The organism is Pseudoalteromonas sp. SG43-5, assembly GCF_014164345.1.
Classification (GTDB): Bacteria; Pseudomonadota; Gammaproteobacteria; order Enterobacterales; family Alteromonadaceae; genus Pseudoalteromonas; species Pseudoalteromonas distincta.
Genome location: NZ_JACJFA010000025.1, coordinates 1 through 48705, shown reverse-complemented (window position 1 = coordinate 48705; position 48705 = coordinate 1). Strand labels below are relative to the sequence as shown.

The window sequence follows — 48705 nt, the reverse complement described above, 5'->3', positions numbered from 1 at the left end:
TACTTTCTGTTACCGCTCGACTTGCATGTGTTAGGCCTGCCGCCAGCGTTCAATCTGAGCCATGATCAAACTCTTCAATTAAAAAGTTTTATGTCTTTCGACAGCTCAATGAATTCTGAATTTTTGTTTTTGTTGCCAAAAACGAATTGACTGTGCGTTATTATTTTCACTTTTAAAAAAGTGAAATCAAAACAGCTCAAGGCTGAATCTTTTAATAACATATGGTCACTCAGTTTCAATTGAGACTCTAATTTGTTTGCCTCGCTACCGAAGTAGGTTGGCTGTTAGAGCTCAATCTGTACGAGTGCCCACACAGATGATTGCTTTATATTGTTAAAGAACGTTTTGAGTCGCTTCAGCGTCTCAAGGGATGCGAATAATACACCCTTTATTTTTCGAGTCAACACTTTGTTTTAAACTTTCTTTCGACAATTTAAAACCGAAGTTTTATTTAACTCTCTGAGTAGTTCGTGCCTCGCTATGCTTCGGCGTTTCCCGTCTCAGTGGGGTCGCATTATAGGGAGCGGCGGATTTTACGCAAGCGTTATTTGCATAAAATAGTAATTAAAATTAAGCCCCAAGCAAGTGCACACGATAGACACAAGTTACCCACAAAACCCTGTTGATAACTCTGTTTTTGAACTTTAAAACTAAACACTTTTATCCTGATGTGATAAGTTGCGGTCACTTTTTTTAACTCATGTATTTAGGCAGTATCCATGACAGACATAATAAATAGTATAAGTGCCCTTCTATGGGGGCAAGTTCTCGTCTACTTATTAATAGCAGCGGGCCTCTTCTTTACTTTTCGACTAGGCTTTATTCAATTTGTGCAATTCCCACATATGTTCAAAGTTATGTTTGGTTCTCGTAAATGTGCCGATAACGAAATTTCATCCTTTCAGGCTTTTTGTACTTCATTAGCAGCTCGTGTCGGTACTGGCAATATGGCAGGTGTTGCTGTCGCCTTATACCTAGGTGGCCCAGGTGCTATTTTCTGGATGTGGCTTATTGCATTAATAGGTATGGCTACAAGTTTTGCCGAGAGTACTCTAGCTCAGGCTTATAAAACAAAAGATGCAGATGGTAATTTTAGAGGTGGCCCTGCTTATTATATGCAAAACGGTCTAGGCAAACGTTGGATGGGAACTTTATTCTCGTTATGTTTAATTTTAGCCTTTGGTTTAGTATTTAACGCAGTACAGTCAAACTCTATTGCTGCAGCATTTGAAGTAGCGTTTGATGTACCTAAGTATATAGTAGGCATTTGCTTGGTTATTGGTTCTGGCATCATTATTTTTGGTGGCCTAAAAACAATTTCTCGCTTTGCTGAAATGGTTGTGCCATTTATGGCATTAGCTTACCTGCTGGTTGCACTTTATGTATGCGCCATTAACTTTACTGCACTACCAGATGTGCTAGTGCTTATTATAAAAAGTGCTTTTGGTATTGAACAAGCTGGTGCTGGTGCTATTGGTTATGGTGTTACACAAGCGATGATCCAAGGTATAAAGCGTGGTTTATTCTCAAACGAAGCTGGTATGGGTAGTGCAGCTAATGCCGCGGCTACTGCGACACCTTACCCTCCTCACCCAGCATCACAAGGTTATGTGCAAATGTTAGGCGTATTTATTGATACTATTGTTATTTGTACAGCGACTGCTTCTCTTATTTTACTATCGCAGCAATTAGTACCTGAATCTGGTGTAATGGGGATTGAACTTACACAAGCAGCATTACAAGAACATGTCGGCGACTGGGGTACTTACTTTATTGCTATTGCTATATTGTTTTTTGCTTTTACTTCTATTGTGGCTAATTACTCTTACGCTGAAACAAATTTAATGTTTTTAGAGCACAACTCTAATAAAGGTATGTTTATCTTTAGACTTGTTGTTTTAGGTATGGTGATGTTTGGTGCTGTTGGTGAGCTTGGTTTAATTTGGACGCTGGCAGATATATCAATGGGTTTAATGGCCATTGTAAACGTTATAGCGCTATTTATGCTTTCAGGTGTTGTTGTATGGCTTTCAAAAGACTATAACGAACAACGCAAAAAGGGCTTAATACCCACCTTTGACAAAAGTAAGCATCCTAAACTTGCTAAAGAGGTTGACCCAGAGGCCTGGGAATAGAAAATAATCAGCGAGCTACGGCTCGCTTTTTTAGTTCTAAAAATAACAAATACTACGCTTAATCATCTCATTTCTTATAAATAAAAGTTATATTAATTTTAAAACTATTTTATATTTAATTACGTAGGATGTATGAATTAAGTTATCTATAAAAAGGAGATCCGATGGATGACATGACAAAAAAATACAGTATAGACACTACTGATTACCAAGTTGGGCAAGATAATGTACAAAAGTGGGGATTTGATATCCATAATCCAGTATTTGGTATAAGCGCCTTCTTAGTTGTTTTATTTGTAATACTTACCCTAGTTTTTGACCCTACCGTTACCCGTGATGCACTAACCTCGACTAAAGACGCAATAATTAATCAATTTGATAGTTACTTTATGTTACTAGCCAATGCCTTTGTGATATTTTGCGTTATTTTAGCATTTTCTCCTTTAGGTAAAATTCGGTTGGGTGGCGTAAAAGCTCGTCCTGAACATGGTTACATGTCATGGCTTTCAATGCTCTTTGCAGCAGGAATGGGGATTGGCTTACTGTTTTGGGGAGTTGCTGAGCCAACTGCATATTATACTGGTTGGTATCATATGCCTATGGGCGTTGAGCCAAACTCACCGCAAGCACACTCTTTAGCTTTGGGTGCAACCATGTACCACTGGGGTTTACATGGATGGGCGATTTACGCTGTTGTTGGATTAAGCTTGGCTTTTTTTGCATTTAATAAAGGCCTTCCTTTATCTATACGTTCGGTTTTTTATCCATTATTTGGTGATCGCGCCTGGGGATGGCTCGGTCATATCATAGATATACTCGCTGTACTGTCTACTTTATTTGGTTTAGCTACATCGCTAGGCCTTGGCGCTCAACAAGCTACCAGCGGGATAAATTATCTGTTAGGCACTGATTACGGGACTGCTTTTCAAATATCTGTTATTGGTTTAGTAACGTGCATTGCAATTTTCTCAGTTATTAGAGGTATTGAGGGGGGTGTTAAAGTACTGAGCAATGTTAATTTAATTTGTGCATTTATTTTATTATTAGCCGTTATTGCCCTTACTTTCTCTGATGCAATTACTGCTATTTGGTTTACCCTTGGGGCGTACGTAGAGCACTTTGTACCTTTGAGCAATCCATTCAATAGACCCGATGAAGATTGGATGCACTCTTGGACTGTGTTTTATTGGGCATGGTGGATATCATGGTCGCCGTTTGTTGGGATGTTTATTGCCCGAGTTTCAAAGGGGCGCACTGTACGCGAGTTTTTACTCGTCGTCATTGGCCTACCCACGCTTCTTAGTTTGGTTTGGATGGGCGTATTCGGAAATATGGCAATTACACAAGTTATAGATAAAGTTGGCCCACTTGGACAAAATGGTTTAACTGATATCTCAGTGACTTTATTTCAAGTATACGAGCAGTTACCTCTTTCTAGTTTTATTTCTATTATTTCTATAGCACTCGTTTTGGTGTTTTTTATAACGTCGTCTGATTCAGGATCGCTTGTAATAGATGGTATAACTGCGGGCGGTAAAATAGATGCACCAGTGCCACAACGTATATTTTGGGCTTCAGTCGAAGGCGTGATTGCAGCAGTATTGCTCTGGGTTGGTGGCTCGCAAGCATTGCAAGCGCTTCAGTCGGGCGTAGTTACTACAGCTTTGCCGTTTTCAATAGTACTTATTTTAATGTGTGTTGCGCTTATTCAAGGCTTGTTGAGCGAGTATCCAATTTACAAAGCTCAGAGTAAACTGCAATAACAATTTATCCTTTATAAGCGATCCTCAAGGGTCGCTTATAAAATCTTCGCAATTCATATAACTAAGTGCTTAACGCATTCCCTATACTCCCACCTTAAATTTATTTTAGACACCGCACTTCTATTACATTCATTAATGCCACCCCTCGTTAAAACTTAGGTACAGGAGTAATTGCCAAGAAAATTAAATAACCAGCGTTCTGATTTTTTGCTTTGTTATAAACAGGTGCTCTTATACCAATTCGCTTAATTAAGTGATCTATTTTGAGGATGGTGAAACTCTAAGATATTAAAAAGAAATAGATTTTAAAGGTAAGTAGGTATTAAAACTAAGATTAGAGTATTTAAGTAAGAATAATTTTTGAATGTTTTAAAATTAGAAGCAATTTAGAATTTAAGTGAATTTTATCTGAGGATTTTAGTAAAGATGGTGCCCGAGGCCGGACTTGAACCGGCACGACTTGTTAGTCGAGGGATTTTAAATCCCTTGTGTCTACCAATTCCACCACTCGGGCATCGAGTTTGCTAATTAAAGCGTGTGGAGTAAATTATATGGAGGCGGAACCCGGAGTCGAACCGGGGTAAACGGATTTGCAATCCGGTGCATGGCCACTCTGCCATTCCGCCTAAATGTTTCCAAATAATTTGGAGCGGTACACGAGGCTCGAACTCGTGACCTCGACCTTGGCAAGGTCGCGCTCTACCAACTGAGCTAGTACCGCAAAATACTATTTTATCAACTTTAAATTATCTTGGTTAAACAATTTAAAGTGGTGCCCGAGGCCGGACTTGAACCGGCACGACTTGTTAGTCGAGGGATTTTAAATCCCTTGTGTCTACCAATTCCACCACTCGGGCATCGAGTTTGCTATTTAAAGCAAGTGGATAAAACTAATATGGAGCGGTACACGAGGCTCGAACTCGTGACCTCGACCTTGGCAAGGTCGCGCTCTACCAACTGAGCTAGTACCGCATCATATTAATTCTAAATTAACCATTTTATAAATTACACTTGGTAATGCAATTAAACCACAAAGTGGTGCCCGAGGCCGGACTTGAACCGGCACGACTTGTTAGTCGAGGGATTTTAAATCCCTTGTGTCTACCAATTCCACCACTCGGGCATCGAGTTTGCTAACTAAAGCGTGTGGAGTGTTGAAATGGAGGCGGAACCCGGAGTCGAACCGAGGTAGACGGATTTGCAATCCGGTGCATGGCCACTCTGCCATTCCGCCCCAGTACGGGGTATTAACCTTAAGATAAACTTGGAGCGGTACACGAGGCTCGAACTCGTGACCTCGACCTTGGCAAGGTCGCGCTCTACCAACTGAGCTAGTACCGCATTTTATTTATCAGTTATTTGAATTAGCACATGATGATTTATGTGAACATTCAGGCAACTGATTAATTACCGTTTCGTTTATCTCGGGGGCTATGCCCTCTCAACACGGACGCATTCTACAGAGATTATTAAACGCGTCAATACAAAAAATGCTAGTTTTGAACTGTTTGCTTGTTTTTTATCTAAAACGGTGCGTTATTATACATTTAGAGTTAATTTTTAGTCAATTCACCCCATGCTGCACGTAAATATTGCATCATAGAACTCAAGGTTAAAAAGGTCGCAATGTACAGTAGTCCAAAACTTAAATAGTTCATCCATGTATCATATTGCCAAATCAAACCGATAATGGCTAACATTTGTGCAGCCGTCTTGATTTTACCCATGTTTGATACAGCGACATTACCACGCTTACCCTGCTCTGCCATCCATTCACGAAGTGCAGATATGATAATTTCACGGCTTATTATAATAAGAGCAGGTATGGTCATGTACATTGACTGGTACTGATCAGATAACGCTACAAGTGCGGCACATACCATTACTTTATCAGCAACAGGATCTAAAAAAGCACCAAAAGGGGTTGATTGCTCAAGCTTTCTTGCTAAATAACCGTCTAGTATATCGGTTATTGATGCAAGCCAAAAAATAAAGGCGGCAGCAAAAAAAGCCCAGCTATAAGGCAAATAAAATATCACCAAAAAAACGGGGATAAGAAAAAGTCTAAATGTTGTGAGTGTGTTTGGAATATTCCACATAACTACTTGGATATGTCTTTTTTGCTATATTCGCATGTAGGGCTAGCCCTTGTCATGCAAATGGTTAAATATCTTCTCAGCCATGTCAGGGCTGATCCCAGGAACTTTCTTTAACTGTTCTATATTAGCAGCTTTTACTCCCTGCATGCCCCCTAAATATTTTAATAATGTTTGCCGACGCTTAGAGCCGACTCCATTTATTTCTTCTAGTAGTGATTGCGTACGTTGTTTTTGGCGTTTATTACGATGCCCTGCAATTGCAAAACGATGAGATTCATCACGTATATGCTGTATTAAATGTAGCGCAGGTGCATCTGAATCCATAGGAATGGTTTTTCGACCACCGTCAATTAATAGTGTTTCAAGGCCAGGCTTACGGCTAGTACCTTTAGCGACACCTACTAATAAAGGCATTTTTGTATGTGGCCAGTTAGAAAAGTACTGCTCCGCGCGCCCAAGTTGCCCCTTACCACCATCAATAAAGATAACGTCTGGAATTTTGTCTTCATCTACTAATTTGTTGTAACGCTTATTAAGTGCAAACTCCATTGCAGCATAATCATCACCACCGGTTATACCCGTTACATTATAGCGCCTATACTCTTTCGTATTTGGGCCTTGTGAGTCAAATACAACACAACTTGCAACAGTGTTCTCACCCATGGTGTGGCTTATATCAAAACACTCCATTCGGGTAATATCATCAAGTCGCAATGTTGCTTTTAATTGTGCATAACGTTTATTAATAGAGTCTTGGGTACTTTGCTTAACTGCAATACTGTTTAATGCATTTTTATTGGCCAGTTGTAAGTATTGAGCACGCTCACCACGGGTAACTACTTTAAGTGTTACTTTGCGCTCACTTATTTGTGTGAGTGCTTCACCGAGTGCCCCGCTCTCTTCTATTTCAAACGGTAATATGATTTCTTTTGCAATACGCCCTGTTGCTCCTGGCGCTAAATAGTACTGTCCTAAAAATGAAGTCAATATTTCTTGCTCACTTGAATCTTTAGGTACTTTTGGAAAATACGTTTTACTACCTAATACTTTGTGATCGCGGATCATTAATAAATGAATACCATTTAAACCATTTAAATGAGCAAAACCAACTACGTCCATTTCAGCAAAATTACCTGATATAGACTGTTGCTCCTGCATTTTACGAAGTAGCATTATTTGGTCGCGAACTTTTGCCGCCAGTTCAAAGTTTAATTGTAGGCTGGCTGCTTCCATTTTCTTTATTAAATCAGCAATAACTTCGTGAGATTTACCCGTTAAAAACTTACGGACATAGTCAACTTGCTCGCTGTAATCATCATCCGTAACTTTATTCACACACGGAGCTGAGCAACGCTTAAGCTGATATTGCAGACACGGGCGACTTCTTGCGCGGTAATAAGCATCTTCACATTGACGAACAGGAAATATTTTTTGCATTAAGCGCAAGCTTTCAGATACCGCTCCCGCGCTCGGAAAAGGTCCAAAGTACTCACCTTTAATTTTACGGCTGCCACGATGAAACGCTAAACGAGGGTGTTTATGGCTAGTTAATAAAATATAGGGATACGACTTATCGTCGCGTAATAATATGTTGTAGCGAGGCTGGTATTTTTTTATTAGATTATTTTCAAGCAACAGCGCTTCTGTTTCAGTATTAGTGAGTGTGACTTCGATGTCACAAATATTACTCACTAAAACGCGTGTTTTGCTGTCGGTAATGTTACTTCTAAAGTAACTGCTCACACGCTTTTTTAAATGCTTAGCTTTACCAACATAAATAACTTGGTTGTCACTATCAAGCATGCGGTATACACCCGGCTCACTTGATAGCGTTTTGAGAAAATGTACGTGATCAAATTCAGACATAAATTATAGTTAGTACGAAACGTCTATATCAATCATTTTATGACGAATTGCTAAATGGGTAAGCTCAACATCACCACCTACATTTAGCTTTTCAAACATACGATAGCGATAGCTATTTACTGTTTTTGAACTTAGGTTTAAACGCTCAGCTATATTTTGTGCTTTTTCACCTTTAGTGATCATAAGCATAATTTGCAGTTCGCGTTCAGATAAGCTCTGAAAAGGATTTTCGTCTGTGCGACCTGTCACTTGCGCAAGTGCTATTTGCTGTGCAATTTCAGGAGCAATATAACGCTGACCGGCATGAACACAACGAATGGCACGCACCATTTCGTCAGAGCCAGCACCTTTAGTTAAAAAGCCATGTGCACCAATTTGCATTACTTTACTCGGAAACGGGTCTTCACAGTTAACGGTAAGCACAATAATTTTTACATCAGGGCAGTAACGACAAATCTTTTTAGTCGCTTCTAATCCGCCCATGCCTGGCATATTCATATCCATTAATACTATGTTTGGCGCATGCTGACGACAAAACTGTACAGCCTCTTCGCCAGTTTTAGCTTCACCAATTACTTTAAACCCTCGTACATCATCAAGAATACGCTTTATTCCTGTTCGTACAAGTTCATGGTCATCAACTAAAAGTACATTAATCAATGGAACATCCTCACTTACCTAACAACATGCAATTTAATTAAATTAATTTGCCACAGTAACATACATAAAGCGAAACAATAACTAATATTATTGCCTCGCCCTAATAGTTTAAAATGACGATTTTTCGCTAAATCTGTCAACCCATAACGCAATGATACCATCACCCGTTACATTACACGCAGTACCAAAGCTATCTTGTGCCAAATAAAGTGCAATCATTAATGCAACCGCGCCTTCATTAAACCCAAGCATGCTTGTTAATAGGCCAAGCGCCGACATAACTGCGCCACCTGGAGCACCTGGTGCTGCAATCATCACTACACCTAACATCATAATAAACGGTAGCATACCCATTAATGAAGGGACTTCCATGCTTGGTGATAAAAACATAACAGCCATTGCACAGGTTACTATGGTGATAGTTGAGCCAGATAAGTGAATAGTCGCGCAAAGTGGCACTGTAAAGTTAGCTACATCTTCTTTAACGTTATTTGCCTTACTTGATTGAAGCGATACTGGAATCGTTGCTGCGCTTGACATAGTACCTAACGCTGTAAAGTAAGCTGGTAGCATATTTTTAACTAATTCGATTGGATTACGTTTTAATAGTATACCTGTCGCTATATATAAAACGCTTAACCATAACCAGTGCATAACAAGCGCTGCAATTAGTACTACGCCAAATGTTTGCAGTGTATCTACCACAGTACCCGCTACCGTCATTTCGGCAAATACACCTGCAATGTAAAATGGTAAAGCAGGGATAATTACTTTTGATAATAATCCGTCAATCACATCACGGCCCTGATCAGACACCTTTTTAAGCGTATCAAGCTCTAATTGGCTCATGCCTATACCAAATACAAAAGCAGTTACTAATGCGGTCATTACACCCATCAGAGGTGGAATTTCTAAATCAATAAAGCTGCCAATTTCTGTAGCAACTTCTGCCTCGAATGTAATACCACCGCTTAAAAAAGGGATAACAGCACTTACTAATAAAAATGCAAGCGTACCTGCAATAATTGTAGAGCTATAAGCAAACCCGACTGTTTTACCAAGTAAGTGACCAGACCCTTTTGGTAAGCCTGCAATACCTGATGCAATAAAAAATAATATAATAAGTGGAATGGTAAAGGAGATAATTTGACCAATCAGCTCTTTTACTGTGAATAAAAGTTCAACACCAGTTATAGGTACATATAGTCCAACTAGGATACCGGCCACAATACCGGCAATTAATTTTAAGATTAATTTCATTGTGATTGCTTAATTGAATTTAGATACGTGTTTTTATCATGTTTTAGACGCATTGTGTGATAAAACTATTCAAGTTACATTCATATGCACAAATATTGAACAAACACAGCTTAATTCAATACTCTTTTGAACATTTTTTGACTAAACGAAGTTTTACTCTTTAAATTTTAAATTAAGCCCGCACCTATAATAACTAAAGCACCGCTAATAATTGATTTTTATTTCGACTGGTTATAAGCCCAATAGATATATGTTATAGCCAAACTTTACTTTAGTTTTTTTAAACTCACAGTAAAGTGTGTTTATATAGTTAGTAGCAAAGGCTATTAACACGTTGATCAGATTGCATCCAAAGGAACATTATGTCTACTATTTTTGAAGATAACTCACTAAGCATCGGTAATACACCGCTGGTAAAACTTAACCGTGTTACAGGTGGGAATGTATACGCTAAAGTTGAATCTCGTAATCCAAGCTTTAGTATCAAATGCCGCATTGGTGCATCGATGATTTGGGAAGCTGAAAAGTCAGGTCAGCTTGTTGAAGGTAAAGAACTTATTGAACCAACATCTGGGAACACCGGTATTGCACTTGCATTTGTTGCAGCAGCACGTGGTTACAAGTTAACGCTTACTATGCCAAACACCATGAGCCTAGAACGTCGCAAGCTATTAAAAGCATTAGGTGCAAATCTAGTACTTACCGACGGTGCAAAAGGTATGAATGGCGCAATTGAAAAAGCAAAAGAAATTCAAGCAACAGCACCTGATAAGTATATTTTATTACAACAATTCGAAAACCCTGCAAACCCAAAAATTCACTTTGAAACAACAGGCCCTGAAATTTATGATGCGCTTGATGGCAAAGTAGACTTTTTTGTAGCCGGTGTAGGTACTGGTGGTACTATTACAGGTGTTAGCCGTTACCTTAAAACAGAAAAAGGTCTAAACGTTAAGTCTATTGCTGTTGAGCCAACTAACTCTCCAGTTATTAGCCAAACGCTTGCCGGTGAAGAAATTAAACCAGGTCCTCATAAAATCCAAGGTATTGGTGCTGGCTTCATTCCTGGCAACTTAGATATGGACTTAATTGATGGCGCAGAGCTTGTATCTAACGAAGACGCAATTGCAATGGCGCATCAGTTAATGAAAAAAGAAGGTATTTTAGTAGGTATTTCGTCAGGTGCAGCGGTTGTTGCAGCTAAGCGAATTGCTGAAAAGCCTGAAAACGCAGATAAAAATATTGTTGTTATCCTACCTAGTGCAACTGAGCGCTACTTATCAAGCCCAATGTTTGATGAAGAGTTTAGTGAACAAGAACTAGTACAATAAGTAATTTTAAGATTTTTAGAAGGATGCTTTAGGCATCCTTTTTTATTATTTATTATCCAATTTTCTATTTATTGCCTGCCATACCTTTACATCTGCATAGATAAACCACACACTTTAAAAAAACTAATTAATAATAATTAATATGAAAAAAATCACGAGTTTATTAAGTTTGGTCATCTGTTTATTTTTATCAGCCTGTGGTGACGATACCAAAACACTTGGCGACACTCCTGGCGATACAGCAACCGCTTATTTTGATGCGCTTTATAACCAGCAAGACCTTCAAAAAGCCAGCACCATGGCAACCCCCAACCTTACACGTATAATGAAATCCTACGGCACCGCTAAACAGTTTTCCCGTAACTTAGTAAATATGCAATACGATGAAGTCACCATTGAAGTTGATATGACCAATATGAGCGTCCGTGAACAATACGGCGATAACGCTAAAATAAACCTTATTTTTACCGGCTATTTAAATGGTGATAAAATTGACGAAATGCGCAGTGTAAAAATGCTTCGTAAAAAGGGAAAATGGTACATAGATAAAATTGTTGCCGACCCTTACGCTCGTTAAAAATAAATGAATTAAACATAAAAAGGCCTTACATTCGTAAGGCCTTTTTCGTTTTAGCAGGGCGTGTTGATCTTTGTGGATTGAAATTTGTTCAATCTAGGGGCGATTTAATCGCGGCGCGAGGTTTGTAACCTAGTGGGCTAAGTAAAAACCGAGCAACAAAGAGTTAATCGTCCCTAGAAAGAACCCAAAGGGCAGCGCATGTTTGGCATTTATGCTGCGTTATCGCCTATTTATGGGGAATAACCACACTACATAGGCTCTGCCTTGCCTAAAAACCAAACAGTCTGCTGCAAATTCAACCACGAAAGGTCAACACGCCCTAGTATTTAAAGTACTGCGCTACAGCTCACCAGGTTGAAAGTTATCAACTGCAATGGCTTTCTTACGTAGCTTATTAGCATGATGCATTGCATCAGCATCCGTTTGCTCTAACAACTTATTTTCAAGCGCATAATTTATAGCACCTTCAATATCAAGCGTTGCAGGCACACTGCCCTTACGCTGCCATTGTTTTAAGTCTTTAAACTGCGCTTGCATATCATGCATAGCTAAAAATGCGCTTTCCATGACCCCTGTACCTGCATTTTCATCTACATAACATAAATGCGTTAAGCGGTTTCTAAATACACCAGGTTGAGTCATACGCTCGCAAATACTTTGTGCTATTTCATCACTTGGTCTGTGGTAATGGTTTCCAAGCGGGAACACGATACGTTTAAGGATAAAATTCACAACCGGATTTGAAAAGTTTTTAAAGAAGCCATTAAACGCTTGGCCAATTTCAAATAATGAGTTCTCAATTGCATATTTTACAAATGGTAAATCAGCTTGTTGGCGCCCTTCATCTTCATAACGTTTTAAAACAGTTGATGCTAAGTACAAATGACTTAATACATCACCCAAACGCGCTGATATCATTTCTTTACGTTTGAGCTCACCGCCAAGCATTAACATTGCAACGTCTGTACAAATAGCTAAGCCTCGGCTCATTCTACTCAGTTGTTTATAATAAATAGCCGTTTCACCACCTACAGGCGCTTTAGCAAAGTAGCTACGTGTTAAGCCATGCACAAATGCCATACCTGCATTACTTGCTGCAAATATTATATGGTTCATTAATAAACCATCAAATTGTTCAAGTGCTGCGTCGTCATCTTCCATTGCAGCGGCTTCCATTTCTTTTAAAACAAATGGGTGGCAGCGTGTTGCACCTTGGCCAAATATCATTAAGTTACGCGTTAAAATATTCGCGCCTTCAACCGTAATTGATACTGGAATCCCCATATAGCCATGCGCCAAATAGTTATTAGGCCCTACTTGAATTCCTTTACCGGAATGAATATCCATTGCATCATTCATTATCGTACGACCCATTTCAGTCATATGGTATTTAGCAATCGCTGTTACAACCGACGGGCTTAATTTTAAATCAATCGCACCTGCGGTCATTAATCTGCACGACTCAAGTGTGTAAGTTAAACCACCAATACGTGCAAGTGCCTCTTGCACGCCTTCAAACTGCCCTATAGATACACCAAACTGCTGGCGTACCATGGCGTATGCCGATGTCATTTTTGAAGCTAAATGTCCAGTTGCTGCACTTAATGCCGGTAGTGATATACCACGCCCTGCACTTAAACATTCAACAAGCATTCTCCAGCCACGCCCTGCACACTCTTGACCGCCAATGATCCAGTCCAGTGGTATAAATACATCTTTACCGTAAGTGGTACCATTCATGAAGGCCATATTAAGTGGATAATGACGCTCACCCGTTTCGACACCCGGATGATCGGTTGGTATAAGCGCACACGTTATGCCTAGCTCTTTTTTATCACCTAATAAAGCGTCTGGATCATACATTTTAAATGCTAAGCCGAGAACAGTAGCAACGGGTGCAAGCGTAATGTAACGCTTTGACCAATTTAAACGCAGGCCCATTACTTGCTCGCCATTGTGCTCACCCATACACACCACACCGGAATCAGGAATGCTGCCAGCATCAGAGCCCGCCTCTGGTCCCGTTAGTGCAAAACAAGGAACATCTTTACCATTAGCTAAACTTGGCAGCCAACGATCTTGCTGCTCTTTAGTACCATAGTGAAGAAGTAACTCTCCCGGACCTAAGCTATTAGGCACCATAACAGTGACTGCGGCTGTTAAGCTTTTAGTCGAAATTTTTGACACTATCGTCGAATTAGCAATTGCCGAGAACTCACGACCGCCAAATTTTTCAGGAATGATCAGCGCAAAAAAACCTTCTGTTTTTAGGTAATCCCACACTTCTTTTGGTAAGTCTTTGTCTTTTTGTACAATTTGATAATCATCAAGCATCGCCAATAAGGTTTCTACTTGGTTAGCCATAAATGCGTTTTCTTTATCGCTAAGCTCTGGTTTTGGAAAGTGGTGCAGTTTTTGCCAGTCTGGGTTACCACTAAATAACTCACCATCCCACCAAACATCACCTGCTTCCATTGCCTCTCGCTCTGTTTGCGATAATGGCGGAAGCACCTTTTTGAACATTTTAAACGTAGGACGACTAATCAAGTTTAGGCGAATATCTTTAACCGCAAAAATAACCACCACGACCAGCAATATTATAAATATTAACATGCGCACATTCCTTACACATTGAATGAAAATAGTAACTTAATTATGACCCATCTTAATTTAAATACAATCATTGCACGACGAGTCGTGAGCCTTAACGCATTCATTTTATTGTTTTAAACATCACTGCTATTATCAACGTTTTAATAACAATAAATTAAAGGAATAGCATGACCCCCTTTCGATTTAAACTAAGTATGAGCGCCTTAATGGTAGCAAGTACTCTTGCTTTAACGGCCTGCGATGCGCAAGTATCTATCGACACTACCGATTCACCACACACTAAAAAAGCTGTAACAGCTAAAGATGCAAATACATTTATAACAAACACAGAAAAAGAACTAAGTGCACTTTATTTAGAATCGAGCCGTGCAGAGTGGATTTACGCAAACTTTATTACTCACGATACATCTGCTCTATCGGCTGAAGTTAACCGTAAAATGACCGAAACAGTCGTGCGTTTAGCAAATGAAGCTGCAAAATACGACGAACTAGAGCTTGATTACGATGCTCGCCGTAAGCTTGATAAACTAAAACTAGCACTTACACTTCCAGCCCCACAAGACGCTGATAAAACAGCACAACTTTCACAAATTGTTGCAGAGCTTGGCGGGCTATATGGTAAGGGTAAATACTGTAAAGAAGATGGCAGCTGTTTAAGCCTTGGCGACATGACCTCAAAAATGGCCACCAGCCGAGATTACAACGAACTACTTGATTTATGGCAAGGCTGGCGTGAAATATCAAAACCCATGCGCCCACTTTACGAGCAACAAGTAGCACTTACCAACGAAGGTTCGAAGGAGCTTGGTTATGCCGATACGGGCGCTATGTGGCGCAGTAAATACGATATGCCTGCTGATGACTTTACCACTGAGCTTGACCGTATTTGGGGCCAAGTTAAACCACTTTATAACTCGCTACACTGCCATGTTCGCGCAAAGTTAGGTGAAAAGTACGGCACCGACAAAGTACCTCAAGATCAGCCAATACCAGCACACTTACTCGGTAATATGTGGGCGCAAGCATGGGGTAATATTTACGATGTAGTTGCACCAGAAAACGCCGATCCGGGTTACGACGTAACCGAGTTATTAGCTCAAAATAATTACGACGAACTTAAAATGGTCAAAGGGGCTGAAAACTTTTTTACCTCAATGGGTTTTGATGCGCTACCAGAGACATTTTACGAGCGTTCATTGTTTGTAAAACCAAAAGACAGAGATGTGCAGTGTCATGCATCAGCATGGAATATCGATAGCAAAGACGATTTACGCATTAAAATGTGTATTCAGCGCACAGGCGAAGAGTTTTCAGTTATTCACCATGAATTAGGTCATAACTTTTATCAACGCGCATATAACAAGCAGCCTTTATTTTATCAAGAAAGTGCAAACGATGGTTTTCATGAAGCCATTGGAGACACCATTGCCTTATCGGTTACACCGGGTTACTTAAAAGAAATCGGCTTACTTGAACAAGTACCTGATGAATCTAAAGATATCGGTTTGTTGATGAACAATGGCACTTGATAAAGTAGCCTTTGTACCGTTTAGCTTAATGGTTGATCAGTGGCGTTGGCAGGTATTTTCAGGTGAAGTAGCCCCAGAGAACTACAATAAAGCTTGGTGGGAACTACGTGAAAAATACCAAGGAGTGCAAGCTCCTATCGCACGTAGCGAAAACGACTTTGATCCGGGTGCTAAGTACCACGTTCCGGGTAACACGCCTTATACACGTTACTTTTTAGCGCATATTTTACAATTTGAGTTTCATCGCAGCTTATGTGAAATTGCCGGTAACGATAAAGCCATTCATCGCTGCTCTATTTATAATTCAAAAGAAGCAGGGGATAGGCTAAACGCTATGCTTGAAATGGGTTCATCTCGCCCTTGGCAAGAAGCGCTTGAAACTGTAACAGGTAAGCCGCAAATGGATGCAACAGCAATGCTCGATTACTTTGCACCATTACAAACATATTTAGATAAACAAAACGAAGGCCGCAACTGCGGCTGGTAAATAGCGCTGAACAAAAAGCCCGCTAAATTTAGCGGGCTTTTGATATTACTTTTGTATTAACTAAGTAGGGGACTTAATTAAAACTGGAAACGCATGTTAGCAAAGTACGCATCGTTATCAGAATCATCAGCGTTGTTTTCGTAACCCACCTTTACACCAATATTTTTATTGATGAAGTGCTGAGCACCAAAGCTGTAAGTGTCTTGCTTGTTGTAGTTAGCAAATACAGATGTTGCTTTTGAAAAGTAGTAGTTAGTTTCTGCTACCCATTGGTTTTCTGCGTCATCAATGCTTTCGTATTTACCTTCAAAAGTTAGGTAGTTACCTTGCTGTAAATCAATAAAGTATTTAGCAGCAACTGCACGGTAATCAAAATCGTCGTCTGATGTAAGTGTAACACCTACGTAATCTGTGCTGTTTAGCATGTAGTTGTAAGCTAAATCAAATAATGCGTAATCGTCGCCGTCTTTGTTTTCAACTAGTGTTACTTTTGCAAGTAAATCAGGGTTGAAAAAGTAACCACCCGTCAGTTTATAAAGCTCACTGTTAGAACCTGAATCTGGGTCTAGGTTTTCGTAAGATGCGCCAACAACAAATTCATTAATGAAGTATTCACCACCAACTGATGTTAAATCGCCAAAGTCGTCATCAGCATAGCCACCATATACGTTAGTTTGTTTATTGATGTATTCAAACTGATCGTACGGACCTAAAGTTTTTTTAGGAGATAAGTAGTAAATAGAATCTACAGCAACGGTGTCGTTGTTATCGCTATTTTTGTAGCTTAGGTTACTAATTGAATTATAGCTGTCTGCAGCAGCCGCAGTGCTAGATAATAAAATGCTCGAAATAATAACTGCTAATTTTTTCATTGTAAGACTTCCCTATGTACATTGCTTTTTATGCTCTAGCTGTATTGCTAAAGTCGAGGCACATGCTAACGTTAGGAAACTGAATGAAAACTTAACTAACCAGTTGTATTTATTAAGTTAATTGTAAGGAAGTGTTGTAAACTGTAAAATTAAAGTAGTTGCAACATCTAGTCAACAACTACTTAAAACATGTACTGTATTAAAGCGCGTGTTGGCTAATAATTCGGTAAACATCGTTAATATTATCGCCAGACTTAAACTCTTTACTAATTGGTGTTGGATCTGAGCCAACCCATATTTTTAGCTCGGCATCTAAGTCAAAATGGCCTGCACTTTCTTTACTAAACTTGGTAATTTTAGAGTAAGCAATACTCACCATTTCCATTTTAGAACCTGTCATACCTTGCTTATCAATTAAGATTAAGCGCTTATTAGTAAAAATAAACATATCACGTACTACTTTATATGCTTTTTCTACTTGCTCGCCGTCAATTAATGTATTGGCAAGGATTTTTTCTAAATCAGAATCGTCAACTTCGCTTGCATTACCCATAAGTCCGCTAAGTAAACCCATTATACTTTCTCCTGTTTAAATATTTGATTCTCTAATGTATGACCATTAACTAACTGTCGGTACTGCCAGTGTTGTTGATGACAAAAATTCAGTAGTGCAATATCAAGTGGATCGCTCGTTGGCTGATACTCAACTACATATTCTTTATGTTGGCTCATATACACCCGGCTCACCCCTGCAATTGCTTGAAGCTGTTGCTCAACATTCTGATAAGCCTCGCTTAGCATTAATGTATAAAAGTGTTTATCGGTATTATTAGTTTTTGTTTGATGCTCGCTTAGTACGCCTTTATCTAAATGAAGTACCTGTGAGCATAGTCGCTCAAGCTCAGTTAAATCGTGAGAGCTTAAAATAAATGTAGCCTGTTCACTTAATTCTGATACCAGCTCACGTACTTCTCTGGCATGAATCGGATCAAGCCCTGCGGTTGCTTCATCAAGCATTACAATTTGTGGTGCGCCAATAAGTGCTTGCGCTATCGTAACGCGCTTGCGCATACCGTGCGATAAATCCCCCGCACGCTGCTTTGCAATTTCTTTTAAGCCAACTAAATCAAGTACACGTAGCGCCTCAGTTTGGCTTTGCTTTGCCCCCATACCTTGTAGCTTTGCATAAAAGGCGAGTTGCTTATCTATATTAAAACGGGGGTCAAGTTGCGCGTCTTGCGGTAATGCACTTACTTTATTAAATAAAGCAGCGCTACCAGGTTTGTGCCCTAATATTTCAAGGCTGCCTTTACTTGGCGCTATATAGCCGCACAACAAACTAAATAAGGTAGTTTTACCCGCACCATTTGGCCCAACAAGTGCCACTGGCGCGCCTTTGTTAATTTCAAAGTCCACATTATTAAGCGCAAGTTTTGCACCATACGATTTACTCAAACCGCTAGCTGTAATTAATGGTCTCATAGTGAGCTCCTTGCAAAAATACGTTGAGCAACGCTTAGTAATACCGCAGTTTGCACAAGGGGAATAGCCACAGCGCTCAATAATGGTAAATTTTGCCCCGCTAATAGCTCTATTTGCACACCCGGAAATAAATAATCAAGCAAGCCTAATGCGGGTATTTGCCATTGTAATATACCAACTACAATACCGCCTGCTGCAAAATATAAAATTGCCAATACAATAGATAAACGCGATGAGCGAGCAAAGGTATTAATTAACGTCATTAGTGCTACAAATGGGCACAAAGTAATCACTAATATTAAAAATATAGAAAGCGCACGGGCAAAACCACCAGCCAGTAAACTTGGATCTCTAAAACCCAATACCGCGAGTGTAGCCACAAGCGTTATACCCACCAAACATGCTAATACTCCTAGCTGCCCTAAAAAACGGCCAAACAGTATTTCAAAGCGAGTGGAGCGCAGTGATAAAAACCTTAGTGTGCCGCGCTCTCTATCGCCTACCGTTTGGTCGCTACAAATAAATAAACCAAAAACGGGAAAGCTATAAAGGGCTATTAACCAGTACATAGCAAATTCGGCCTCAGGCCAATCCAATAATTTACTTAAACCAATAGAACCTGATATATCACGGGCTATTTGCTCAAAATCAGGCGCACTTACAATGCCTACTGCCTGCCCTATTGGGTAGCGCAGTATTATTAGCCACACCAATGCAAAGGCAGCTAATGCAATAAGTCCACGTTTAGTTAAAAACATACGTACAAGCTCAAATCCCGCTATTTGCGTTAATCGCCCTACGTTTATCGGTAATGGTGTTGCCATTGACTATCCTTAATGACTTTTTATTTTCTGTGTATTTATCCACACTAAGTGTAAACACCTTGAATTACCAGCAAAAAAAAGCTCACCTGTGGTGAGCTTTGTAACAATACATTTAAATGTAACAGTATAAATTGCGATATAAATTATAAATACTGCTTATAAACCTCAAGTGCTTGGCTTAAATCGCTAATTAAATCTTCAACATCTTCAAGGCCTATGTGCAAACGAATAACCGGCCCTAAATCCCAACCTGTATTTGAGCGCAACCCTTTCATGGTTAAATTAGCCGTTACCAAACTTTCAAAACCGCCCCACGAAAAGCCCATTTTGATATGCTCAAGGCTATCTAAAAATGCATCAATCGCTTTTTGATTGCCGGTTTTCATCACAAATGAAAACAACCCATTACTGCCATCAAAGTCACGTTTAAAGAACTCATGCCCTGGGCAGCTTTCAAATGCAGGGTGTCGAATATGATCAACAAGCTCATGTTGCTCGAGCCATTTAGCTACTTCTATTGCTGCTTTTTCATGTTGATTTAAACGCACACCCATTGTACGCAGGCCTCTAAGTGCTAAATACGCATCATCGGCACTGGTACATTGCCCTAGTAAGTATGAGTTTTCGCGCAAGGTTGGCCAATACTTTTTATTAGCAACAGCCACCCCCATCATCACGTCTGAATGGCCAACAATATACTTTGTTGCAGCTTGAATACTAATATCAACACCGTGCTCTAACGGGCGATAATGCAGACCGTTACCGTAGGTATTATCAAGCATGGTCATTACGTTGTGCTCATTGGCTACTTTTACCATAGCGGGCACATCTTGCACTTCCATCGTAATAGAGCCTGGAGATTCTAAAAACAACACTTTAGTATTTGGCTGAATATAATCTTTAATACCTGCGCCAATGGTTGGCGGGTAATAGGTTGTTGTAATGCCCAGCCCCACTAAAATTTTATCGCAAAAATCGCGAGTTGGTTCGTACACGTTATCAACCATTAAAATATGATCACCGGTTTTTAAAAACGATAAAAATACTTGGCTGATCGCCGCAGCGCCACAAGGGTACAATGCACACCCTTCGCCGCCTTCAAGTTCTGTAATCGCTTCTTGCAGCGCAAAGTGTGTTGTTGTTCCTCGGCGCCCATAAAATAACGTTTTATCGCCACGGGTTTTAGCTGCTTCTTTTAAATCGGCTACAGTATCAAATACAATGGTAGATGCACGCTGTACAACGGGATTTACTACGCCATGTGTATAGGCTTTTTTTCGCCCTGATGATACCAGCTGAGTGTTTTTATTACTTTTACTCGACATTGTTAATCCTTAAGGGTTTGTGCGCCAATGCTCAATTAAATAACGAGAGATAGAATCGGTTCTAGGCAGCTTTAAATGCTCGCCTTCTTCGTGCCAATTACCAAATTGTGCTAGGTCTTCACGACTAAACCATTTTGCATCGTCTAGCTCTTCTTTATCTACGTTAATTTGCTCAGATGTCGCCTGTGCAAAAAAGCCAAGCATAATTGACGATGGGAACGGCCATGGCTGAGATGCAACATAACGTACGTTATCAACTTCTATGCCTGCCTCTTCTTTAACTTCACGCGCAACAGCTTGTTCTAGTGTCTCCCCTGGGTCTACAAATCCAGCAAGCGATGAATACATACCAGTGGGCCACGCAGCTTGGCGACCTAATAAACAGCGTTCTACTCCGTCAGCAAAGACTTTAGTAACGACCATAATTACCGCAGGATCGGTACGCGGGAATGTAGGATGCTTACAGTTTTCGTTTTCACATACACGAGAATGCCCGGCTTCCACTGAACGGTTTTTACTACCGCAGCGCCCACAAAAACGGTGCGTGGCATGCCAATAACATAGCCCTCTCGCAAGGGCTGCTATTGAGGCATATTTAATGGTTACTTGAGGCCCATATTGGCGAATATCAAAAAACTGAGCGCCCTCTATTAAAGGCGAAAGTACGCTTTCATACAGATCAGAAACATCCAATGCAAACACACCATGTTTAGCATTGTTTAAACCAACAAAAATAGCACTCGTTAAATCTAAATGTGCCACTTGTTGATACGTTAAATAGCTTACTTTAGGGGTATCTTTAATAAATAGGGTTTGATTATTTTTAACTAAAACCCATTTACTTTGCGCCGACATTTGCGCTTTAAGCCACGATGGGTCTTTACGAAAATTTGAGCCTCTATCTAGTGGCATGTTGCTGTAATGAAGCATGTAAGTCCTTGGTAACTCGTTATGCTTTAAAATTACCATAATCATTTAGCAAACCCAATTGATTACAGTAATAAAAAAAGCCTATATAAGGCTTAATTCATCTATTACGGCTTTGTATTAAAATCTCTCATGTTGCAGGCACTTAGCTTGCACTTTTTCAACTATTTTTTACTGTTAAAGTAGCAAAGTATTATCAATTAAATGAAATTGCTCTGCGCTTTGTTTTAATACCTCAGCAGTTAACCTGTCAGCACCGTATACATCGCACGGTACATTATATTGACTTTTTAAATGCCCAAGTAACAAAGCAAAGTCACCATCGCCAGAGAGCAAAATAACTTTATCAAGATTTTTACCCTGCTCTAACATGTCTATTGTTATGCCTACATCCCAATCGCCTTTAGCACTTCCATCACGGCGTTGAATAAATGGCTTTAGCTTTACGTCAAAACCAATCGCACGCAAAATATTTTGAAACTGATTTTGCTTTTCATCTCCTCGATAAATAGCATACGCAAAAGCACACTCAATATTGTATTGCGCCTCCATCATTCGCCAAAACGCATTGTAGTCAAAATTTTTCCCGTAACTCTCACGGCACGTGTAATAAATATTTTGCACATCAACAAAAATACCGACCCGTGGTTTCGTGCTTTGCTGCTCGTTTTGTAAAGTCATTTAGTGTCCTAGTGAGGATTAATAGCAATAAAAGTAACGTTATAAAATAAGTGTACCTTGCAATTTATATTTAAGTAACCTAAATTAGTTACATACCCTTATGTAACCAATATTGGTTACATATTAAAAAGTAACCATTTTGAGATTTTTATGATTGGTGTGATCAGCGGCGATATTATTAAATCGCAAACAATCCCTAAGCAGCAATACGATGCCATGCTTTATCAACTAGAGCAAAGTTTGCGAAACATTTCGGGGGAGCAAACACTTTGGAATATATACCGAGGCGATGCCTTTCAGTTACAAGTTAATAATCCTGAGCTCCTTTTTAAAAATGCCATACTTGTATATTTACACCTTAAATCGTCAGGTTATGAACTACGACAAAGCTTGGCGCTTGGGCAAATAGATAACCCACGCAGCGATATAAAAACAGCAACCGGTTCTGCTTTTACTCTTTCGGGGCAAGGCCTTGATAAAATAGGCAATCAACGCTTTGTTTTTAATATTAACGAGCAGCAGCTTGATGAAAGCTTAAATCTTAATTTAGCCTTTGCTGACGTATTGCTCACTAAAATCACACAAAAACAAGCAAATGCCCTGTACGTCTATTTAACATCACCAGACAACAGCCACGCGGCACTGGCTAAAGAGCTTAAAACAAGTCGCGAAAACGTAACCAAACTACTAAATTTAGCGCACTACCAACTTATAGAGCGCTTTATTAAGCACACACAACACGTTATAAAAAATATAATTAAAGGAGGTGAATAATGGCGTTTTCACTTTTACTGGTAGCGCTTATTATTGGCCACTTACTCGCTGATTTTTACTGGCAACCTATGAGTTGGGTAAACGACAGAAATACCCGTCACTTTAAAGCCAGTAAGCTTTATTTTCATGTACTAGTGCATGGTGTAACAAGTGCACTCATTATTACCGTGTGGGAATACATATTCGGGTGGCAGCAACTAAGCAGTGTTTTAATTGCCACGGCGAGCATTATATTGAGCCATTACTTTATTGATATAGCTAAATCGTATTCTAATAAAGGCGTGGTACCTTTTTTACTAGATCAAATAGCGCACATACTCGTTATTATTGCGCTCAGTATTTGGTTAACTGATAACAGTAGCTTTATGGCTGCAATTAATAATATGCTCACTGATCCCAAAATACTGTGGGTGGTATGCGGTTATTTAATTATTTTAAGTCCCAGCGCCGTATTTATAAGAATGATGTTAGAGCGTTTAACAAGCAACTTTTCAAGTACTGGTAGCTTACCACTTGCAGGGCAAAGCATAGGTATGTTGGAACGCGTACTTATGCTGAGCTTTATATTGCTTGACCAATTTGCAGGGCTTGGCTTTTTACTTGCGGCAAAGTCGGTATTTAGGTTTGGTGATTTAAGTGCAAGCAAAGATAAAAAACTTACCGAGTACGTTATGCTCGGCACACTACTTAGCGTAAGTGTTACTTTATTTATAGGCTTGGGTATTAACTATTTAATCAGGCAGGCAATACAGTAAGTACAAATTACAGGTAATAAAAACGCGCTGCCTCTATTTAATTAAAGAAGGGAGCGCGTTTTTTGTATCAGCATTTAACTAAATTCTAAATTAATTAAACGCTAGTGCAATCACTAATAATGATTAATCGTTATTGGTGCGACGACGGCGTTGGCCATTACCGCCAACAGATTCACGCTTTGCCCATGGATTTTGCGCGCTGTCATCTGTTTTAGCAGCTGGCTTTTTAGAACCACCACGGCGTGGGCCGGTACCATTACCACCATTGTTCGGCTTTTTGCTGTTAGGCTTGCTGCTATCAGATTTAGGCTTATTAAAAGGCTGCTTTTTCTTAGGCTTTTTAGCCGGCAGTGGGCGAGCATCTAATGCGCGTTCAGCTACTGGGTTAATAGGCTCAAAACCGTCTTCTTCAGCACGTGGAATAAGCTCACCAATAAAGCGTTCAATACCGTATAAATCAACAGCATCATCAACCGTTACAAACGAAATCGCATGACCCGACGCACCAGCACGGCCTGTACGGCCAATACGATGAACATAATCTTCATATACGTTTGGTAAGTCGTAGTTAACAACATGCGGTAATTCAACAATGTCTAAGCCACGTGCAACAATGTCTGTTGCTACTAATACGCGTACTTCACCACTTTTAAAACCATCAAGTGCTTTAACACGTGCGCCTTGTGATTTATTACCATGGATAGCCGCGCCTACAATGTCATCGCGCTCTAGTTGTTTAACTAAGCGGTTAGCACCGTGCTTTGTACGGCTAAACACTAATACTTGTTGCCAATCGTTAGTGCGAATCAAGTGGCTTAGCAATGCTGTTTTACGTGTTTTATCTACCGCGTAAACGCACTGAGTAACACTTTTCGCTGTGGTATTTTTTGCAGCAACTGAAATTTCAACTGGGTCATTAATTAACCCTTTTGCTAATGCACGAATTTCATCTGAAAATGTAGCCGAAAACATCAAGTTTTGACGTTTAGCAGGCATTTTAGCAATTAAGCGTTTAATATCGTGAATAAAGCCCATGTCTAACATGCGGTCAGCTTCATCGAGTACAAGCACTTCAACGCTATCAAATTTAACTGCATTTTGATTATGTAAGTCGATTAAACGACCCGGCGTTGCGACTAAAATATCAACACCTTTACGAAGACGCTGCATTTGTGGGTTAATTTTAACGCCACCGTAAACTACAAATGAGCTCACATCAGAATGCTTAGCGTACTCTTCAACGTTTTCGCTTACTTGCAAAGCAAGTTCACGTGTAGGCGTTAAAATAAGTGCACGTACGTGGTTACTCTTAGCTTTAGGGCCCGACGACAAGCGCTCAATAAGTGGTAATGTAAAACCCGCTGTTTTACCTGTACCTGTTTGCGCTGCTGCCATAACATCACGGCGTTCAATAATTGCAGGAATTGCTTGAGCCTGAATCGGCGTTGGCGTTTCATAGCCCTTTTCTAAAACCGCATTAACCAAAGACTGTGATAAACCTAAACCTTCAAAACTCATATAAACTCTCTTTTAAATAAGGCTACATTAGCCAGTTGCGCGCATTATACCTGTAGTAGCTAAGAATGCATGCCATTATTTACGTTGCATGCAATTGAGCATAGTTTATTAAAATTAAACCTGTGATTAAGTTGCTCAAAAATGCAAAAAACGGCCATAAGCCGTTTTTTGTTTATACTTAATTACTCTAAGTATTAGAGTTACTTAACACCTAACTCACGCAAACGTTCTTGCAAGTAGCTATCTGCCGTGTAGCGCTCTGAAAGCACAACATCTGGATGCGGGTGTAAAAATAACGGTAATGAAATACGCGATTTAGTAGATGCTTTACCCGTTGGGTTAATTACACGGTGAATTGTCGATGGGAAATACCCGCCCGACGCTTCTTGTAGCATGTCGCCGATATTAATAATTAAGCTGCCAAAATCACATGGCACGTCTAACCAACCGCCATCTGTTTTTTGAACTTGTAAACCTGGCTCATTAGAAGCGGGTAATACAGTCAATAAATTAATATCGCCATGGGCTGCTGCGCGAATAGCACCAGGCTCTTCATCACCCGTCATTGGTGGATAATGTAGGATACGTAACAATGTTTGCTCAGAATCGGCAATCATGTCTTTTAAATCAATTGAAAACTTAACACGCACATCAGCTGGTGCTTCAGCCTGAACCCAGCTTAATAATGTGCCAGCAAATTCACTTGCTAAACGGTAGTATTCACGTACATCAGCTTCAAGCTGGGCAGGAACGCGACCTTTAGGGTACACATGAAAGTACTCTTTAATGTCTTTTATTGTAAAGCCTTTCGCTACTTCTGATACTGAAGGCGGAAAGTAACCGTCTTGAGTTTCTTTAGAGAATAAAAAGTCGTGCTTTTGCTCTGAGTTAAAAAAGTCTTGCCAATTTTTGTAAATAGACTCAACTAAAGACTGTGGGATTGGGTGGTTTTTTAAAACGCCAAATCCAGTATTTCTTAACGATTCAACAAATTGTGCAGCCGCATCGGGAGCTTTATAATCAACAGTAGGTAATTGCATTGTACGTTCCAGTGAATAGGTTGTGTGAAGTGAGTTGCTTTTAATAGTGCTAAATTACTTATATAAAGTAGCAAAGACTTCATTATAGCGCTATGTGAGGATAGACAAATGACCTCAAAAACATAAGGACATATGTCCGCAAAACATAGTCACCGTCACTTTGCTTGATCAAGATCAACTTATAAAAAAACGTTGAATTTGCAAGGTTTAGTAACTATCTCTGGTCTACTAGGGCGTGCTGACCTTTGGTGGGTGAATTTGCAGCAGACTGTTTGGTATTTAAGCAAGGCAGAGCCTATGATGTGTGGTTGTTCCCCATAAATAGGCGATAACGCAGCATAAATGCCAAACATGCGCTACCCTTTGGGTTCTTTCTAGGGACGATTAACTCTTTGTTGCTCGGTTTTTACTTAGTCCACTAGGTTACAAACCTCGCGCCGCGATTAAATCGCCCCTAGATTGAACAAATTTCAATCCACAACGGTCAACACGCCCTAATATAATATATTTTATTTGTGTAAATAAGGCTCCCCATGCGACAAAAAGTATCTTTTAAAAGCGGCGATTTAGAACTTGCCGGCCAACTTGAACTTCCCTCTGGTGACGTTAAGTTTTACGCGCTATTTGCACACTGCTTTACATGCGGTAAAGACATTGCAGCAGCTACACGGATTAGTCGTGCACTCACACAGCAAGGTATCGCCGTACTGCGTTTCGACTTTACCGGTTTAGGTAATAGTGATGGCGACTTTGCTAACAGTAACTTTTCATCAAACATTCAAGATTTAGTATCTGCGGCAAATCATTTACGTGAGCATTTTGCTCCGCCGCAACTACTCATTGGCCACAGTTTAGGCGGGGCAGCCGTTCTTGCTGCTGCTGAGCATATTCCTGAAGTATCGGCTATTACAACCATTGGAGCACCGTCAGATGCGCAGCACGTAGCGCATAACTTTGAAGCACACCTTGATGAAATTAACGCAGAAGGTGAAGCTAAAGTTAACTTAGCTGGTCGTGAATTTACCATTAAAAAGCAATTTATTGACGATATAGCCAAGTACGATAAAAGCCACATAAGTAAACTTAAGCGCGCATTATTAGTAATGCACTCCCCTATTGATGCGACTGTAAATATTAGTGAAGCTGAAAAAATTTATGCATCAGCTAAGCATCCTAAAAGCTTTATTAGCCTAGATAACGCCGATCACCTTTTAACAAATAAAAACGATGCCGACTACGCTGCACAAATAATTGCAACGTGGGCAAACCGTTATGTTAAGTACGACAAAACTAAATACACGGCAAGTTTAACGGGTGGTAATGTACTTGTTGAAGAAAAAGACCATGTATTTACTCAGCACGTAAGTACAAAAGATCATACTTGGCTTGCAGATGAGCCAATAAAAGTAGGCGGTAAAAACTTAGGCCCCGATCCGTATCATCACTTATTAGCGGGGCTTGGTGCCTGTACGGCCATGACACTGCGTATGTACGCTACACGTAAAAACTTACCACTGGAGCATGTTAAAGTAGAACTTGATCACACTCGCGATTACAACAAAGATTGCGACGATTGTGAGCAAACCGGTAACCTTGAAGCCATTACCCGTAAAATCACCTTACGTGGCGACTTAACAGAGCCTGAGCGTCAGCGTTTACTCGAAATAGCCGACAAATGCCCAGTGCATAAAACACTACACAATAACCCAGTTATTGTAAGTGAACTGGTAGAATAACTGCCGTGAAATTAATATAGCGCAGGTAACACTGCGCTGTGATTTAACTTTTATAAACCTAATTTTTACTATCTAAAAATCCCTCTACTTCTTTACTCATTCTATCCACCAGCCATTTTGGCCCGCCATCGTACATATCGTTATGACGCGATTTTTCTATCATTATTTGCGTAACGGGAAACTTATCCAGCTCTGAATCGTTTAACAGCACATTCGCATCAGCTGGGTAATCACTACCGCGTACAGTAAGTACGTGAATGTTTTTATTGCGCGGGATCAACATGCGGCGATGATCGAGCGTAATAATAGTACTAACTTCGTTTGGATAAATAGAGCCATATAATGCGGAAATATCCCCGCCGTTTGAGTGCCCAAATAAGGTGAGTTTTGTAAAGTCGTACGCTGGGTATTTACTCGATAGCTCATTAACTAAAAACTTAAGCGTTACTACGCCACGATGCCAGTTTTCCATGCGAGTTGTTAAGTAAGGCTGCTTACGGTTTAAGTAAGGGTCACTTTTTAGCTCATGTGCAACGGCTATTGTTAAATATCCACGCTGATTAAACGCATTACTGGCAAACGTATACCCGTTATGGCTAATCCCGTAACCTGCGTTAATAAACGCTACAGGGCATTTTACTTGCGCTGTACACTTAGCATTGTTACTTGGCAATGTAATATTGATAGGAATAGTGCGATTGCGGCTTTCATCAGTCATAACGCCATCGTTTGCATAGCTTGTCGCGCTTATTGCTGATGTGCTTATATCTGATGCACTTAGAGCTAGTGCGCTTAACATAAAAAGCTTTTTAAGTGTTTTTTGCATATTTAAACTTATATAAATTATTGTTTTTAATTAAAAATAACTTTTACTTTATAGGTTTGCATTCTCTATTGACAAACTATGCGATAATAGCCGCCATTGTTTAAATATATTTAGTAAAAGATCCAATAAATGAAATCATACAATAGCATTCAAGAACGTATAGAAATTTTAGAAGACAAACTAACGGCAATACATGACGAAATCGAAACACTAAAAACCCCTGCTAAAAACAACAATGAACGTATTATTTTTAAGTTTATTGAAACAGGCAGCACAGGTAAAACGAAGGATTTTGTTCGTGAGTTAGGTATTAAATCACCACGTGACGGTTTGTTTTCATCAGGTGACGTTACAAAACTAATTAAAGATGGCGCTGAAGATATTTCACCTGCGTTATTAGAAATCGCAAGAAAGCTTGCCAGTGCACGTAATAAAAATGGCCCTAGCCGTTAATTACGCAGTTACGCAGTATCTAGAAGCCCAGCCAAGCTGTCGCTTCTAGATATGTAATCATATTAAACTAAATTAATCACAAAGCTCTATATTAAGGCTGGTAAGTAAATTAAGTGCTTCGAAGCGATCAAACTTAGCATTCGCTAAAATATTATTATTCAAATCTATATTAAACGCTGTCGAACCTACAAAATCACATTTTGTTAAGTTAGTTTGAAAAAACTCACTATCGCGAAAATCTGTTCCTGTAAATTCACTACCGCTTAAATCAGCATGTCTAAAATCAACATTTTTGGCAAAGCAGTGTGTTAGTTTGAGAGCTTTGAGGGTTAATTCAAAAAAAGAACTATTACTGAGCTCGCAATAATTAAAACTCACCGGTGCGTTAATACTAAGCGCTGGCCAATCTACGTCAGTCCATTGCAGACTATTTAATTTACAGTGGCTAAAACTTACATCTTCAAGCGAGCTGTAGTTCCATTTAAGTGACGATAAATTACAGTTTTTAAAGTTGCACTGTATAAATCGGCAATTTTTAAACTGCCCGCCTGAAAAGTCGCAATCGGTAAATGTGCACTCTTCAAACTCAGAATTTTCAGTTAGTTGCTCTTCGCGCTGTAAAGCATTAAATTGCTCGTCGAAGTAGTGATTATTATTTGAAATTGACACTATTAACCTAGTTTTTAATGGGCATAGACGCTATTTTTAGGTAAATCTTTTTTAAGCGCAAGCACTGCAATAAAAATCAAAGCAAATAGTGGAAATAGCGCTAAACAGCCACCCACAAAAGCTAAAACCCCCGGCATAGTACTTTTACGCTTACCTATTTTGTAGCTAATTACAGCAAAAATAGGAATACTCAGCACAATAAAAAAAACTAAGAACTCACCAAATAAGGTTGCATTGATCGACATAATAATTCCTTTTTCGTCTGTTCGGTTAAAATACACTCTGCTACAAATTTAACCACAAAAAAACCCTTAAGCATATAACTTAAGGGTTTTTAAATTTAGCTCAATAAGCTAAACAAAAATTACTCTTCGCTAGGTATCGATTTTTCAACAACACTAATTGCAAGCTCAGCTAACGAATCAAGGTTAGGCTTACTAGGTGCGTTAGTTAATAAACACGACGCTTGTGTTGTTTTAGGGAAAGCAATAACGTCACGAATGTTATCGGTACCACATAAAAGCATTGCTAAACGGTCAAGACCAAATGCTAAACCTGCATGTGGTGGTGTGCCGTATTTAAGTGCATCAAGTAAAAAGCCAAACTTGTCTTGTTGCTCTTGCTCGTTAATACCTAAAATTCTAAATGCAGTTTCTTGCATATCTGCATTATGAATACGTACCGAACCGCCACCCACTTCGTAGCCGTTTAATACCATATCGTAGGCATCTGAAATAGCAGTGGCTGGGTTTGCTTCAAGCTCACTTGCAGTAATATCTTTTGGTGCAGTGAATGGATGATGCACAGCATGTAATGTGCCTTCGTCATCTTCTTCAAACATTGGGAAGTCTACAACCCAAAGTGGTGCCCAACTATTAAGGTTAGTGATTTCTAAGTCAACACCAATCTTAACGCGCAGTGCGCCCATTGCTTCATTTACTGTATTGCGCTTATCGGCACCGAATAAAATAATATCGCCAGACTGTGCATTAGTACGCTCAAGTAATTTTGTGATTACGTCTTCGCTTAAAAACTTAGCCACTGGTGATTGAACACCTTCAGCGCCTGCAGTGTGGTCATTTACTTTCATCCACGCCATGCCTTTAGCGCCGTAAATACCAATAAACTTAGTGTAATCGTCAAGCTGTTTACGAGAAAGCTTAGCGCCACCCGGTACAGTTAATACAGCAACACGACCTTTTTCGTCGTTAGCTGGACCTGAGAAAACATTAAACTCTACGTCTTTAACTAAATCTGCAACATCAACTAACTTCATTGGGTTACGTAAATCAGGCTTATCAGAACCGTAAAGGCTCATTGCCTCGCTGTAAGGCATGATTGGAAAATCGCCTAAATCAACGTTTAACAATGTTTGCCACATCTCGCGGATCATTTTTTCAGTCATACCACGTACTTGATCAGAGCTCATGAACGAGGTTTCTATATCTATTTGGGTAAATTCTGGTTGACGATCGGCACGTAAATCTTCATCACGGAAACATTTAACAATTTGGTAGTAACGGTCGAAACCCGACATCATCAACAATTGCTTAAATAACTGTGGAGACTGTGGTAAAGCGTAAAAACTACCTTTATGAACGCGGCTTGGCACTAAGTAATCGCGTGCGCCTTCTGGCGTTGCTTTAGTAAGTACAGGTGTTTCGATGTCTAAAAAGCCGTTTTCATCTAAAAAGCGACGAACAAAGCTGCTTGCTTTAGCACGTAATTTAATACGGTCACTCATTTCTAGACGACGTAGGTCTAAGTAACGGTATTTTAAACGACGCTCTTCTGAGTTTACTTGGTTAAAATCAAGTGGAAGCGGTTCAGAGCGGTTAATAATTGTAAGCTCAGTACCTAAAACTTCAATTTCACCTGTTGCCATATCTTTATTTACTTGGCTATCAGGGCGTGCACGTACAGTACCTTTTAGCTGAACACAAAATTCTTGGCGAAGTGTGTTAGCTGAACTCATTAACTCTTCAATGTCAGAGTCGAATACAACTTGTACTAAACCTTCTCTATCGCGTAAATCGACAAAGATAAGTCCACCAAGGTCACGTCGTTTGTTGATCCAGCCACATAGTTCAACTTCTTGATCTACGTGAGTTTTATTTAGCTGTCCGCAATATATAGAGCGCATAGTTTTCCTGTCAGATAAAAGGCTTAAACGGTTATATTTATTTGTTTTAAGGCGTGTGATTTAAAAAACAGGTCACCACAATACAAATAAAGCCGCTAGCAATCTAAAAATAATCAAATTAAGCCCTGCATTATACTCAACTAACATTAAGATGCTAGGGCGTGTGCCGCTTTTGCCCCTGAATTTACAGCAGCTCGTTTTGTTATTTGCTACACTATCGCCACTTTATAATAAGGCGCTAGTTTGTATGTTATATATTGGATGCCCGCAGTGGTCGAGTAATGCATGGAAAGGCAATTTATTTTCAAGCCAATGTAAAAACGCCGATATGCTTAGCCAATACGCCCAGCATTTTAACTCAGTTGAAGGCAATACCAGCTTTTACGCTGATCCTTCGCCAAGCACCGTATTGCGATGGGCAAACAGCGTACCCGACGATTTTAAATTTACTTTTAAGTTTAATCGTCGCTTTAGCCACGAGCTGCACCTAACTAATGTTCAAACCGAGCTTACTGATTGGCTTAACTTGTTCTCCCCTATTTTAGAAAAAACCGGGCAAATCATGCTGCAATTACCTAAAGCATTTGGCCCTGGTGACTTACCCAAACTCGCCCAATTTATTAGCCTGTTACCAAAAGAGGTTAATTACGGTGTAGAGGTACGTCATACTGCGTTTTTTCAAAAGGGTGAAGCCGAAATAGCGCTTAACCAATTATTAATGGCAAACAACATAAATCGTATATCGATGGATACTCGCGCCCTATTTGCGGTAAAACCAACAACCGAAGCGCTAATAGATGCACAGCAAAAAAAGCCCCACTTACCGGTACATGCAATAGCTACTGGCTCAGAGCCTATGGCGCGCTTTGTAATAGCCGATTTACAAAACGACTATAAACCCTTTTATAAACCGTGGCTAAGTAAAGTAAAACAATGGCTTGATGAAGGAAAAACCCCTTATGTGTTTTTTCATACGGCAGATAACCGAGAAGCGCCATTATTAGCAAGGCAGTTTTGCAAAGACCTTGGTTATGATCACAAAGCATTAAACCCATTTACTGGCGAAAAAGAAGCCCACCAGCAAGCACTTTTTTAAAAGTAAAACGACAGAGAAACAATAATGAGTGAATACGCACGTTACTTTACCGGCTACCCAGCTAACATCGTTGAGCAAGTATTAAGCCTTATAAATAACAAAAAGGTATGTGACTACTTACTTAAAAAGTATCCGCAAGCACATACCATTACTAGCGATAAACTACTTTATAACTACGCAACCGAGCTTAAAAAACAGTATTTAAAAAATGCACCACCGTTTGGGCGCGCAGCATTTAAAAAGCAAGGCGACATGGTCACCAACGCACTTGGTACACATACGTATCGAATGCAAGGTAAAACCCGTAAGCACGATTTAGCGATAAACAGCGACTTGCTCCGCGCTCCCGAGCCGTTATTAAAAGCGTTAGTGGTACATGAGCTCGCCCACTTTAAAGAAAAAGACCACAACAAAGGCTTTTATCAGCTTTGCTGCCATATGGAGCCGAGTTACCACCAGCTAGAGTTAGATTTAAGAATTTTTTGTGTGGTAGTCGCAATGGGAGAAAATCCTTATTTAAAATAAGGATTTTAGCGTTATTTAACTGAGTGAAAATAAAGCTCATGCTTAAGTTTATGTTTCCTTCCATACCCAGTCTTTTATCTCCGTAAGCAGCTCACAACTTAACGCCAGCCCTTAATAAAAAAAGTTTAAAACTACATAATTGCCCTACATTTGAGAACTAGACTCTTAAAAGTTAATTTAATCTTTGGAGTTTTTAAATGATGAAAAATACCCATGCCATTTTACTCAGTGCCCTGTGCTGCTTAACCTTAAGTGCCTGCAACGAGCAAAACAGCCAATCACTTGAACAATCAAACCTCAATGATTTTACTCTAACCAGCTCAAAAGTAAGTGATGGCGGTAATTTGCCTATTACTTATACATGCGATGGGCAGAGCATTAGCCCCCCACTTAACTGGAGTGGAGCACCTAAGGCAACCAAATATTATGCGTTAATTATGGATCATAAAGCGCCAGAGGGAATGCATTGGTATTGGACCATGTACAATATTGCCGCCGATAAAACACAAATTAAAGCGGGCGAAACCCTCGGTGAAGTAGGCTCTAATAGCGTAAACGATTTAAACCAATACGCGCCGCCTTGCTCTAAAGGCCCAGGTGAAAAAAGCTATACTTATACTGTATACGCGTTATCTGCACCGGTTACCTTTAATAGCGATACAAAAGTAGATCGCTCAGCATTACTCGCTGCTGTAAAAGATATTACGCTCGATACTGCAAGTATGACGGTTAAATACTCGCGAAGCGCCAGTAGCGCCGAACACAAACCTAATACAAGACCAAAACCAAATGAGCAACCAAAGCCTGATAAATCATATTTAACCGCTAACGTAAAATCACCTCGTTGCGATGCTATTACACAATCAGTAAGTAATGCAGGGTTTGATCAAAGCGTATCTGTTACGTGCGATGAACAATATGCTTATATTGCCTCATCTACTTATCCTGATCATGAAGTAATGACTGGTATTACAGGTACTAACGAGCAAATACCTGTTCCAGCTAAAGACTACGTAGCACCTATAAAGCTAAATCCTAAAAAAGCAAAAACAATAACAACAATTGATGCAGCCGTAGGTGTTGCCGTTAACGGCGTACCAATATACGACTATTCTTCGCAAGGTGAGTTGGACGTAAATAGCTACGATGAAAAACACGACACTTTAGCACTCGGACAGTTAGATATTTGTGGCGGACACGCAGGACGAGGTGATGACTACCATTATCATGTATCGCCAACGTGTATGATTGACACAATGAAAAACCAAACAAGCGATGCCATTATTGGTTGGGCTTACGATGGTTACCCGCTGTATGGCAGTAAAAACCCAGACGGCAGTGCAATTGCCAAAGGTGACCTTGATGTATGTAACGGACAAACCGACGACACATTTGGCTATCGCTACCAAACATCAGCTACGCCGCCGTATATTATTCAGTGCTTAGTTGGTGAAGTAGATACCGCAAAATTACCAAGAGTGTCACCACTTAGTGGCGATACTCAAGGTATAAGAGCCGACTTGCGCCCGCCACAAGGAGGCGTTGAAAACCTAACGCACATAATCTCTGAAAACGGCAGCCGTACAATGAGCTACTCATACAAAGGCGAGAACTACTTTACTACCTACAGCCCTGCATCACAGGGAAAAGACTGCTATAGCTTTAAACAAAAAACCATCAGTAATGGTGGCAAAGTTCAAACAGGTACATTTTGTAGAGGTCCGCAACCAAATCACCTTACTCCAACAGTCACTAAGCAAAATACAAATCCTGCCATTACAGGCAAGCATAACTTAAAGCTAGAAGCATGGGCTGATAACTGGTTTACAGCCTACATAGGCGAGCAGTTACTTGTTGAAGATTCTGTGCCTATAACTACAGAGCGTTCATTTAATGCCGAAAGTATTACGTTTTCTGCAAACTACCCTATTGAGCTTAATTTAATAATTAAAGACTTTAAGCAAAACGACACTGGGCTTGAATACATCGGCGCTAAAAATCAGCAAATGGGTGATGGCGGTTTTATTATGCAACTTACCGACACCGATACAAATAAAGTAATTGCGGTAAGCAATAAAAGCTTTAAATGCGAAATACTTCACAAAGCGCCGCTTAACAAATTATGCGAAAGCGAAACAAACCCTGTAGCGGGCGAAGGCGCTTGTACGTTTATGTCAAAAGAAGCACCAACTGACTGGCTGCAAAGTAACTTTGACGATACGAATTGGGCTAATGCAGTAGAGCACAACTTTGCCGATGTAGGACCAAAAGACGGTTACGACGATATTAACTGGGATGAAAACGCAAAATTCATATGGGGCGAAGACTTAGAAACCGACAACACCCTTATTTGTAAAGTAACTATTGAGCAACCTCAATAAACAAAAAGGTCTCCGCTTCAATAAAAGGTAGTAATTATGTATTTTTTTAAAAAATTAAAATGGCTAATGCTAGCGTGTATTTTAACAAGTATGTGCGCTCAAGTGAGCGCACATGTATTAAAAAACACAACAGCCCAAGTAATTTTAAGAGACGGGCAAGTTGAGGTTAAAGTATTAACTAATGCTGAGCATTTAATCTCAGCGCTGCAAAGCGAGCAAGCATGGCTTATGGGCGATATTGATAAGCTTATGCCTACAAACTTAAGTGCAGAGCAACAAGAAGAGTTTGTAAAAAATGCACTTAAACAAAAAACGAGCTTACGTGTAAATCAGCAAGTTATCGTGTTTGAACGCGTCGTTTTTACCACCAGCAACAACGAAGCGCACGACCTAGAAATTGTTTTTCAAGCGAAGCACTCATTTGCAACAGTAGATGAGCTTGCCATATCGTTCTCTAAAAGTTTAGGTGCAGTACACGCAAGCTTTGTAAAACCACAATATAAGTTACTGGGTGCTGGCGATACCGCAAAAATAAAGTTCTAGCCCAAATATCAACATACCTAAAAGCTTACTTAAAAAGGATTTTAGTAAGCAACTCCCTAAATACGCTAATTGTAGGCACATAATCAATATGCAATACTGCTTGGTACGTTAACGTCATGATCTTTACTATTTGCCAATCAGTGAAATTAATACATAAATTCTTTTTAGCTTTTTTTATCACTAATATCGCCCTTGTTGGGCTTATGTTTGTGTTTATATACATGACCTTTTCGTCAGGGTTTAACGACTTTGTTGAACAAGAAGAAACAAAGCATGTCGCAATGGTTAAGCAGCAACTTATTGAGCTTTATAGCGAATTAGGCAGTTGGCAACCCATTACACAAAGCACGCAATTATGGCGCTCTATTGTAGAGCCGCAAAAAAAGCCAGGCGAGCCTAAAACGAATAAACACACAAGCACCCCACCCAAACCAAATAGCAGTAAAGCAACGCCCTCTTTATTGTGGGTACACTTACCTGCGGGTTCCCTTAAAACAGGGCAGCGTATAAGTTTATATGATCAAAATAAAAAAGTTGTTGTTGGTAGAGCTAATTTAAACGACAACCCACATATAGAACCTATTTTATTAAACAATAACGTTATAGGCTGGATAGGTTTAGTCCCTTCAAAACTTGTACAAAGTAGCCCAGCTAAAGCGTTTTTAGCAGCGCAATTTCATAACTATTTTATGATCACGTTACTCGTTATTGCGCTCGCATTTATTATGGCTATTGTGTTATCTCGCCATTTAATAAAACCAATAAAGCAAATAGTGACTGGCACAGATGAGTTAACAAAAGGAAATTTTGCCAGCAGAATAATTCCCTCTAGTAAAGATGAGCTAGGTACCCTATCCAACAACTTTAATGCCTTAGCCCACACGCTTGAGCAAAACCAACAAATGCGATTTCAATGGGTGTCAGACACATCCCACGAATTAAGAACCCCACTTACCGTACTACGCTCGCATTTACTAGCCGTTCAAGATGGCGTATTTACAGCTGACACAAAGCGCATTGATTTACTCATAAACCAAGTAGATAACTTAAGCCACATTGTTGACGACCTAGCCCAACTAGCACAAACAGATAGCGTTAATTTAACCTATAACAATGCGCGCATTGATTTAATCACTATTTTTGAGCAATCAATTGAAAACTACACCGCTCGCTTTAAAGAGCATGAATTAAATGTAGATAGCAAAAGCTTAACCAAAGCCGGCAAATGTATAATAAATGGTGATAAAGAACGCCTTATACAATTATTTTCAAACCTGTTAGAAAATACCTGCAGATACACGCATAAAGGTGGGCAAGTAATAATACTTGCCCACAAAAGACCCAATAACATTGAGCTTATTTTACAAGATTCAGCCCCAAGTGTTTTACCAAACGACTTACAAAAATTGTTTGAGCGTTTTTATCGCGTTGAAAAATCTCGAAGCCGAGAGCACGGCGGCTCGGGCTTAGGACTTGCACTTTGCAAACAAATAGTAGAGGCACATGGCAGTCAAATATCGTTGCACAACTCACCACTCGGTGGGCTAGAGGTAAAAATAACGCTGACACTTTTAGGTTAAAATAATGGCATCACAAAAAATACTTATCGTTGAAGACGAAGAAAACATTGCCGAGGTACTTATTGCCTACGCTAAGCAACAAAATTACGAAACTGAGCACTTTAATAGTGGCAAAGGTGTAGTTAGTTTTGTAAAACAAAACGCAGTAGATTTAATACTTCTTGATTTAATGCTGCCAGATGTTGATGGCATAGAGCTATGTAAGCAAATAAGAGCCTTTTCAAGTCTGCCTATTATTATGCTTACCGCAAAAAGTGAGGAAATAGACCGCTTGCAGGGTTTAGAGATCGGCGCCGATGACTACATATGCAAACCCTTCAGCCCCAAAGAAGTTGTAGCACGCATAAAAGCCGTACTAAGAAGGACCAGCCAGCCTAAAACCAACATCATTAATCATAATAATTTCCAATTACACAAAGACGATTACGAAGCACGCCTAAACGACAAAAGTATTGGCTTTACCGCCATCGAGTTTAAAATATTTTTATTATTTATAAGCCACGTAGGGCGTGTTTTTACCCGCGAAGATATTATTAATAACGTATACAGCGACACAACCGACATATCCGATCGCAACATAGATACACATATTAAAAATATACGAAAAAAGATTAACGACATTCAAGCAGGGCTAAACCCAATAGCAGCGGTTTATAGTGTGGGCTATAAATTTAAAGAGTAGGTTTACTTATTCAAATAAAGCTAACATGACGCAAAAGCGCGATATAAATCGCGCTTTTATTTTAATCACTAACCTGAACACTCATAACTAAAGATTAATAGCTGAGCAGTCGTTGGGTTTCGTTTCACTCAACCCAACCTACGTAAATAGACTTAAAGCCCTAGGCCTGCCATAAAATCATCATCGCCATCATCTTGTTCTACTGCGGTAGATGCTTTTTCTTTGTCCGCTTTTTTACGTGCTTCGTTTTCAATTATGTCATCTGGGTCGAGTGCTTCTGCAATATCAAAGTCGTGTAATTTAATGAACTCTGTTTTATCCATCGCTAATTCCAAGTAAAAGATATTTTGCTTACTTGTGGTGAATGTTACGCGGCGGGCTTGCGGGCGATCCATCGTGGTATCTACCGATATTTGCACTTGCTTGTTTATTGCCATCATTTTTGGCTGGTTTTGCGTAATAGACGTATGTAATTGCTCACGCACTTTAGACGTAAAGTCGCCAACAATTTGATTCATCAACTCGCCTAGTACGTTTGATACGTCGTCTGATAAATGGCTATGCGCTATTTCATCTTCTGGCATTCCCATATTGCGCATGTAATCGCCATAAATTTCCATCGCCGCTTGCGAAGTAAAGTTGGTAATTACGAGCCCTGTAAAACCGCCGTCAAATAAAACAAAGCAACCAATATCTGGTCGCATACATGTACGTGTTATTTTTTGCACCATGGCTGAGTAGCTAATACCATTACCGCTGGCTGATGTGAGTACACCTGTCACTGAATGACAAAGGGTTGCTAATATATCGTCTGTGCTGATGACCTTACTTTTGCTCATTTAATCTTCTCTTTTGTACTTATTATTCATAATTCTAGTCAAGCTACTGAATTTATCACTGACTATCCAGTATAAAATGTTAAAATAGCGCCATTATTTACAAAGAGACTGCCTTCGTGACCATAAAAGACAGTATTTATGCCTCTGAGCAACAAGTAAAAGATTTTAGCTTTGACCAAAATGTAGTCGAAGTTTTTCCAGATATGATCCAGCGCTCTGTACCTGGGTATGCCACCATTGTAAGCACTATGGGTAAACTTGCGGGTGAATACGCACAAAGTAACTCAAATCTTTATGATTTAGGCTGCTCTCTTGGCGCAGTCACGCTTAGCATGCGCCGTAACATTCGCACCGATAACTGCCATATAATAGCGGTAGATAATTCTCAAGCTATGGTTGAGCGTTGTAAGGTACATTTACAAGGTTTTAAATCAGATGTGCCGGTTACTGTTACTTTGGGCGATATTAACGAGCTTGAGATTCAAAACGCATCGGTTGTGGCAATGAACTTTACACTGCAATTTATTCCACATGCGCAGCGCCAAGCCGTGCTTGAAAAAATATACGCTAATCTTAAACCAGGTGGCGTGCTACTACTTAGCGAAAAAATTAAAGCCGAAAACGAGCAATGCGATAACCTATTAATTGATTTGCACCACGACTTTAAACGTCACAATGGCTACTCTGAGCTTGAAATAAGCCAAAAACGTACCGCCATCGAAAACGTTATGCGCCCAGATACACTAAGCGCTCACTTTACTCGCTTACAAGATATTGGTTTTAGCCAAACTCAAGTGTGGTATCAATGTTTTAATTTTTGCTCAATGGTAGCAATTAAATAAAGAGAGTCATCCATGTCTCAATGGTTTAACCAATTTTACGCATCTATCGCACAAAGCCCACTTAGTCACTGGCTAGAAACCCTCCCTGCTCAATTAAAACATTGGCAAAACGAGGCTAGCCATGGTGATTTGCCTAAATGGCAAAAAGTACTTAAAAACTTGCCTGAGGTGGCAACTTCCCATGTTGATATTTCTACAAAGGTAGAAATTGGCGCGCCAGGAGAGATGAGTGATGGCGAGCAAAAGCAAGCCATGCATTTATTAAAACGCATGATGCCATGGCGCAAAGGCCCATTTAGTGTGCACGGTATTGAAATAGTTACAGAGTGGCGCAGTGATTGGAAGTGGGACCGCCTGCTTCCTCATATTGAGCCATTAAAAGGCCGCACTGTTTTAGATATTGGTTGTGGCTCAGGGTATCATTTATGGCGTATGCGCGGTGAAGGCGCAGAGTTTGTCGTGGGTATTGATCCATCTGATTTATTTTTATGTCAGTTTCAGGCAATTAAACACTACAACCCAGATGAAAACGTACATTTACTGCCACTAGGCGTAGAAGCATTACCCGAGCTTAAAGCGTTTGATACTGTTTTTTCTATGGGTGTACTTTATCATCGTCGCTCACCTATCGACTTTTTAGCGCAGTTAAAAGCGCAGCTTCGCCCAGGCGGCGAACTCGTACTTGAAACCCTAGTAATTGAAGGCGACGAAAACACGGTATTAGTCCCAACCGACCGCTACGCTAAAATGCGCAACGTTTGGTTTATTCCAAGTACTGCAGCATTAAAGCTGTGGATGGAGCGCGTTGGCTTTAAAGATGTGCAAATAAAAGATTGCGCTATTACCACGCTTGAAGAGCAACGTAAAACCGACTGGATGGAAAACGAATCGTTAATCGATTTTTTAGATCCAAACGATACAAGTAAAACAATTGAAGGCTACCCCGCTCCACTTCGAGCCATATTAACCGCAAAAGCATAGCTGTTAATTTAACGCCTTTAATACTAAAAAAACGCCTACGGGCGTTTTTTTGTTTATTTAAACAACAAACAGCGGACAAGTGTCCTTGTTAATTATTTCAAAATTACATTTACGCTAGCCGCGACCTTGCAATTGTTGTAAAATACGCGCGTTTCTAAGCAACCCAAAACAACTATTTTGAGGAAAACCTGTGAGCGAACAAAAACAGTCTCTAAGCTATAAAGACGCGGGCGTAGATATCGACGCTGGTAATGCACTTGTTGAGCGTATTAAAGGCGTAGTTAAAAAAACTCGTCGTCCTGAAGTAATGGGCGGAATTGGTGGTTTTGGCGCACTTTGCGAAATTCCTGAAGGCTACAAGCAACCAGTATTAGTTGCAGGCACAGATGGTGTTGGTACTAAACTACGTTTAGCAATCGACTTAAAAAAACACGATACGGTTGGTATTGATTTAGTTGCAATGTGTGTAAACGACTTAATTGTTCAAGGTGCTGAACCCCTGTTTTTTCTAGATTACTATGCAACTGGTAAATTAGATGTAGACACAGCAGCTGACGTAGTGACAGGTATTGGCAAAGGTTGTGAAATTTCAGGTTGTGCCCTAATTGGTGGCGAAACAGCTGAAATGCCAGGTATGTATGATGGTGAAGACTACGACATGGCAGGCTTTTGTACAGGTGTTGTAGAAAAATCAAAAATTATTGATGGCACAAAAGTAGCAGCAGGCGATCAGCTTATTGCACTTGCTTCAAGCGGTCCTCATTCAAATGGCTTCTCTTTAATTCGTAAAGTACTTGAAGTGTCAAAAGCTGATACCAGCGCTGACTTTGAAGGTAAAACATTAGGCGAAACTCTACTTGAGCCTACGCGTATTTACGTAAAACCTTTACTTGAGTTATTCAAAAACGTTGACGTACATGCGCTTTCGCATATTACTGGCGGCGGTTTTTGGGAAAACATTCCACGCGTATTACCCGCTTCAGCAAAAGCTGTAGTTAAAGGTGATAGCTGGCAGTGGCCACCAATTTTTAATTGGTTACAAGAAAACGGCAACATTACTACACACGAAATGTACCGTACATTTAACTGTGGTGTAGGCATGGTTTTAGTAGTCCCTGCTGACAAACTTGAGCAAAGCTTAACAATGCTAAAAGACTTGGGCGAAAATGCATGGCACCTTGGTGAAATTCAAGATGCAGCAGCTGGCGAAGAGCAAGTTGAAATTGTAGGTGGTGCTAAGTAATGGCACCGACTCGTCTGGTAGTTTTAATCTCAGGTAGTGGCTCTAATTTACAAGCCATCATAGATGCCTGCGAACGTGGCGAGATAAACGGGCATATAGCGGCTGTTATTAGTAATAAAGCAGACGCTTATGGCCTAGAGCGTGCAAAACAAGCAGGTATTGCTACAAAAGTGCTCAGTCATAAAGATTTTGACTCGCGCGAAGCGTACGATGCGCAATTAATGAACGTTATCGACTCTTTTATGCCAAATCTAGTTGTATTAGCTGGGTTTATGCGTATTCTTACTCCTGGCTTAGTGCAAAAATATGTTGGAAAAATGTTGAACATTCATCCATCTTTGTTGCCTAAGTATCAGGGGCTGAATACCCACCAAAGAGCAATTGATGCAAAAGACGATGTTCATGGCGTAAGTGTTCACTTTGTTACTGAAGAATTAGACGGCGGTCCCGTTATTCTTCAGGCGCAAATACCTGTACTCAAGGATGATACAGCAGAAACATTAGCAAAACGCGTGCATGAGCAAGAGCATATAATTTATCCTTTGGTGGTCAAGTGGTTCAGTGAACACAGACTTACTATGGAAGCAGATTATGCAGTTCTTGACAAAAAACAACTTCCTGCACACGGCGCGCACTACCCACAATAAAAAAATAAGTGCCCTGTTGTTATGTGCGGGCGCTTTACTTCCAACTAGCCTAATTGCAGGCGAATTGACCCAGTATCAAGCTAATTACGATATTTTACGCAAAGGTAAAAATCATGGTGAGGCTGTTCGTGAGCTCAAAAAAATGGGCGACGATACTTATGAACTTACATACCACAGCAATATTGAGTGGATGATTTTCTCTGACTCTCGTGAAGAAACATCAAAGTTTACCTTTAAAGATGGCAAGGTTACCCCGCATCATTACAACATGATTCGTACAGGGACAGGCCCAGATAAAGATTACAAAATTGATTTTGATACAACAAACAAAGTAGTGACTAGCAGCGCTAGTGAATACCCACTTAAATGCGAATGGACTGATGAATTTCAGGATGCTATTTCGTACCAAGTGCAAGTGCGCGAAGGATTGAAAAAAGGCAAAACAAGCTTTTCATTCCCCCTTATAGATAAAAAAGGTAACCGCCGCGACTACAACTTTGAAGTTGTTGAAAAAGAGATGATCTCCTTACCTATCGGTAATGTAGAAGCCATTAAAGTGAAGCGTTTATACGATAACGATAAACGCCAAGCAATTGCATGGTTCGCGCCAGAAATGGATTACATGCTGGTACGTATGTGGAAAGGCGAAAAAGGTATGGAGCAGTTTGAAGTTCAAATGAATTCATTTACTGTTACTGCGCCTACAGCTGTTGCGCCTGCTACAGCACAACAACCTCAAGAAGCTAACTAAATTTAATTAAACCAAAGTTAAGTTAAGTTAGTATTTAAAATAGGTGGGCTAAATTAGCTCACCCATTTTAAACAATGCAAATTCCCCAGGCTCCATTTTTTGCCAGCGCTCATCATTCGTCAAAGGCCTTGTAGCTATAACTGTTACTACATCGTTTGGTGTGGTCTCTTGTTGAAAATCAACCACCATGTCGGCATCAATCAACGTTGCTTTACCAAATGGCGCACGGCGCGTTATGTAGTGTAAGTTATTAGTGCAATACGCTAAAACAAACACCCCATCGGTCAATAACATATTAAACACGCCTTTTTCACGTAGCGTATGCGAAAGCTTAGCCCCATATCTAAAAACCGACGCCATATTACTTGGTCGCTGCGGGTACTTTTCACGAATTTTGTCAAGCAACCAGCAAAATGCCAACTCGCTATCGGTATTACCCACAGGTCGATAATATTCAGGTTTTAAATCATGATAATTTGAAAGCTGCCCGTTATGAGCATAGGTTATTTCACGCCCCCACAACTCACGAGTAAACGGATGAGTATTTTCAAGACATACCCGACCTCGATTACCTTGGCGAATGTGGCTAATAACCGAGACACTTTTAATGGGGTATGCTTTAACGAGCTTTGCAATTTCAGATTGATAACTCGGCTCAGGATCTTTAAAGGTTCTACAGCCTTTACCTTCGTAAAATGTAATACCCCAACCATCTTTATGAGGACCTGTATTACCACCACGCTCTAAAAGGCCTGAAAAACTAAAACAAATATCGGTAGGCACATTGGCTGACATGCCAAGTAATTCACACATTAATAAAATAACCCTTAAAAACCATACATTAAAATAAATAGCGAATATTTGTGTATTAAGCGTACACTAAATTGCAGCCCGCTATAACGGCTATACTTACTTAAAAAGTGTCATTTTGCTATTAGATTTATTTATTTTTACGTTAACACTACTTACGGCTAATGCTTTGACTATACGATAGTTATTGAGCGTTCCTCTGTCGGGTAATTAAATATCGTATTTAAGTTACTTTCTACTACAATTTAACATCGTTATGTACTTGAAAATTACTGTTACTAGCGCTACTCTAAGTGAGGTGGTCTGACCTCTATTAAGGAATAAAAATGACACTCATATTTACACTGGTTCTAATCGCGTTGCTTTGCACTGCGGTTTACCACAGAGCAAGTTGGAACACAGCACTTGGTGTTTCGGCTATAACTTTATTAATTGGTACCTTTGCGGGTGCTTTTGGTTTAATTAGCTGGTTGATCTTTTTGATCATCGCGGTTCCTCTTTCTGTTACTGGCCTTCGTCAGCAATATATCATCAAGCCTATTTTTGCTACGTTTAAAAAAGTAACGCCAAGCATGTCTGATACTGAAAAATCAGCTATTGATGCCGGTACGACGTGGTGGGAAGCTGACTTATTTTGCGGTAACCCAGATTGGAAAAAACTTCACCAATACCCAGTTCCTAAACTTACTATTGAAGAGCAAGCCTTTGTTGATGGCCCTGTTGAAGTAGTATGTAGCATGTTGGACGATTGGGAAGCAACGCACGAACTAACCGACCTTCCTCAAGATGTATGGCAATATCTAAAAGATAATAAATTCTTTGCCATGATTATCAAAAAAGAATACGGCGGTTTAGAGTTTTCTGCATTTGCACAGTCTTGTGTACTTCAAAAACTAACGAGTAAATCAACATTACTTTCGTCAATTGTTGGTGTACCAAACTCTTTAGGCCCAGGTGAATTATTACAACACTATGGTACAAAAGAGCAAAAAGATCATTACTTACCGCGCCTAGCGAGCGGTCAAGAAATTCCATGTTTTGCATTAACTTCGCCAGAAGCGGGTTCTGATGCAAGCTCAATTCCAGACTACGGTGTGGTATGTAAAGGGCAATGGAATGGTGAGGAAGTTGTGGGTGTTAGTTTAACGTGGAATAAGCGTTACATTACACTTGCCCCAGTGGCTACCGTACTTGGTCTTGCGTTTAAGTTACAAGATCCAGATGGGCTAATTGGCGACAATAAAGAGCCAGGCATTACCTGTGCACTTATTCCAACGGACACTCCTGGAGTTGAAATTGGTCGTCGACATTTCCCGCTTAACGTACCATTTCAAAATGGTCCTACTCGCGGTAAAGATATTTTCGTACCACTTGATTATATTATTGGTGGTCCAGATATGGCTGGTCAAGGCTGGCGCATGCTGGTTGAGTGTTTATCGGTTGGTCGTGCAATTACATTGCCGTCAAATTCTGCCGGTGGCATTAAAATGATTGCCGTTGCAACGGGTGCGTATAGCCGCATTCGTCGTCAGTTCCGTTTACCTATTGGTAAAATGGAAGGTGTTGAAGAGTCACTAGCAAAACTTGCTGGTTACGCTTACAGCTCTGATGCTGCGGTTAGTATGTCTACGGGTGCGGTTGATTTAGGCGAAAAGCCATCGGTAGTTTCTGCCATTATTAAATACCACCTGACAGAGCAAATGCGTGATGCAACTATTCATGCAATGGATGTACTTGGCGGTAAGGGCATCATGCTTGGGCCAAATAACTATTTAGGTCGTGGCTACCAAGGTGCACCTATTGCCATTACCGTTGAAGGTGCAAACATCTTGACCCGTAATATGATTATTTATGGTCAAGGTGCAATTCGCTGTCATCCATTTGTACTTACCGAACTAGGTGCGTGCGAAATTGAAGACCGCGAAGAAGCGCTTAACGTATTTGATAAAGCGCTAATGGGTCATATTGGTTTTACTATGTCGAACCTTGTACGTACTAAGTGGCTTGCACTTACCGGCGCACGTTTTACAAGTGTGCCGTACAACGACGAAACTGCTGAATTTTACCGTATAGCGTCACGCTTTAGTGCATCACTTGCTCTTATGTCAGACATTAGCATGGCAGTATTTGGTGGCTCACTAAAACGTAAAGAACGTATTTCAGCACGTTTAGGTGACTTACTTAGTTACTTATACTTAGTGTCTGCAACGCTTAAGCGTTACAACGACGAAGGCCGTAAAAAAGAAGATTTTGCTCTAGTAAAATGGAGTTGCCAAGATCACCTTTATCATTGCCAACGCGCACTTGCTGATTTAATTAATAACATGCCTTCGGCTCCACTACGTGCCGTGTTAAAAGTATTGTTATTCCCGTTTGGTCGCCCGGTTCGTAAACCAACTGACCAACTTGAGCATAAACTTGCGCAACTACTACAAGTACCTAGTGAAACGCGTAACCGTTTAGCAAGCTACGTATACTTAAAAAATGAGCCGCTTAACCTTGTGGGTCGTCAAGAGCAAACGCTTAAAGACATCTTAGACGTTGAGCCATTATTTGAAAGAGTATGTAAAGAGAAAGGCCTTAAACTGCCATTCTTCCAGCTTGATAAAGTAGCGCAAATGGGACTTGAAGCAGGCATTTTAAGCCAAGCAGAGGCTGATAAACTAGCTGCTGTTGAGCAATCTCGTTTAGATGTTATTAACGTTGATGACTTCGACCCTGCTGACTTACTTGCAGGAAAAGCCGCACGTAATAGCGTTAAAAAAGAAGCTGATGCTGCTTAACTAAGCTAAGCATTTACAGACCAAAAGCCAGCATATAACGTGCTGGCTTTTTTGTGCACAATAAAAAGTTTTAACAACGTGATGGAGTAGTTTAATTCGTTAGATTGTTTAAATAATTATACAGCTTGGTATAACAGGCAGCTCTAACATCTAACCAACCCTAAAAGCTCTGTATTGATTAAATACCCCTAATTCACCTCTATACTCCTGTAAAAACTTAAACCCTCTCAAGAGCTCTACAAGTACAACACTATAAAGTTAATGACTATACCAATTAGCAATAATACTTAGAGCCTGCCTAGCAGTGTTAAAAATCTCTGATATACGACTGCATAGATGCAGGAGATAGATCAATGCAGGATCATTTGCCGAAAACAACTGAATAACGAATTATTCCTTATTATCGACATGCTTTTCTTACATCAAAATAGATTACTTAATTAAGCGAATTGGGGTTAAACCTGGCGTTAAGTTAACTACGGTAAAAGTTTCAAAGTTACGAAAGAAGGGATACAGCGCAATGCACAAGCACTTAACCAGAGCATCGGCAGATTGATATAGGTATTGATACGGATAATAAGGAATATAAGCAGGTTCGTACAAGGAATGTGTTTGATAGCTGATAGCTGATAGCTGATAGCTGATAGCTGATAG

The 48705-nt window shown here is 40.0% G+C and carries 41 protein-coding genes, 8 tRNA genes, 1 rRNA gene and 1 pseudogene; 21 read left to right on the top strand and 30 right to left on the bottom strand.

Annotation, left to right across the window (positions count from 1 at the left end):
• Positions 1–81: ribosomal RNA gene (locus tag H5161_RS18290) — 16S ribosomal RNA — on the bottom strand; the annotation flags it as partial.
• A 638-nt stretch (positions 82–719) separates the two neighbouring features.
• Between H5161_RS18290 and H5161_RS18285 the strand changes: the two genes are divergently transcribed.
• Entirely contained in the window at positions 720–2135 is a 1416-nt protein-coding gene (locus H5161_RS18285) for a sodium:alanine symporter family protein (RefSeq protein ID WP_182694390.1), read from the top strand.
• A gap of 164 nt (positions 2136–2299) precedes the next feature.
• Entirely contained in the window at positions 2300–3898 is a 1599-nt protein-coding gene (locus H5161_RS18280) for a BCCT family transporter (RefSeq protein WP_182769820.1), read from the top strand.
• 427 nt (positions 3899–4325) lie between these two features.
• Here H5161_RS18280 and H5161_RS18275 read toward each other — a convergent pair.
• The 12 genes from H5161_RS18275 to H5161_RS18220 form a co-directional block, all read right to left on the bottom strand.
• Positions 4326–4412 (bottom strand) — tRNA-Leu (locus H5161_RS18275).
• 38 nt (positions 4413–4450) lie between these two features.
• Positions 4451–4524, bottom strand: a tRNA-Cys gene (locus H5161_RS18270).
• 19 nt (positions 4525–4543) lie between these two features.
• Positions 4544–4619: transfer RNA gene (locus H5161_RS18265), tRNA-Gly, on the bottom strand.
• Positions 4620–4668: 49 nt separating this feature from the next.
• A tRNA-Leu gene (locus H5161_RS18260) sits at positions 4669–4755 on the bottom strand.
• A 39-nt stretch (positions 4756–4794) separates the two neighbouring features.
• A tRNA-Gly gene (locus tag H5161_RS18255) sits at positions 4795–4870 on the bottom strand.
• A 64-nt stretch (positions 4871–4934) separates the two neighbouring features.
• Positions 4935–5021: transfer RNA gene (locus tag H5161_RS18250), tRNA-Leu, on the bottom strand.
• Positions 5022–5058: 37 nt separating this feature from the next.
• Positions 5059–5132: transfer RNA gene (locus H5161_RS18245), tRNA-Cys, on the bottom strand.
• Between the two features lie 31 nt (positions 5133–5163).
• A tRNA-Gly gene (locus H5161_RS18240) sits at positions 5164–5239 on the bottom strand.
• A 212-nt stretch (positions 5240–5451) separates the two neighbouring features.
• Complete coding sequence (pgsA, locus tag H5161_RS18235; protein WP_032827134.1) at positions 5452–5997, bottom strand: CDP-diacylglycerol--glycerol-3-phosphate 3-phosphatidyltransferase; 546 nt, start codon at positions 5995–5997, stop codon at positions 5452–5454.
• Between the two features lie 42 nt (positions 5998–6039).
• Positions 6040–7863: an excinuclease ABC subunit UvrC gene (uvrC, locus tag H5161_RS18230; RefSeq protein WP_039488521.1), complete on the bottom strand. Its 1824-nt coding sequence runs from the start codon at positions 7861–7863 to the stop codon at positions 6040–6042.
• A gap of 9 nt (positions 7864–7872) precedes the next feature.
• The gene (gene uvrY, locus H5161_RS18225) at positions 7873–8523 is read right to left on the bottom strand and encodes a UvrY/SirA/GacA family response regulator transcription factor (RefSeq protein WP_002963136.1); all 651 of its coding nucleotides are present in this window, start codon (positions 8521–8523) and stop codon (positions 7873–7875) included.
• Between the two features lie 108 nt (positions 8524–8631).
• Positions 8632–9783 (bottom strand): dicarboxylate/amino acid:cation symporter, encoded by a 1152-nt coding sequence (locus tag H5161_RS18220; RefSeq protein ID WP_182769819.1) that lies wholly within the window; start codon positions 9781–9783, stop codon positions 8632–8634.
• Between the two features lie 362 nt (positions 9784–10145).
• On the opposite strand from H5161_RS18220, the gene cysK reads away from it, so the two are divergent.
• The gene (gene cysK, locus H5161_RS18215; RefSeq protein WP_002963138.1) at positions 10146–11114 is read left to right on the top strand and encodes a cysteine synthase A; all 969 of its coding nucleotides are present in this window, start codon (positions 10146–10148) and stop codon (positions 11112–11114) included.
• 142 nt (positions 11115–11256) lie between these two features.
• A complete protein-coding gene (locus H5161_RS18210) occupies positions 11257–11691 on the top strand; it encodes a hypothetical protein (RefSeq protein ID WP_002963139.1) in 435 nt (144 codons plus the stop codon).
• 342 nt (positions 11692–12033) lie between these two features.
• Here H5161_RS18210 and H5161_RS18205 read toward each other — a convergent pair whose 3' ends face one another.
• Entirely contained in the window at positions 12034–14307 is a 2274-nt protein-coding gene (locus H5161_RS18205) for an acyl-CoA dehydrogenase (RefSeq protein WP_182769818.1), read from the bottom strand.
• Positions 14308–14474: 167 nt separating this feature from the next.
• Here H5161_RS18205 and H5161_RS18200 point away from each other — a divergent pair.
• Positions 14475–16323 (top strand): annotated as a pseudogene (locus tag H5161_RS18200) (M2 family metallopeptidase).
• Between the two features lie 77 nt (positions 16324–16400).
• On the opposite strand, the gene H5161_RS18195 reads toward H5161_RS18200, so the two are convergent.
• From H5161_RS18195 to H5161_RS18165, 7 genes are all read right to left on the bottom strand, one after another.
• Positions 16401–17195 carry a putative porin gene (locus H5161_RS18195; protein WP_002962833.1) on the bottom strand — a complete coding sequence of 265 codons (795 nt, stop codon included), beginning with the start codon at positions 17193–17195 and terminating at the stop codon, positions 16401–16403.
• Positions 17196–17394: 199 nt separating this feature from the next.
• Positions 17395–17769: a PH domain-containing protein gene (locus H5161_RS18190; RefSeq protein WP_007377979.1), complete on the bottom strand. Its 375-nt coding sequence runs from the start codon at positions 17767–17769 to the stop codon at positions 17395–17397.
• A complete protein-coding gene (locus tag H5161_RS18185; RefSeq protein ID WP_007377980.1) occupies positions 17769–18677 on the bottom strand; it encodes an ABC transporter ATP-binding protein in 909 nt (302 codons plus the stop codon). Before H5161_RS18185 ends, H5161_RS18190 begins: the two co-directional genes overlap by 1 nt.
• Complete coding sequence (locus H5161_RS18180; RefSeq protein ID WP_008139071.1) at positions 18674–19501, bottom strand: ABC transporter permease; 828 nt, start codon at positions 19499–19501, stop codon at positions 18674–18676. Before H5161_RS18180 ends, H5161_RS18185 begins: the two co-directional genes overlap by 4 nt.
• Before the next feature lie 143 nt (positions 19502–19644).
• Positions 19645–20826, bottom strand: coding sequence for a cystathionine beta-lyase (locus tag H5161_RS18175; protein ID WP_008139073.1), 1182 nt, complete (start codon positions 20824–20826; stop codon positions 19645–19647).
• Positions 20827–20835: 9 nt separating this feature from the next.
• Positions 20836–21756, bottom strand: coding sequence for an NAD(+) diphosphatase (gene nudC, locus H5161_RS18170; RefSeq protein ID WP_182769822.1), 921 nt, complete (start codon positions 21754–21756; stop codon positions 20836–20838).
• A gap of 174 nt (positions 21757–21930) precedes the next feature.
• Entirely contained in the window at positions 21931–22434 is a 504-nt protein-coding gene (locus H5161_RS18165) for an NYN domain-containing protein (protein WP_024595755.1), read from the bottom strand.
• 150 nt (positions 22435–22584) lie between these two features.
• Between H5161_RS18165 and H5161_RS18160 the strand changes: the two genes are divergently transcribed.
• Together H5161_RS18160 and H5161_RS18155 are read left to right on the top strand one after the other, a co-directional pair.
• Positions 22585–23208 (top strand): hypothetical protein, encoded by a 624-nt coding sequence (locus H5161_RS18160; RefSeq protein ID WP_007586990.1) that lies wholly within the window; start codon positions 22585–22587, stop codon positions 23206–23208.
• Entirely contained in the window at positions 23208–23963 is a 756-nt protein-coding gene (locus tag H5161_RS18155) for a DUF3307 domain-containing protein (RefSeq protein ID WP_182769817.1), read from the top strand. The genes H5161_RS18160 and H5161_RS18155 overlap by 1 nt, the downstream gene beginning before the upstream one ends.
• A 123-nt stretch (positions 23964–24086) precedes the next feature.
• Here the strand turns inward: H5161_RS18155 and H5161_RS18150 are convergent, their stop codons facing one another.
• Together H5161_RS18150 and H5161_RS18145 are read right to left on the bottom strand one after the other, a co-directional pair.
• Positions 24087–25481, bottom strand: coding sequence for a DEAD/DEAH box helicase (locus H5161_RS18150; RefSeq protein WP_024595752.1), 1395 nt, complete (start codon positions 25479–25481; stop codon positions 24087–24089).
• A 200-nt stretch (positions 25482–25681) separates the two neighbouring features.
• Positions 25682–26521 carry an isopenicillin N synthase family oxygenase gene (locus tag H5161_RS18145; protein ID WP_182769816.1) on the bottom strand — a complete coding sequence of 280 codons (840 nt, stop codon included), beginning with the start codon at positions 26519–26521 and terminating at the stop codon, positions 25682–25684.
• 533 nt (positions 26522–27054) lie between these two features.
• Between H5161_RS18145 and H5161_RS18140 the strand changes: the two genes are divergently transcribed.
• Positions 27055–28257 (top strand): bifunctional alpha/beta hydrolase/OsmC family protein, encoded by a 1203-nt coding sequence (locus tag H5161_RS18140; protein WP_182769815.1) that lies wholly within the window; start codon positions 27055–27057, stop codon positions 28255–28257.
• Between the two features lie 58 nt (positions 28258–28315).
• Here H5161_RS18140 and H5161_RS18135 read toward each other — a convergent pair whose 3' ends face one another.
• On the bottom strand, positions 28316–29083 hold the full coding sequence (locus H5161_RS18135) for an alpha/beta hydrolase (protein ID WP_182769814.1): 768 nt from the start codon (positions 29081–29083) through the stop codon (positions 28316–28318).
• 129 nt (positions 29084–29212) lie between these two features.
• Here H5161_RS18135 and H5161_RS18130 point away from each other — a divergent pair, with 129 nt between their 5' ends.
• Entirely contained in the window at positions 29213–29536 is a 324-nt protein-coding gene (locus H5161_RS18130) for a hypothetical protein (RefSeq protein ID WP_182769813.1), read from the top strand.
• A gap of 72 nt (positions 29537–29608) precedes the next feature.
• On the opposite strand, the gene H5161_RS18125 is transcribed toward H5161_RS18130, so the two are convergent.
• The 3 genes from H5161_RS18125 to aspS all read right to left on the bottom strand — a co-directional run bounded on the left by H5161_RS18125 (position 29609) and on the right by aspS (position 32348).
• Positions 29609–30205: a pentapeptide repeat-containing protein gene (locus tag H5161_RS18125; protein ID WP_182769812.1), complete on the bottom strand. Its 597-nt coding sequence runs from the start codon at positions 30203–30205 to the stop codon at positions 29609–29611.
• Between the two features lie 14 nt (positions 30206–30219).
• Positions 30220–30450 carry a hypothetical protein gene (locus H5161_RS18120; protein ID WP_002959972.1) on the bottom strand — a complete coding sequence of 77 codons (231 nt, stop codon included), beginning with the start codon at positions 30448–30450 and terminating at the stop codon, positions 30220–30222.
• A gap of 119 nt (positions 30451–30569) precedes the next feature.
• Positions 30570–32348, bottom strand: a complete 1779-nt coding sequence (aspS, locus tag H5161_RS18115; protein ID WP_182769811.1) for an aspartate--tRNA ligase — start codon at positions 32346–32348, stop codon at positions 30570–30572.
• A 247-nt stretch (positions 32349–32595) separates the two neighbouring features.
• Here aspS and H5161_RS18110 point away from each other — a divergent pair, with 247 nt between their 5' ends.
• The 6 genes from H5161_RS18110 to H5161_RS18085 all read left to right on the top strand — a co-directional run bounded on the left by H5161_RS18110 (position 32596) and on the right by H5161_RS18085 (position 39155).
• Positions 32596–33444 (top strand): DUF72 domain-containing protein, encoded by an 849-nt coding sequence (locus tag H5161_RS18110; protein ID WP_002959975.1) that lies wholly within the window; start codon positions 32596–32598, stop codon positions 33442–33444.
• 24 nt (positions 33445–33468) lie between these two features.
• Complete coding sequence (locus tag H5161_RS18105) at positions 33469–33969, top strand: M48 family metallopeptidase (RefSeq protein ID WP_165722927.1); 501 nt, start codon at positions 33469–33471, stop codon at positions 33967–33969.
• A 197-nt stretch (positions 33970–34166) separates the two neighbouring features.
• Positions 34167–36350: a YHYH protein gene (locus H5161_RS18100; RefSeq protein WP_182769810.1), complete on the top strand. Its 2184-nt coding sequence runs from the start codon at positions 34167–34169 to the stop codon at positions 36348–36350.
• A gap of 36 nt (positions 36351–36386) precedes the next feature.
• On the top strand, positions 36387–36893 hold the full coding sequence (locus H5161_RS18095; RefSeq protein ID WP_182769809.1) for a hypothetical protein: 507 nt from the start codon (positions 36387–36389) through the stop codon (positions 36891–36893).
• 203 nt (positions 36894–37096) lie between these two features.
• Positions 37097–38473 (top strand): ATP-binding protein, encoded by a 1377-nt coding sequence (locus H5161_RS18090; protein WP_259398717.1) that lies wholly within the window; start codon positions 37097–37099, stop codon positions 38471–38473.
• Between the two features lie 4 nt (positions 38474–38477).
• On the top strand, positions 38478–39155 hold the full coding sequence (locus tag H5161_RS18085; protein WP_182712735.1) for a response regulator: 678 nt from the start codon (positions 38478–38480) through the stop codon (positions 39153–39155).
• 152 nt (positions 39156–39307) lie between these two features.
• On the opposite strand, the gene H5161_RS18080 is transcribed toward H5161_RS18085, so the two are convergent.
• Positions 39308–39994, bottom strand: a complete 687-nt coding sequence (locus tag H5161_RS18080; RefSeq protein ID WP_182696245.1) for a DUF3334 family protein — start codon at positions 39992–39994, stop codon at positions 39308–39310.
• A gap of 116 nt (positions 39995–40110) precedes the next feature.
• On the opposite strand from H5161_RS18080, the gene cmoA reads away from it, so the two are divergent.
• The 5 genes from cmoA (at position 40111) to H5161_RS18055 (ending at position 44458) form a co-directional block, all read left to right on the top strand.
• Positions 40111–40836, top strand: coding sequence for a carboxy-S-adenosyl-L-methionine synthase CmoA (cmoA, locus tag H5161_RS18075; RefSeq protein ID WP_007378000.1), 726 nt, complete (start codon positions 40111–40113; stop codon positions 40834–40836).
• A 12-nt stretch (positions 40837–40848) separates the two neighbouring features.
• Positions 40849–41817 (top strand): tRNA 5-methoxyuridine(34)/uridine 5-oxyacetic acid(34) synthase CmoB, encoded by a 969-nt coding sequence (cmoB, locus tag H5161_RS18070; RefSeq protein WP_182769807.1) that lies wholly within the window; start codon positions 40849–40851, stop codon positions 41815–41817.
• A gap of 190 nt (positions 41818–42007) precedes the next feature.
• The gene (gene purM, locus H5161_RS18065) at positions 42008–43060 is read left to right on the top strand and encodes a phosphoribosylformylglycinamidine cyclo-ligase (protein WP_002959993.1); all 1053 of its coding nucleotides are present in this window, start codon (positions 42008–42010) and stop codon (positions 43058–43060) included.
• On the top strand, positions 43060–43707 hold the full coding sequence (gene purN, locus H5161_RS18060; RefSeq protein ID WP_002959994.1) for a phosphoribosylglycinamide formyltransferase: 648 nt from the start codon (positions 43060–43062) through the stop codon (positions 43705–43707). Before purM ends, purN begins: the two co-directional genes overlap by 1 nt.
• Before the next feature lie 16 nt (positions 43708–43723).
• Positions 43724–44458, top strand: coding sequence for a DUF3108 domain-containing protein (locus H5161_RS18055; RefSeq protein WP_182769821.1), 735 nt, complete (start codon positions 43724–43726; stop codon positions 44456–44458).
• Positions 44459–44506: 48 nt separating this feature from the next.
• Here the strand turns inward: H5161_RS18055 and H5161_RS18050 are convergent, their stop codons facing one another.
• The gene (locus H5161_RS18050) at positions 44507–45271 is read right to left on the bottom strand and encodes a class II glutamine amidotransferase (protein WP_182769806.1); all 765 of its coding nucleotides are present in this window, start codon (positions 45269–45271) and stop codon (positions 44507–44509) included.
• A gap of 323 nt (positions 45272–45594) precedes the next feature.
• On the opposite strand from H5161_RS18050, the gene fadE reads away from it, so the two are divergent.
• The gene (fadE, locus tag H5161_RS18045; RefSeq protein ID WP_002960075.1) at positions 45595–48051 is read left to right on the top strand and encodes an acyl-CoA dehydrogenase FadE; all 2457 of its coding nucleotides are present in this window, start codon (positions 45595–45597) and stop codon (positions 48049–48051) included.
• A gap of 432 nt (positions 48052–48483) precedes the next feature.
• On the opposite strand, the gene H5161_RS20005 is transcribed toward fadE, so the two are convergent.
• Positions 48484–48705, bottom strand: a 222-nt coding sequence (locus H5161_RS20005; RefSeq protein WP_220493572.1) for a hypothetical protein, incomplete at its 5' end; no start/stop codon positions are given.

Excerpts from the sequence above, each read along its gene's own strand:
- H5161_RS18285 (WP_182694390.1), top strand. The coding sequence starts at position 720 with ATGACAGACATAATAAATAGTATAAGTGCCCTTCTATGGGGGCAAGTT.
- H5161_RS18280 (WP_182769820.1), top strand. The coding sequence starts at position 2,300 with ATGGATGACATGACAAAAAAATACAGTATAGACACTACTGATTACCAA.
- pgsA (WP_032827134.1), bottom strand. The coding sequence starts at position 5,997 with ATGTGGAATATTCCAAACACACTCACAACATTTAGACTTTTTCTTATC.
- uvrC (WP_039488521.1), bottom strand. The coding sequence starts at position 7,863 with ATGTCTGAATTTGATCACGTACATTTTCTCAAAACGCTATCAAGTGAG.
- H5161_RS18220 (WP_182769819.1), bottom strand. The coding sequence starts at position 9,783 with ATGAAATTAATCTTAAAATTAATTGCCGGTATTGTGGCCGGTATCCTA.
- cysK (WP_002963138.1), top strand. The coding sequence starts at position 10,146 with ATGTCTACTATTTTTGAAGATAACTCACTAAGCATCGGTAATACACCG.
- H5161_RS18210 (WP_002963139.1), top strand. The coding sequence starts at position 11,257 with ATGAAAAAAATCACGAGTTTATTAAGTTTGGTCATCTGTTTATTTTTA.
- H5161_RS18205 (WP_182769818.1), bottom strand. The coding sequence starts at position 14,307 with ATGTTAATATTTATAATATTGCTGGTCGTGGTGGTTATTTTTGCGGTT.
- H5161_RS18195 (WP_002962833.1), bottom strand. The coding sequence starts at position 17,195 with ATGAAAAAATTAGCAGTTATTATTTCGAGCATTTTATTATCTAGCACT.
- H5161_RS18190 (WP_007377979.1), bottom strand. The coding sequence starts at position 17,769 with ATGGGTTTACTTAGCGGACTTATGGGTAATGCAAGCGAAGTTGACGAT.
- H5161_RS18185 (WP_007377980.1), bottom strand. The coding sequence starts at position 18,677 with ATGAGACCATTAATTACAGCTAGCGGTTTGAGTAAATCGTATGGTGCA.
- H5161_RS18180 (WP_008139071.1), bottom strand. The coding sequence starts at position 19,501 with ATGGCAACACCATTACCGATAAACGTAGGGCGATTAACGCAAATAGCG.
- H5161_RS18175 (WP_008139073.1), bottom strand. The coding sequence starts at position 20,826 with ATGTCGAGTAAAAGTAATAAAAACACTCAGCTGGTATCATCAGGGCGA.
- nudC (WP_182769822.1), bottom strand. The coding sequence starts at position 21,756 with ATGCTTCATTACAGCAACATGCCACTAGATAGAGGCTCAAATTTTCGT.
- H5161_RS18165 (WP_024595755.1), bottom strand. The coding sequence starts at position 22,434 with ATGACTTTACAAAACGAGCAGCAAAGCACGAAACCACGGGTCGGTATT.
- H5161_RS18160 (WP_007586990.1), top strand. The coding sequence starts at position 22,585 with ATGATTGGTGTGATCAGCGGCGATATTATTAAATCGCAAACAATCCCT.
- H5161_RS18155 (WP_182769817.1), top strand. The coding sequence starts at position 23,208 with ATGGCGTTTTCACTTTTACTGGTAGCGCTTATTATTGGCCACTTACTC.
- H5161_RS18150 (WP_024595752.1), bottom strand. The coding sequence starts at position 25,481 with ATGAGTTTTGAAGGTTTAGGTTTATCACAGTCTTTGGTTAATGCGGTT.
- H5161_RS18145 (WP_182769816.1), bottom strand. The coding sequence starts at position 26,521 with ATGCAATTACCTACTGTTGATTATAAAGCTCCCGATGCGGCTGCACAA.
- H5161_RS18140 (WP_182769815.1), top strand. The coding sequence starts at position 27,055 with ATGCGACAAAAAGTATCTTTTAAAAGCGGCGATTTAGAACTTGCCGGC.
- H5161_RS18135 (WP_182769814.1), bottom strand. The coding sequence starts at position 29,083 with ATGCAAAAAACACTTAAAAAGCTTTTTATGTTAAGCGCACTAGCTCTA.
- H5161_RS18130 (WP_182769813.1), top strand. The coding sequence starts at position 29,213 with ATGAAATCATACAATAGCATTCAAGAACGTATAGAAATTTTAGAAGAC.
- H5161_RS18120 (WP_002959972.1), bottom strand. The coding sequence starts at position 30,450 with ATGTCGATCAATGCAACCTTATTTGGTGAGTTCTTAGTTTTTTTTATT.
- aspS (WP_182769811.1), bottom strand. The coding sequence starts at position 32,348 with ATGCGCTCTATATATTGCGGACAGCTAAATAAAACTCACGTAGATCAA.
- H5161_RS18110 (WP_002959975.1), top strand. The coding sequence starts at position 32,596 with ATGTTATATATTGGATGCCCGCAGTGGTCGAGTAATGCATGGAAAGGC.
- H5161_RS18105 (WP_165722927.1), top strand. The coding sequence starts at position 33,469 with ATGAGTGAATACGCACGTTACTTTACCGGCTACCCAGCTAACATCGTT.
- H5161_RS18100 (WP_182769810.1), top strand. The coding sequence starts at position 34,167 with ATGATGAAAAATACCCATGCCATTTTACTCAGTGCCCTGTGCTGCTTA.
- H5161_RS18095 (WP_182769809.1), top strand. The coding sequence starts at position 36,387 with ATGTATTTTTTTAAAAAATTAAAATGGCTAATGCTAGCGTGTATTTTA.
- H5161_RS18090 (WP_259398717.1), top strand. The coding sequence starts at position 37,097 with ATGTTTGTGTTTATATACATGACCTTTTCGTCAGGGTTTAACGACTTT.
- H5161_RS18085 (WP_182712735.1), top strand. The coding sequence starts at position 38,478 with ATGGCATCACAAAAAATACTTATCGTTGAAGACGAAGAAAACATTGCC.
- H5161_RS18080 (WP_182696245.1), bottom strand. The coding sequence starts at position 39,994 with ATGAGCAAAAGTAAGGTCATCAGCACAGACGATATATTAGCAACCCTT.
- cmoB (WP_182769807.1), top strand. The coding sequence starts at position 40,849 with ATGTCTCAATGGTTTAACCAATTTTACGCATCTATCGCACAAAGCCCA.
- purN (WP_002959994.1), top strand. The coding sequence starts at position 43,060 with ATGGCACCGACTCGTCTGGTAGTTTTAATCTCAGGTAGTGGCTCTAAT.
- H5161_RS18050 (WP_182769806.1), bottom strand. The coding sequence starts at position 45,271 with ATGTGTGAATTACTTGGCATGTCAGCCAATGTGCCTACCGATATTTGT.
- fadE (WP_002960075.1), top strand. The coding sequence starts at position 45,595 with ATGACACTCATATTTACACTGGTTCTAATCGCGTTGCTTTGCACTGCG.